The 57,671-nt window shown below is 62.1% G+C and carries 49 protein-coding genes (1 of these 49 running past the window's edge); 11 read left to right on the top strand and 38 right to left on the bottom strand.

Features of this window, described 5'->3' with window-relative positions:
* A protein-coding gene (locus Q6E04_RS01730) for a hypothetical protein (protein ID WP_303249110.1) crosses the window boundary here: on the top strand, window positions 1-244 show its 3' portion. It extends 269 nt beyond the left edge of the window; 244 of the gene's 513 nt are visible here — the last part of the coding sequence; its start codon lies off the left edge, out of view; the stop codon is at window positions 242-244.
* A 116-nt stretch (window positions 245-360) separates the two neighbouring features.
* Here Q6E04_RS01730 and Q6E04_RS01725 read toward each other — a convergent pair whose 3' ends face one another.
* The gene (locus tag Q6E04_RS01725; protein ID WP_303249109.1) at window positions 361-1,857 is read right to left on the bottom strand and encodes an FAD-dependent oxidoreductase; all 1,497 of its coding nucleotides are present in this window, start codon (window positions 1,855-1,857) and stop codon (window positions 361-363) included.
* Window positions 1,858-2,099: 242 nt separating this feature from the next.
* On the opposite strand from Q6E04_RS01725, the gene Q6E04_RS01720 reads away from it, so the two are divergent.
* Entirely contained in the window at window positions 2,100-3,710 is a 1,611-nt protein-coding gene (locus Q6E04_RS01720) for a helix-turn-helix transcriptional regulator (RefSeq protein WP_303249108.1), read from the top strand.
* Window positions 3,711-3,776: 66 nt separating this feature from the next.
* Here Q6E04_RS01720 and nadE read toward each other — a convergent pair whose 3' ends face one another.
* From nadE to Q6E04_RS01705, 3 genes are all read right to left on the bottom strand, one after another.
* Window positions 3,777-4,583, bottom strand: coding sequence for an NAD(+) synthase (nadE, locus tag Q6E04_RS01715; RefSeq protein ID WP_303249107.1), 807 nt, complete (start codon window positions 4,581-4,583; stop codon window positions 3,777-3,779).
* 67 nt (window positions 4,584-4,650) lie between these two features.
* Window positions 4,651-5,157: a prolyl-tRNA synthetase associated domain-containing protein gene (locus Q6E04_RS01710; RefSeq protein WP_303249106.1), complete on the bottom strand. Its 507-nt coding sequence runs from the start codon at window positions 5,155-5,157 to the stop codon at window positions 4,651-4,653.
* Window positions 5,158-5,363: 206 nt separating this feature from the next.
* Entirely contained in the window at window positions 5,364-6,581 is a 1,218-nt protein-coding gene (locus Q6E04_RS01705) for a pyridoxal phosphate-dependent aminotransferase (protein ID WP_303249105.1), read from the bottom strand.
* Between the two features lie 175 nt (window positions 6,582-6,756).
* Between Q6E04_RS01705 and Q6E04_RS01700 the strand changes: the two genes are divergently transcribed.
* Window positions 6,757-7,623 carry a hypothetical protein gene (locus Q6E04_RS01700; protein ID WP_303249104.1) on the top strand — a complete coding sequence of 289 codons (867 nt, stop codon included), beginning with the start codon at window positions 6,757-6,759 and terminating at the stop codon, window positions 7,621-7,623.
* A gap of 77 nt (window positions 7,624-7,700) precedes the next feature.
* Here Q6E04_RS01700 and Q6E04_RS01695 read toward each other — a convergent pair whose 3' ends face one another.
* Entirely contained in the window at window positions 7,701-8,294 is a 594-nt protein-coding gene (locus tag Q6E04_RS01695) for a cysteine hydrolase family protein (protein WP_303249103.1), read from the bottom strand.
* A 268-nt stretch (window positions 8,295-8,562) separates the two neighbouring features.
* On the opposite strand from Q6E04_RS01695, the gene Q6E04_RS01690 reads away from it, so the two are divergent.
* Window positions 8,563-9,204, top strand: coding sequence for a helix-turn-helix transcriptional regulator (locus Q6E04_RS01690; RefSeq protein ID WP_303249102.1), 642 nt, complete (start codon window positions 8,563-8,565; stop codon window positions 9,202-9,204).
* A gap of 161 nt (window positions 9,205-9,365) precedes the next feature.
* Here the strand turns inward: Q6E04_RS01690 and hypB are convergent, their stop codons facing one another.
* The 11 genes from hypB to Q6E04_RS01635 form a co-directional block, all read right to left on the bottom strand.
* Window positions 9,366-10,022: a hydrogenase nickel incorporation protein HypB gene (gene hypB / locus Q6E04_RS01685; RefSeq protein WP_303249101.1), complete on the bottom strand. Its 657-nt coding sequence runs from the start codon at window positions 10,020-10,022 to the stop codon at window positions 9,366-9,368.
* Between the two features lie 72 nt (window positions 10,023-10,094).
* Window positions 10,095-10,481 (bottom strand): hydrogenase maturation nickel metallochaperone HypA, encoded by a 387-nt coding sequence (locus tag Q6E04_RS01680; RefSeq protein ID WP_303249100.1) that lies wholly within the window; start codon window positions 10,479-10,481, stop codon window positions 10,095-10,097.
* Window positions 10,482-10,773: 292 nt separating this feature from the next.
* Window positions 10,774-13,644: an S-layer homology domain-containing protein gene (locus tag Q6E04_RS01675; protein WP_303249099.1), complete on the bottom strand. Its 2,871-nt coding sequence runs from the start codon at window positions 13,642-13,644 to the stop codon at window positions 10,774-10,776.
* 312 nt (window positions 13,645-13,956) lie between these two features.
* Window positions 13,957-14,808 carry a twin-arginine translocase subunit TatC gene (gene tatC, locus Q6E04_RS01670; protein ID WP_303249098.1) on the bottom strand — a complete coding sequence of 284 codons (852 nt, stop codon included), beginning with the start codon at window positions 14,806-14,808 and terminating at the stop codon, window positions 13,957-13,959.
* Window positions 14,808-15,452: a twin-arginine translocase TatA/TatE family subunit gene (locus Q6E04_RS01665; RefSeq protein ID WP_303249097.1), complete on the bottom strand. Its 645-nt coding sequence runs from the start codon at window positions 15,450-15,452 to the stop codon at window positions 14,808-14,810. Before Q6E04_RS01665 ends, tatC begins: the two co-directional genes overlap by 1 nt.
* 226 nt (window positions 15,453-15,678) lie before the next feature.
* Window positions 15,679-16,353, bottom strand: coding sequence for a winged-helix domain-containing protein (locus tag Q6E04_RS01660; RefSeq protein WP_303249096.1), 675 nt, complete (start codon window positions 16,351-16,353; stop codon window positions 15,679-15,681).
* An 8-nt stretch (window positions 16,354-16,361) separates the two neighbouring features.
* Window positions 16,362-17,693, bottom strand: coding sequence for a glutamine synthetase family protein (locus Q6E04_RS01655; protein WP_303249095.1), 1,332 nt, complete (start codon window positions 17,691-17,693; stop codon window positions 16,362-16,364).
* Window positions 17,694-17,806: 113 nt separating this feature from the next.
* Window positions 17,807-18,535, bottom strand: coding sequence for a type 1 glutamine amidotransferase (locus tag Q6E04_RS01650; protein ID WP_303249094.1), 729 nt, complete (start codon window positions 18,533-18,535; stop codon window positions 17,807-17,809).
* Between the two features lie 2 nt (window positions 18,536-18,537).
* Entirely contained in the window at window positions 18,538-19,896 is a 1,359-nt protein-coding gene (locus Q6E04_RS01645; protein ID WP_303249093.1) for a Mur ligase family protein, read from the bottom strand.
* A 100-nt stretch (window positions 19,897-19,996) separates the two neighbouring features.
* Window positions 19,997-20,191: a CASC3 protein CASC3 gene (locus tag Q6E04_RS01640; protein WP_303249092.1), complete on the bottom strand. Its 195-nt coding sequence runs from the start codon at window positions 20,189-20,191 to the stop codon at window positions 19,997-19,999.
* A gap of 1 nt (window position 20,192) precedes the next feature.
* Window positions 20,193-21,554 carry an amidohydrolase family protein gene (locus tag Q6E04_RS01635; protein WP_303249091.1) on the bottom strand — a complete coding sequence of 454 codons (1,362 nt, stop codon included), beginning with the start codon at window positions 21,552-21,554 and terminating at the stop codon, window positions 20,193-20,195.
* Between the two features lie 123 nt (window positions 21,555-21,677).
* Between Q6E04_RS01635 and Q6E04_RS01630 the strand changes: the two genes are divergently transcribed.
* Window positions 21,678-22,535 (top strand): class I SAM-dependent methyltransferase, encoded by an 858-nt coding sequence (locus Q6E04_RS01630; RefSeq protein WP_303249090.1) that lies wholly within the window; start codon window positions 21,678-21,680, stop codon window positions 22,533-22,535.
* Window positions 22,536-22,640: 105 nt separating this feature from the next.
* On the opposite strand, the gene Q6E04_RS01625 is transcribed toward Q6E04_RS01630, so the two are convergent.
* The 13 genes from Q6E04_RS01625 to ppk1 form a co-directional block, all read right to left on the bottom strand.
* Window positions 22,641-24,029, bottom strand: coding sequence for an MFS transporter (locus tag Q6E04_RS01625; protein WP_303249089.1), 1,389 nt, complete (start codon window positions 24,027-24,029; stop codon window positions 22,641-22,643).
* Window positions 24,030-24,035: 6 nt separating this feature from the next.
* Window positions 24,036-25,487 (bottom strand): M20/M25/M40 family metallo-hydrolase, encoded by a 1,452-nt coding sequence (locus Q6E04_RS01620; protein ID WP_303249088.1) that lies wholly within the window; start codon window positions 25,485-25,487, stop codon window positions 24,036-24,038.
* 421 nt (window positions 25,488-25,908) lie between these two features.
* Window positions 25,909-27,588 (bottom strand): FAD-dependent oxidoreductase, encoded by a 1,680-nt coding sequence (locus tag Q6E04_RS01615; protein ID WP_303249087.1) that lies wholly within the window; start codon window positions 27,586-27,588, stop codon window positions 25,909-25,911.
* 231 nt (window positions 27,589-27,819) lie between these two features.
* On the bottom strand, window positions 27,820-29,355 hold the full coding sequence (locus Q6E04_RS01610; RefSeq protein WP_303249086.1) for a helix-turn-helix transcriptional regulator: 1,536 nt from the start codon (window positions 29,353-29,355) through the stop codon (window positions 27,820-27,822).
* A 188-nt stretch (window positions 29,356-29,543) separates the two neighbouring features.
* Window positions 29,544-30,173 (bottom strand): TlpA disulfide reductase family protein, encoded by a 630-nt coding sequence (locus tag Q6E04_RS01605; RefSeq protein ID WP_303249085.1) that lies wholly within the window; start codon window positions 30,171-30,173, stop codon window positions 29,544-29,546.
* Window positions 30,174-30,244: 71 nt separating this feature from the next.
* Window positions 30,245-31,168, bottom strand: a complete 924-nt coding sequence (locus tag Q6E04_RS01600; protein WP_303249084.1) for a 4Fe-4S binding protein — start codon at window positions 31,166-31,168, stop codon at window positions 30,245-30,247.
* A gap of 4 nt (window positions 31,169-31,172) precedes the next feature.
* The gene (locus Q6E04_RS01595; protein WP_303249083.1) at window positions 31,173-31,370 is read right to left on the bottom strand and encodes a CD1871A family CXXC motif-containing protein; all 198 of its coding nucleotides are present in this window, start codon (window positions 31,368-31,370) and stop codon (window positions 31,173-31,175) included.
* Between the two features lie 126 nt (window positions 31,371-31,496).
* On the bottom strand, window positions 31,497-33,083 hold the full coding sequence (gene purH / locus Q6E04_RS01590) for a bifunctional phosphoribosylaminoimidazolecarboxamide formyltransferase/IMP cyclohydrolase (RefSeq protein WP_303249082.1): 1,587 nt from the start codon (window positions 33,081-33,083) through the stop codon (window positions 31,497-31,499).
* A gap of 288 nt (window positions 33,084-33,371) precedes the next feature.
* Window positions 33,372-34,352: an XdhC family protein gene (locus tag Q6E04_RS01585; RefSeq protein WP_303249081.1), complete on the bottom strand. Its 981-nt coding sequence runs from the start codon at window positions 34,350-34,352 to the stop codon at window positions 33,372-33,374.
* 181 nt (window positions 34,353-34,533) lie between these two features.
* Window positions 34,534-35,151, bottom strand: a complete 618-nt coding sequence (purN, locus tag Q6E04_RS01580; protein WP_303249080.1) for a phosphoribosylglycinamide formyltransferase — start codon at window positions 35,149-35,151, stop codon at window positions 34,534-34,536.
* A 99-nt stretch (window positions 35,152-35,250) separates the two neighbouring features.
* The gene (gene purM, locus Q6E04_RS01575) at window positions 35,251-36,300 is read right to left on the bottom strand and encodes a phosphoribosylformylglycinamidine cyclo-ligase (protein WP_303249079.1); all 1,050 of its coding nucleotides are present in this window, start codon (window positions 36,298-36,300) and stop codon (window positions 35,251-35,253) included.
* A 138-nt stretch (window positions 36,301-36,438) separates the two neighbouring features.
* Window positions 36,439-37,419 carry a class B sortase gene (locus Q6E04_RS01570; protein ID WP_303249078.1) on the bottom strand — a complete coding sequence of 327 codons (981 nt, stop codon included), beginning with the start codon at window positions 37,417-37,419 and terminating at the stop codon, window positions 36,439-36,441.
* Between the two features lie 525 nt (window positions 37,420-37,944).
* Window positions 37,945-40,872, bottom strand: a complete 2,928-nt coding sequence (gene ppk1, locus Q6E04_RS01565; protein WP_303249077.1) for a polyphosphate kinase 1 — start codon at window positions 40,870-40,872, stop codon at window positions 37,945-37,947.
* Window positions 40,873-41,158: 286 nt separating this feature from the next.
* Between ppk1 and Q6E04_RS01560 the strand changes: the two genes are divergently transcribed.
* Window positions 41,159-42,805 (top strand): polyphosphate--AMP phosphotransferase, encoded by a 1,647-nt coding sequence (locus tag Q6E04_RS01560; RefSeq protein WP_303249076.1) that lies wholly within the window; start codon window positions 41,159-41,161, stop codon window positions 42,803-42,805.
* Window positions 42,806-42,899: 94 nt separating this feature from the next.
* On the opposite strand, the gene Q6E04_RS01555 is transcribed toward Q6E04_RS01560, so the two are convergent.
* The 3 genes from Q6E04_RS01555 to Q6E04_RS01545 form a co-directional block, all read right to left on the bottom strand.
* The gene (locus tag Q6E04_RS01555; protein WP_303249075.1) at window positions 42,900-43,400 is read right to left on the bottom strand and encodes an L-2-amino-thiazoline-4-carboxylic acid hydrolase; all 501 of its coding nucleotides are present in this window, start codon (window positions 43,398-43,400) and stop codon (window positions 42,900-42,902) included.
* Between the two features lie 79 nt (window positions 43,401-43,479).
* The gene (gene groL, locus Q6E04_RS01550) at window positions 43,480-45,096 is read right to left on the bottom strand and encodes a chaperonin GroEL (RefSeq protein ID WP_303249074.1); all 1,617 of its coding nucleotides are present in this window, start codon (window positions 45,094-45,096) and stop codon (window positions 43,480-43,482) included.
* A gap of 220 nt (window positions 45,097-45,316) precedes the next feature.
* Complete coding sequence (locus Q6E04_RS01545; protein ID WP_303249073.1) at window positions 45,317-45,799, bottom strand: low molecular weight protein-tyrosine-phosphatase; 483 nt, start codon at window positions 45,797-45,799, stop codon at window positions 45,317-45,319.
* A gap of 134 nt (window positions 45,800-45,933) precedes the next feature.
* Here Q6E04_RS01545 and Q6E04_RS01540 point away from each other — a divergent pair, with 134 nt between their 5' ends.
* A complete protein-coding gene (locus Q6E04_RS01540; protein WP_303249072.1) occupies window positions 45,934-47,187 on the top strand; it encodes a cation:proton antiporter in 1,254 nt (417 codons plus the stop codon).
* A 70-nt stretch (window positions 47,188-47,257) separates the two neighbouring features.
* Here Q6E04_RS01540 and Q6E04_RS01535 read toward each other — a convergent pair whose 3' ends face one another.
* The 5 genes from Q6E04_RS01535 to Q6E04_RS01515 all read right to left on the bottom strand — a co-directional run bounded on the left by Q6E04_RS01535 (window position 47,258) and on the right by Q6E04_RS01515 (window position 51,859).
* Window positions 47,258-47,785: a gamma carbonic anhydrase family protein gene (locus tag Q6E04_RS01535; RefSeq protein ID WP_303249071.1), complete on the bottom strand. Its 528-nt coding sequence runs from the start codon at window positions 47,783-47,785 to the stop codon at window positions 47,258-47,260.
* 668 nt (window positions 47,786-48,453) lie between these two features.
* A complete protein-coding gene (locus Q6E04_RS01530; protein WP_303249070.1) occupies window positions 48,454-49,335 on the bottom strand; it encodes an RNA methyltransferase in 882 nt (293 codons plus the stop codon).
* A 39-nt stretch (window positions 49,336-49,374) separates the two neighbouring features.
* A complete protein-coding gene (locus Q6E04_RS01525; RefSeq protein ID WP_303249069.1) occupies window positions 49,375-49,941 on the bottom strand; it encodes a GNAT family N-acetyltransferase in 567 nt (188 codons plus the stop codon).
* Between the two features lie 169 nt (window positions 49,942-50,110).
* Window positions 50,111-51,475 carry a PFL family protein gene (locus Q6E04_RS01520; protein WP_303249068.1) on the bottom strand — a complete coding sequence of 455 codons (1,365 nt, stop codon included), beginning with the start codon at window positions 51,473-51,475 and terminating at the stop codon, window positions 50,111-50,113.
* Window positions 51,476-51,586: 111 nt separating this feature from the next.
* Window positions 51,587-51,859, bottom strand: coding sequence for an ACT domain-containing protein (locus Q6E04_RS01515; protein ID WP_303249067.1), 273 nt, complete (start codon window positions 51,857-51,859; stop codon window positions 51,587-51,589).
* Window positions 51,860-52,133: 274 nt separating this feature from the next.
* Here Q6E04_RS01515 and Q6E04_RS01510 point away from each other — a divergent pair, with 274 nt between their 5' ends.
* Window positions 52,134-53,549 (top strand): sodium-dependent transporter, encoded by a 1,416-nt coding sequence (locus tag Q6E04_RS01510; RefSeq protein ID WP_303249066.1) that lies wholly within the window; start codon window positions 52,134-52,136, stop codon window positions 53,547-53,549.
* Window positions 53,550-53,742: 193 nt separating this feature from the next.
* Here Q6E04_RS01510 and Q6E04_RS01505 read toward each other — a convergent pair whose 3' ends face one another.
* A complete protein-coding gene (locus Q6E04_RS01505; RefSeq protein ID WP_303249065.1) occupies window positions 53,743-54,783 on the bottom strand; it encodes an MBL fold metallo-hydrolase in 1,041 nt (346 codons plus the stop codon).
* A 304-nt stretch (window positions 54,784-55,087) separates the two neighbouring features.
* Between Q6E04_RS01505 and Q6E04_RS01500 the strand changes: the two genes are divergently transcribed.
* The 3 genes from Q6E04_RS01500 to Q6E04_RS01490 all read left to right on the top strand — a co-directional run bounded on the left by Q6E04_RS01500 (window position 55,088) and on the right by Q6E04_RS01490 (window position 57,638).
* Window positions 55,088-55,528 carry a GNAT family N-acetyltransferase gene (locus tag Q6E04_RS01500; RefSeq protein WP_303249064.1) on the top strand — a complete coding sequence of 147 codons (441 nt, stop codon included), beginning with the start codon at window positions 55,088-55,090 and terminating at the stop codon, window positions 55,526-55,528.
* Window positions 55,525-56,376, top strand: a complete 852-nt coding sequence (locus Q6E04_RS01495; RefSeq protein WP_303249063.1) for a gamma-glutamyl-gamma-aminobutyrate hydrolase family protein — start codon at window positions 55,525-55,527, stop codon at window positions 56,374-56,376. Before Q6E04_RS01500 ends, Q6E04_RS01495 begins: the two co-directional genes overlap by 4 nt.
* 224 nt (window positions 56,377-56,600) lie before the next feature.
* Entirely contained in the window at window positions 56,601-57,638 is a 1,038-nt protein-coding gene (locus tag Q6E04_RS01490; protein ID WP_368656395.1) for a carboxylate--amine ligase, read from the top strand.
* Window positions 57,639-57,671: the final 33 nt, after the last annotated feature.

The raw sequence follows: 57,671 nt of genomic DNA, 5'->3' as shown, positions 1-57,671 counted from the left end.
CGAAGGAGCCGACACCGGAAATGGGTTCTTGTTCTTCGGGCTGACGCAAAACGGCCGAGACGCTTCGGCGGCCTACGATGCCGCCCACGCCGGCGACGATGCGCCGAAGCCGCGCAAGCCCGCCTTTTCGGTGCCGCACGTCGAATTCGACAAGACCGTCGTGATCACGAGCGCCGCGACGGCCGGCGTGGTGGGCCTGATCGCAGGCATTCTGGGCGCATTCATCGGAAACGCCCTGTTCTAAAACCAGACCGCATGCGCGTTCGAGCGCATAGGCTCGCCCGAACGCGATGAAGGGGCGCCGGAAGAATCCGGCGCCCCTTCTCGTAAGGGAGGGTCGCTTCGGCAGGGTCTGAACGCCTAGGCGCTTTCGGACTGCAGGGCCGCAACCACGGCCTTGCCCGTCACCAGGCCGGAACCGGCGTTCGGGGAAAGGTCGCTGCCGCTGTCGGGAGTAGTGGAACCGCAGCAGTACACGTTGGCGATCGGATTGCCCTGGTTGTCGACCAACTGGCTGTCCGTGGCGATCTTCAGGCCGCCGTGGGTCTTGTAGCGGAAGGGGAAATGCTTCAAAGCATAGTAGGGGGCTTCCAGCTTCTCGAGGAACAACTTCTTGCCGAAGGCCGCATCCTCGCCGGCGTCGACGAAGCCGTCATATTCGGCGAAGGTCGCCTTGAGGTTCTCGGCAGGGACGTCCATGGCCGCCGCCAGGTCATCGAGCGTGTCGCACGGACCGACGAGACGGTCTTCGTGGGCATTCATGTTCATCTCGACGTTCCACGCCTGAGAACCCTCGATGAGCTGATGGTCGAAGATGGTCCACCAGAAGCCCAGGCCGAGCTCGGCAGCAGCATCCGGGGAATCGTGGGACTGGTCCTCCTTGATGAAGCGACGGCCCATGGGAGTGACCTGGACGTTACGGCCGAAGTAACCCCAAACCGTGACCTGAGCCAAGTCGCTCATGCGATTGGATTCCATGTCCATGTGGGCATACACGCCGCCGATGGAGCGGCCGAGCTCGTGGCCCTCGCCCATCGAGTACACCGTAAGCGGGCACAGCTCGGCCTGCTGGGGCATGTATTCGGAAACCATGACCTGATTGCAAGAGAAGCCGCCCGTCGCCAGAACGATCTTCTTGGCCTTCACGTCGATGATCTTATCGGTCTTGGGGTCGACGAAGCGAACGCCGATCGGATTGCCGTCGGCATCGACGATGAAATTCGTCGCCTTGCGGTTCAGCTCCACCGTGGCGCCTTTGTCCTTGAGGCCGTTGATGAGCGGGGTCAGGACGGAAGTCATGTCGCCGATGCCGTTCAGGGGAAGCAGCATGGACGTGGGAGCGCCCGTGTCCTTATAAGCGTCGAGCGGCTGGAACTGCGCGCCGTAGTCGGCTTCGACGCGATTGGCCCACTCGGTCTGATACAGGTACAGGGCCTTCTTGTATTCCATGTCGTCGGTCTCGCCCTTTTTCTCGAGAATGGGAGCGTACTTCTCCCATTTCTCCTCGGGGTTGTCCTCGATGCCGGCGCGCTTCTGCACCTCGGAGCCGGAGACATTCATGACGCCGCAGGCCATGAAGCTCTCGCCGCCGTACGTGTCGCGCTTGTCGGCGAGCATGACGTTGTAGCCCGCCTCGACCGGGTCCATGGCGGCGGAAAGGCCCGCGATGCCCGTGCCGATGATCAGCACGTCGGTTTCTTCGGCGAACTCGACCGGAGCGGAGCCGACGACGGTGCCGCCTTCCGCGCCCTTGGATTCTCCCGAAGCGCAGCCCGCCAAGGCGGTTCCCGCAACGAGAACGGCGCCGGAAGCGATCGCGCCCTTCAAGAAATTACGTCGATCAAGAATCGTTTCCATAATGTTCCCTCCTCATTCGATGCCGGCTTCCCCGCCGGCAGCCGAATCATGCATCCGCATGCTTTCAAACGCACCGTACAAAATGGACTATTTTTACGTTTCCCCTCGTCAAAGCCATATAAATACCGAAGGCCCCGACAACGGGAACGAAGCGCGAGGGGATAGGAAAACAGGCCCGCATGCACTGCCGGCCGTGCGAAGGAGCCGGTCTCGTATACAATAGGCACCGTAGGAGGAGGGGTATGAAAACAGAACACGAACGCGGCGCGACCCCGCCGTGGCTGCTGACGCTCGCCGTCATTGTCGGCTATGCGGCATTCCGGTCGGCGAATTCATCGATATACCTTTCTCGATTCGCGCAATCGCCCGAGTCGTTCATCTTCATGACCGACCCCGCGTTCAATATCACATCGGCCCTCGCGACGGTACTGTGCGCCGTCGCCGTGGTCGCCCTGTGCGCCGCAGGTCGCCTCAAAGAATTCTCGATGCCCGTCGTTCCCGCCGTCGCCATTCTGCTATGCGGCATGGGCACGACGGCCCTCGAAGGCTCGGCCCCCTTGCCGCCCAACATCGTCTTGGCGCTCTCGGTAATCGCGTTCGCGGTGGGATCGATCATGCTCAAGATGGCCTGGATCGAACTGCTCGCTCACGAAGCGCCGCGCCAAGCCATCATCCAAATCGCCTGCTCGGCCATCGCCAGCGCCGCCATACAATACGGTCTTTCCATCCTCGGAGCATCGTGGACCATCGCGCTGACCGCGGTCCTTCTGGTCGCAAGCGCCTCGCTTCTTCTCGGGGTGCGCGGCGATATGAAACGAAGCGAACAACGAGTCCTCGAACACTGGCGCGCGCACGGCAGCAACGGCCCCTGGAAAAACGCCGTGGGAGAAATCAGCGACGCGCTGCTCGCCCTGTGCGTGCTCGAAGCGGTCATCGGCCTGATCAACAGCTTCATGCTGGCCGCATCTATGACCTTCGCCGGCGCCGCGGGCATTCCCAGCGCCGCCATGGCCATCGCCGCCGCCCTATTCTGCTTCGCCGCGCTGACCATGCGACACCTGCCCGCCGCATCGGCGATGTTTCGCGTTGCGTTTCCCGTCGTAGCCGCCATGGTGGTGTTCGTACCCTTCGCCAGCGAGGGATATACGCGGCTCTTCAGCACGGTGCTTTTGGTAGGCTACGATTTCGTCGCATTGCTGCTCCTCTATCAAGTGGCCTACGCTTCGCATAAATTCAAAGTATCGAGCTATGTCCTCATGGCGCTGTTCTCGGGATGCACGAAGCTCTGCCTGCTCGCGGCACTCGTCATAGGAGGCCTGTTCGGCGGACAGGAACGCGCGGCGGAATCGTCCACCGTGAGTTTTCTCGTGCTTGCGTGCGCGGTGATCTACATTCTGGCCATCGCCGCCGTCCTGCTTTCGCGCGACCGCAGAAAGCGCACGGCATTGCGGGAAGCGCATCGCGACGACGGGACCGAAAGCGTCGATGCGGCGGAAAACGCGCCTGCCGAAGCGGACGCTCGAGACGAAAACGCCGAATGCGCACCCTCGCCCGCCGCGACGAGGGGCGAAACCGACGCATTGCCGCAGGAGCAACAAGCTCTCCCCTCTTCCGCCGCAGCCGTCCCGAACGAGGAAGAGCCCCTCGAAACGACCTGCCGCATGCTGGCCGAAAAACACGGGCTCACCGGCAGGGAGACCGAAATCCTGGGATACCTCGCCCAAGGCCGCACCAACACGCGCATCGCCGAAGACCTCTTCATATCGCCTTCCACCGTGCGCGGCCATATCAGGCACATCTACACCAAGCTCGACGTGCACGACCGCCAAGAGCTCATCGACCTCTTCCATTAGCGGCATACGGCGCATGAATGAAGAAAGGACGCATCGGCGTCCTTTCTTCGCGGCGGTTGGAACCGGTCAGTACCGGATAGGAACGAAAGGCGGCTCGAGCGCGCGCTTGAACGCATACGCATCGACGCGGCTCGTCACCCGTTCCACTTCGGCGGCGTCATATCCTGCAGCGACAAGCCCTTCGCGGTCCATGCCGCGCTCGGCGTAATCGACCAGCAGGCGGTCGAGCTCGGCATACGAACCCAGCGTATCCTCATCGCGCTGGTCGGGAGCGAGCTCCGCACTCGGCGGCTTGACCAGCACGTGCTCGGGAATGGGAGCGATGCGGCCTTCGGCCTGCGCCTTTTCGTTCAGCCAGCGCGACATGGCGAACACATCGGTCTTATACAAACCTCCTATCGGAGCGAACGCGCCCGCCGTATCGCCATAGAGCGTAGAATAGCCCATCATGGCTTCGCTCTTGTTGCCCGTGTTCACCATCATCCAGCCATGCGCGTTCGAAAGAGCCATGAGCACCACCATGCGGCAACGGGCCTGGGTGTTTTCGGCGGCCAAGCCGCGCGACATGATGCAATGCGGCCCCAGCGCATCCACGAATGCCTCGAACGGCTTGTCGATCGAAATCCGTTCGGCCCTTATTCCCAGATTAAGCGCCAGCTCTTGGGCATCGACCAAGGAGTGCTCACTCGAATACGGCCCGGGAAGCATGTATCCGTGCACATGGTCGGCGCCGAACGCATCGACGCACATGCAAGCCGCCAGACTCGAATCGATGCCGCCCGAAAGGCCCAGCACCGCATCGGTCATGCCGATGCGGCGCGCGAACGCCGCAAGGCCGTCCGCGCACGCGCGGTATTTCGCTTCTATATCCACAACCGTCCTTTCTTCCGGCAACCCTGACGCTTCGCTGGAAGCTCGATGGCTCTTGCAAAAGCCTCCGCTATTCGGGACGCGGCAGCTCGACGAAACGCAAGGCGTTGCCGTGATCCTCGATGATCTTCACCATGTCGGCAAGCTTCACATGCAACGTCGCGGTATTGTCGTTGGGATGCACGCCCAATCCCGCATAGCCCCTCAGCTCCTCGTCGAACACCACCTGCACCGCGACCCGTTCGTCGTTGAGCACGCCGAACGGCGAAACCGCCCCGCCGCGCAATCCCAGATATTCATGCAAGTCGTCTTCGGAAGCGAAGCGCAAAGGACGCGCCTCGAGCCGCGCACGCAGCTCTTTAAGATTCGCGGGCTTGTCTTCGGGCATGACCACCAGATAGTAGTTGCGCTTCTTGTCGTCGCGCAGGAAGAGGTTTTTCACCACGTCCTGCGCGAACGGAAGGCCCAGCGCCTCCATGCCCTCCATGGTGAACACAGCCTCATGCTCCACGATGTCGAATTCGTAGCCGCCTTCGCGTAGGAAGCGGACCACGTCGTCTTTGCCCATGCGTTCCATTGTCGCTCCTTTTCGCCGTCGAAAGACACACGCGCTTCATGAAACCGTACCACGTCCACTAAGCGACGGACGTCGGCAATCGGCAGGCAGCAGGCCGGCCGCGCGAACGAGAGCCGCATGCGTTGAAAGGCGCCGAAAACGAAACTCGCCGCGAACCCGAACGGGAGCGCGGCGAGAAGAGCGCAGACGATACGTGCGAAAAATCCCTACAGCCCCGAAGCCGCGATGGCTTCGACGGCACGCTCGAGACCTTCGGGCGGCAAGACCAGAGCCATGCGCACATAGCCTTCGCCGGAAGGACCGAAGCTCGCGCCCGGCGTCACGATAACGCCCGCACGCTCCATCAGCTCTTCGCAGAACGCCATCGAATCGGTGCGGCCGTGAGGGAGCTTGGCCCACACGAACATGGTGCCGTGCGCGTTGGGCCTATCCCAGCCGATGCGCTCGAGGCCGTCGCACAGCGCGTCGCGGCGGGCCTGGTACTTCATGCGCTGCTCCTCCACATGGTCGAGCGGACCGGTCAGCGCGGCGATCGCGGCTTTCTGAATCGGCAGGAACATGCCGAAGTCGATCTGGCTGCGCAGCTTGGAGAACGCCGCCACCACATCGGCGCGACCCACGATGAAGCCGATACGCGCGCCCGTGACGTTGAACGATTTGGAAAGCGAGAAGAATTCGACGCCCGCTTCCAACGCGCCCGGGTAGTTGAAGAAGCTCATGCCGGCAGGGCCGTCATAGACGATGTCGCTATAGGCGTTGTCGTGCACGATCAGAAGGTCGTGTTCGCGCGCGAAGGCGATGACCTGCTCGTACACCTCGGGCGTGCCCACGCTTCCCACCGGATTGGAGGGCAGCGACACGATCATGTACTTGGCGCGGTCGGCCACCTCGGGGTCGATGTTCGCCACGTCGGGCAGGAAGTTATTCTGCGCATTGAGCGGATAGTACTCCAGCTTGGCACCCGCTAGGAGCGCGCCCGCACGAAACACCGGATAGCACGGGTCGGGCACGAGGACGCTATCGCCCGGATCGAGCATGGCCATGCCGAAATGACCCACGCCCTCCTGCGTGCCGCTGACCGAAGCCACCATGTCGGGCGTGATGCCCTCGATGCCGAAGCGGCGAGCGTAGTAATCGCATACGGCCTGTTTGAGCTCGGGCAGATCGCCCAACGCATATTTCCAGTTCTGAGGATCGCGCGCGGCGTCGGTGAGCGCCGTGACGACGTTGTCGAACGGCTCGAAATCGGGCGTGCCGATCGAAAGGTTGTAGATGGTACGGCCCTCTGCCTCCAGCTTGAGACGACGGGCGTTCAACGTCGAGAAGACCTCGTCGCCGAATGAATCGAGACGCGAAGAGAACTGCATAAGACACCCCTGACTGATAAGAATCGCGCCGGCGAACGGCGCGCTAGCGTTTCCCACCGGCCGCCCTCCCTCCGCGACCGGCTACAAGTTCGCTTATTGTACACCCGAGCCGCATGATGAGACACGCCCCTCGACGGCTTCTGCGGCCGGCCCCGATGAAAGCACGCGATTTTGCCGCCGATGCGAATCGTTGGTATGCTTGACGCAACGCGAACCCTCCTGAAAGGAACCCATGAAAGCCATCGACGTCATATCCAGGACCATCGGCGCGCAACCCGACCAGGATTCTATCCGATGGATCGACTCGACCCATATGAAGCAGTACCGAGTCCTGAGCATTGCGGGCTTGACGGGCTGCTTCGTCTGCCTGTTCGGCCCCATGGCGGCGCTTCCCATATGGCTGCAACTGCTCGGCCTGGGCGTCGGCATCGTCTGCATCGTGCTGCGCACCACGGCGCGCAAGCGTTTCGAATACGGCATCGCATCGACGCTCGATATGAAATGCGACCCCATGCTCTACTGCCGATGGGTCCTGGCCTTTCTGGCCGCAGGCCGACCGGGAGGCGACCATGTGCGCGGCGTATGGAATTACGCCTACGGCCTGATGTGGCAAGGACGTTGGCACGAAGCGATCAAGCTGGCGCGCACGCTCGAGGCCGACATGACCGACCCGGGCGTCGCCTTCGCTTACGACAGCTTCATGGCGGACTGCGCCTTCGCGCTGCGCGACCAGGACAAGCTGTCGTCCTATATCCAAGCCCTGAAGCGCATCCCCGATCGCAGGGTGGTCAAAGAGGCCGCCAAACACGCCGCCGAACTGGAACCCCTGCACGACCTGCTGGCGCTCGAGCGCGATGGAAGGCTCGACGAAGCCCGCGCCATCGTCGACCGCATCCTCGCCGATCCCGGCTTGCTGCCTATCGAACGGCTGTTGGCTACGCTGCACAAAGCCGAATGCACGACCGATGCGGCCGAAAGGCGCCGCTTGCTCGATACCGTAATCGAAACCGGCGGCACCACCTGGTGCGTCGCCCGCGCACGCGAGCTGAAGGCCCGGCTTGCCGCCGACCAGGCATACGCACCCGAAGTCGAAGCATAGCGCCCCCCGAAACACGAAAACCCGCCTTCCCTGCATGAAGCTCGGAGGGCGGGTCTTTCTCTGTATGGGCGTCTCGCCTAGGACAGGCAGGCGATGACGGCGTCGGTGTCGATGACGCGGCTGTCGTAGCAGCGCGTGAAGTAGTCGAGACCCTGCTCCTGCGTGCCGACAAGGAACGTGCCGCACGCATCCGCCGCGACCACGGTCTTATATCCGCGGAAATACGCGCCCGCCAGCGTCTGGAGCACGCAGATGTTGGTGTCGCAGCCGAAGGCGATCAGCGTGTCCACGCCCAGCTCGCGCAACGTCAGATCGAGGTCGGTCTGGAAGAAGCCGTCGTAGCGGCGCTTCGGAACGACGTAGTCGCCCTCCTGCACTTCGAATGCATCGAGCGGGCGGGCGGAATCGGTGCCCGCGATGCCATGCTCGCCCCACAGCTCGATTTCCTTATCGATGCCGGCGATATGCGCGTCGTTCGAGAACACGACAGGCACGCCCGCGACGCGGGCCGCCTTCACGATGCGCACCGCGTTATCGGCCATCTCCTCGAGGCCCGGCACCACGCCGCCGCTGCCGCCCAGCACGTCGATCACAAGCACCGCCGTGCGGGACAGGTCGATTTCGTTCGACTGTTGCCAAGGAGTGGATTGTGATTCGGGAAGATAGGCCATGGTTCGTCCTTTCGTAAACGGGATCGGTCGAACCATTGTAACGTGCGAGCACATCCGACGCGACGAGAGGGAGCCGCACGGACGGCGGAACCGGATACCGTACGCTATCATGCATGGCGAAAGGCCCGCGAAACATCGGCCGGCAAATCGACGACGGTGGAACGTTTTGATAAATGACAACGAAACGCCTGATAAAACGCTTGTCAAACGCTTTTAGCTGCACAATTCGACCCCGCTTCGTACGATACGGCACGTCGAAAGGAACCTCATGGACATCAGCAATCAGATTAAAAAGCGCCGCACCGACATGGGGCTTTCCCAGGAAGAGCTTGCCGAGCGCATCTACGTGTCGCGCCAAACCATCTCCAACTGGGAAACGGACAAAACGTATCCCGACATCCAGAGCCTGCTGCTGCTCAGCGTCCTTTTCGACACGACGATCGACGCGCTCGTGAAAGGAGACCTGGAAATGATGGAGAAGACGGTGGCGTCGGCCGATGCGAAAAAGATGCGCATCCTCGGAATCGGCATGTTCGTCCTGCTGGCGCTCATGATCCCCTTCGCTCTGGCAGGCACCGCATTGTGGGGACCTCTCGGAGTCCTGCTGGGACTGGCTCCGTGGGCCGCATCGATGGCGGTAGCCGTAGTGCTCGAGCGCATGAAAATCGAAAACGACGTGCAGACATATCGAGAGATACTGGCATTCGCAAGGGGCGAAGCCGTCGATCGCTCGGCCCGTACGGATCGCACGATATCCCGCCAGAGGAAAATGAAGGCGGCTTACGGCGAAAAGCCACTTTGGAAAGCGCTCGTGCGCGGATTGGGGATTGGCATCGTAGCCGTCGCCCTCGGCGCGATCGCTGGCTATGCCAGCGCGATGATGCTGTTCGACATCGCCTTGCCGTTCTAGCAGGCGACGCTCCGCCATAGATTCGCGATTGGAGAGCGAAGCCCTTTTCGCAACTTCCGATTTTCACATACCACGAAAGAAGGAGCCGACATGCCGGCTCCTTCTTGGTTCGTTCTACGTTATGCGTTATGCGTTATGCGTTATGCGTTATGCGTTATGCGTTATGCGCGGAACGCCTCAATCTTCGCGCGCAGCCAGTCGGCCCATTCGTCGACGCCCGCGCCCTTGGTAGCGGAAATCGGGAAAATCGGCGCGGCGGGATTGAGCTGCGTGACCGCGTCGCGGAACGCCTGCTCGTCGAAGTTGAACACCTCCATGGTGTCCACCTTGTTCAGGATGATGGCCTCGGACGCCTGGAAGACGCCCGGGTACTTGAGCGGCTTGTCGTCGCCTTCGGGCACCGACAGAATCATGACCTTGGCGCCCTCGCCCAGGTCGAAGTCGGTCGGGCACACCAGATTGCCCACGTTCTCGACGATAATCAGGTCGAGGTTGTCCAGATCGAGCGCATCCACGGCACGGCGGACCATGTCGCTTTCCAGGTGGCACGCGCCGCCCGTGTTGATCTGCACCGCGGCGATGCCCTGCGCGCTGATGCGAGCAGCATCGACGTTACTGGCGATATCGCCCTCGATGACGGCGATATTGTACTCATCGCGCAGCGCCTCGATCGTGGCCAGGATGGTAGACGTCTTGCCCGAACCGGGGCTTGCCAGAAGGTCGAGAACGAACACGCCCTTCTCTTTGAACAGCGCGCGGTTATCGGCCGCAAGGCGGTCGTTCTTATCGAGAATAGGCTGCTTCATATCTATTTTCATGACATTCCTTTCGTCAATACGAACAGGGCTCATCTCGAAGGCCGGCACCCCGGCACAGAAGGGACGGAAGAGCTAGGATGCCTCGCTCTGCGGCTCGTCGGCATCATCGTCATCGGGTAGATCGACTTCGATGCTGTCGATGCGAAGCTCCTTGCCCGATATCAGCTCGCCGAATCCGCCGCATTCAGGACACGACACGTGGAAGCGGTCGTGCTCGTAGACCGCTCCGCATTCCGTGCAGCGACTGCGCGGCTCCACCATGGTGATTTCCAGTTGCGCGCCGTCATAGAGCGGGTCTCGGTCGGTCAGCGCCTCGAACGCGAACTGCAACGCATCCTCGATGGCCTCAGTCATGCGCCCCACCGAAAGGGACACCTTGAGCACCTTCAGCGCGCCGTTCGCCTGGGCGGCCTGCGTCACGCTGTCCACGACGCCCGTCATGATCCCCAGTTCGTGCATACCATTCCTTTCGAATCAAGTCGGGCGGAAACGCCCGCACGCGGCCGATGCGCAGCGGAACCCGCGCGGCATGGTGCGATGCTGCAATCGTTGCCGCGCACGATGGACCCTCGCAACGACGCGACACATGCCCCATCCTATCGCAGGAATGCCGGCACGGCGGTGCCGTTTCCCCGTTCGGGCCGAATCTCCCCGAAAGAGGGACACCGCGTGCTTGACGGCAGTCGCCTGGAAACCCAGAAGCGAAAAGGGCCGCCCCGAAGGGCGGCCCCGCTCAGCGCAGGTTCTATGTCTACGCGTAGAGCCCGTTGATGAAGCGCATCACGACCGCGGACGCCTCGGCGCGGGTGGCGCCGTCGGTCGGGTCGAGCCGGCCGTCGCGGCCGGAGAACAGGCCCTCGGCCACCGCCCAGGACATGGCCTGGGAGGCCCAGGGGCTCGCCTCGGAGCCGTCGGGGAACTCGGACAGGTCGGCGCGGGCCGAGGTGTCCAGGCCCAGGTGCTCGGCGTAGCGCATCAGGAACACGGCCATCTGCTCGCGGGTGACCGGGTCGTCTCCGCCGAAGGAGGAGCCGCCGTAGCCGTCGACCACGCCCGTGGCCTCGCCCCAGGCCGCGGCCTCCTCGAACCACATGCCCGCGGCGTCGTCGAAGCCCGCGCCCTCGGCGTCGGGGCAGGACTCGGCGCGGTGCAGCATGGTCACGAACATGGCGCGCGTGGTGGCGGCGTCGCCCTCGAAGCGCAGCGCGCCGTCGGCCTGCGGGACGCCCGTCAGGATGCCGCGGGCGCTGACGAAGTCGGCCACGCCCTGCTCGCCGTACCAGGCGCCGGCGACGTCGGGGAACTCGAAGGCGGCGTCGACGACCTTGATCGTCACGTCGCCCGCGGCCTCGAACACCGCGTTGCCGTCGGCGTCGACGCCGCACTTGGGCAGCACGGTCTCGTTGCCGTCGGCGTCGACCGCGAACACGACGACGCCGTAGTCGGGCTCGTCCGCGTCGACCGGGACGGTCACCTTGACGGGGGCCTCGGCGGTCACCGACGCGGGCACCTTCACCTCGACGGCGGGCGCCTCGCCGGCGTCGGCCGCGGGCTTGGAGGGATCGAGGGGCAGGACGACCTCGCCCGCCTGCGCGGCCTTGTCGGAGACGGAGACCTCGGTGGAGGTCACGTTGCCGTCGGCATCCTTGGACACGACGGACTGGCTGCCGTCGGCGGCCTCGGTGGTCACGGTCTGGCTTCCGTCGGGCTTGGTGACGGTGGTGACGGTGGAGCCGTCGGGACGCTGCTCGACGTCGGTGTCAGGCTGGGGAGCGGGAGGAGCGGGCGGGACAATTGCGGAAACGGTCCACTTACCGTTAGACTCATTGGCCTTGTAACCGTCCGCCACGAAAGCAGTGGGGTCCTTCGTAAAGGTGCCGCCCGTGATTTCGATCGAACCCTTCTTGTCCTCGGCAACTTCATTGTCCGTGAGAATCGCGATGTCGCCGACGAACTCGCCCGCAGCGATCTTCACCTTTGCGGCGCCCGCGTAATTCTTATTGTCAACGACGGCAACCGCATAGCCAGAAGACGACGTGCCGTTATTGTTCTCTTCGTGAGAAATCTCGCCCGTCGCCTCGACCTTCGTATTGCCACCGATCTTGACATCGACCTCGCCGCCTTTGAGCTCGATGCCGCCAAGGCCCCTGATAAGGGCGCCTTCGACAGTCAGCGTGCCGGCCTGAGGATGGTAGATGGCCACGGAGCCGGTCGCCGTGACTTCGGAGCCCTCATGGAGAGTAAAGGTCGTGCCGCCATACTGAGCAGACCCATTGCCGCCAAGAGCGCTGGCCTTGCTGGTCGCATGAATCTTGCCGTAAACCTCGACGGATTCAACGGTCTTATCGCCGAATGCGCCCACGCCGTAAGTGTCGGGAGCCTCGATGACAACATCCTTGCCTATGACCAGAGACGCTTCGCGACCCGCATCGCCGCTATTGTCGCCAACGCGGATAACGGAGCTCGTATCAGCAAGATTGCCGCCTTCGGGCTTCACGCTCGTCACGACGCCCTCGCCGGCAAATTCGAGCTTGCCGCCCTTAACCAGGAACGCGCGGACGTCGTTGCCCTTGATATCGTAGCTGGCAAGATCGATCTTGAGATTCTTGGAAACCTCGACGGTCTTATCCAGATCGACGTTATCGAGCAGGGTCACCGTAGCGCCATCCGCAGCAGCAGCGACAGCTTCAGCCAGAGTGGAATACACCGTACCATTGATCGCAGCCTTCGCCACAACAAGAGCGTTATCAACCCAGGCAAAGCCCTGCGGTGCCGACACAGTGACCGTATCCGCCTTTGCAACCTCAACCTTTTCTGCGCCCGATTCCGCAACCATCGTCGCCTTAGAAAGGTCGCCACCGTTAATCGTGAGTTTAAGGTCATGCTCATTCTTGTTGGAGGAAAGTTCAATGGCGCCTTCGATACGACCCGCATCTGCGGCAACAGTGACCCTAGCGCCAGCGTAATTGCCGAAACCGCACACGTCGAAAGCAGCCTGAGGGGCCGCCTTGCCGGCAATAACGTTGGTGCCCTTGCCGATTACGGTTTCACCATTATTGTTAGACAACGTATACTGCGTCGAGGCGCCGCCTTCCAGGCTGACCCCCTCAAGCGTCAGATTACTGTAATTCTGAATAAGAATCCTGGCCTTGTCGGATTTAATAACGCCATTCTTAATCGTAATGTTGCTATCTTTCAGAAGCTGGAAGCCATTGGTCTCCGTACCAGTCGATCCAACCGTATTGCCGTCGATGGTATACGTGAATCCACCCAGGTCGAGCGTAAAGTTCGTACCGCTCTTCACCACCACGCCATTGCCCGCAGCATTGCCTTCGAGCTTGATTTCAGTACCCGACGCCGTCCCTTTCTCGATAGCGCTCACGGCAGCCTGCAGCGTATCATAAGAAACGTCGCCAATCTTAATGGCGGAAGCGGTCGCTGCCTCGCTCTGGCCCGCCAGCATTTCGTCGACTACGTTACCGCGCTGATAGGCGGTTTCCTGAGCGGCAGCAGCCTGATCGACCTCTTCTGCGATGGCGACCACGGGAACGCCCAGCGATGCGGCAAGAGTGGCCGCCGTAACGACGGAGAGCGCCTTGCCTCGTTTGCTCTGCATATCCATATATATTCTCCTAATCCCTGTTCAAAGATATGAATTACCTTATGGCAACTCCGAACAGACCAATCAAATACATTTTTCCAAAGTACCAATATTCACCCCTGACCGCAACGAAAACACAGCCTTATGCTCCCCTGCCGCTCACAAATCGGCAAACGGCCCCGTCGGCGAACGGCGCACCCGCAAACCCCGACATTCGACTCCTACCGACCTCGCCCATAAGCGCATTGGGGACATAAAAAGCGGACCCCCGTTCGGGAGTCCGCTCGGCATTCGTATGGTTAGCCCTATCGCTCGCGCTCAGGCACTCAAACCTTAGTCGTCGGCAAGACGCTTCTTGATGGCCTCTTTCTTCTGACCCCATTCCTCCTGCCATTCGGCCTCTTCGCGCGCTTCGCGATCGGCCTCTTCCTTCTGCTTCTTCACACGGTTGCCAAGCACCATGCGCGCCACCAGAAGGCTGACCTCGTACAGCATGAGCAACGCGGCGAACATCATGAGCATGGTGACAGGCGATGCGTCCAGCGTGACCATGGCGGAAATGACCATGAGCACAATATAGACGGTACGCCAGGAGTTGCGAAGCTTGGCGTACGGGATGATCTCGAACACGACCAGATAGAACACCACCAAAGGCAGCTCGAAAGCGAAACCGAACGCCAGCTCGAAGTTGATGATGACGTCGATCCATGCCTTGGCGTCGGGGAAGATGTTCGCGAAGCCGTTGGCCTGGTCGGTCAGCCACTGCACGGCCGGGTTCAGAATCAACGCGTAGCAGAACACCGTGCCGCCGATGAACAGCGCGACGCCCGCGGCGAACGTGGGAATGAACCACTTGCGCTCGTTAGGCTTAAGCGCAGGCAGGAAGAACGCCAGGATCTGCCACAAAATGATGGGCATGCAGGCGACGACCGACGTCCACAGCGCCACCTTGAAGCGGATGGTGAACGAGCCGAACACGTCGAAGACGTTCAGCGCGATAGCGCCCGTGGTGGGATCCTTCGGCAGGTAGTCATATACCGGCAGGCACATGAACTGGATGATCGTAGGGGTTGCCATGTAGAAAACGCACATGGCGATGAATAGGCTGACCACAATGCGGACAAGTCGCATGCGCAGCTCGCCCAGATGGTCGAAAAGGGGCATACGCGCCGGACCGATAGGCATTAGTTGTCCTCCTTCTTGGCAGAATCAGACGCCTCGGCGGCATCGTCGGACGCGGGGGCCGCCGCATCCTGGTTCTCGGTTTTCTTCACGATGGGCTTGGTGCCGAAGATTTCGTCGGCGAGGTCCTTGTCAGCAGCCTTTTTGGCCTCCTGCTGAGCCGCCACCTTTGCGGTAGCCTCCTTGCGAGCGCTCATGACCTCTTCGTGCACCTGGGTGGGAGTCTTCGCCGCGGCAACGACGGCGGCACCTGCCGCGCCAGCGGCGGCTGCTGCCTCATCGGACGCCTTCTTCTCGGCGGCGGCTGCAGCACGGACCTCTTTGGCCGCCTCGTTGGCAGCCTCGCGCTTCTTCTTGTCTTCGCGCTCTTTGTCGTACTTGGCCTTGCGGGAAGCGAAGGATTCCTTCTTCTCCACCTTCTGCTTGTTGTCCTTATCGATCGCATCGAGCGGATTTTTCACCGGCTTGTCGCTCATGGGATCGTAGATTTCGGTCTTGACGACCTTGTTCATCTCGTCCTGCGCGCTGCGGAACTTCTGCACAGCCATGCCGATGGTCTTGGCAAGCTGCGGCAGCTTGTCGGGGCCGAAGATCAAAAACCCGAACAGCAAGATGAGGAATAGTTCGAATCCACCTATACCGAACACAATCAACCTCTCAAACTCTCGTAGAATAACCCGCCTATCTTATCACACACGCGAGCGACGACCTGCACCAATGCGGCGCGGGTGCGGCGTCATTTTTTATCCGCGCCGACGCCACGGCGGCCCCATGATTTCGCCGCCTCCGCAAAAGCGTTCCATGATAGGCGTCGTGTCGAAGACCGCGTGCGACACATCGGCCTTCGTCGAGCGGCGCACGCTGCCCACGGCGCTAGTTAGACCACAGATACCCCGCGCCGCGCACGGTTTCGATATGCTGCGCCGCCTCGGGGCCCAGTTTGGCGCGCAGCCTTCGCACATGGACGTCCACCGTGCGGCTGCCGCCATAATAATCGAAGCCCCACACCTGCGAAAGCAACACCTCGCGCGAATAGGTGCGGCCCGGATGCGTGATCAGGAACGCCAACAGCGTGTATTCCATGAACGTCAGGTCGACCGGCTCGCCCGCCACCTTCACCTGATACGTCGCCAGGTTCACCGTGAGCGAGCCCACGTGCACGAAATCGGAATCGGACGTCATCTCACCCGGCCACAGAAGCCTTCTGCAGCGCAGCTTCACCTCTTCGTCTGTCGCGTACGCGCACGCGAAATCGGCGTTCACCTGCACGGGAAGGCGGACCGACGCCATGTTGTTCTCATCGAGCAACAGCAGAAGCGACGCATGCCCGCCGCGCGCCAAGGCCTCTTCCACCCCGGCGATATCGCAGCCGCCGTCCGTGGCGTCGATCACCAGCAGGTCGAACGATGCGCCGCGCATGGCGTCGAGCGCCTGATCGGGCGGCACCTTCAACGAACGCGCGTCCACGTCCATCGAAGCGAACAGCTGCGCGGCGCGTTCGGGAGTGATCACGCGACCGCATGAAACGATAACCGTTTTCGAATGCATGATGCCTCCTAAAGCATGGCCAGATAGCGGTCGATTTCCCACGACGTCACATGGGCGCGGTACTCTTCCCATTCGGCGCGTTTGGCGCGCACCAGGTAACCATGCACGGCGTCGCCGAGCACCTCGCGCATCAGATCGGATTCCTCGAAGGCATCGATCGCGCGGGACAGATCGCGCGGAAGCGGCTCGTAGCCCGCCGCGGCGACCTGTTCGTCGGACATGGCGAAAATGTCGCACGTCGCGGGCGCTTCGAGCGCCAGGCCTTCCTCGATGCCCTTCAGGCCCGCGGCGAGCGTCACCGCCAGCGTAAGATACGGGTTGGCGGCCGAATCGACGCTGCGGATCTCTACGCGCGTCGACGACCCTTTGCCTGGCTTATAGCGCGGCACGCGCACCATGGCCGAGCGGTTCGCCTGGCCCCACGTGGCGTACAGCGGCGCGCCCATGCCGTCGACGAAACGCTTGTACGAGTTCACATACTGATTGGTGACCAGGGCATATTCAGGCGCGTATTTCAAAAGGCCCGCGATATAGCATTTGCCGACAGGCGAAAGGCCCCAGCCTTGCGGGTCGTCGGCGTCGAAGAAAGCATTGCCGTCGCCATCGAACAACGACTGGTGCACGTGCATGGCGCTGCCCGGATGGTCCTCGAGAGGCTTGGGCATGAACGACGCGTGCATGCCGTGCGCCGAAGCCGCTTCCTTCACCACGTGGCGCGCCGTCACCACGGCGTCGGCCGCAGCCAAGGCGTCGCAGTAGCGCAAGTCGATTTCCTGCTGCGCGGGCGACGATTCATGATGGGAGTACTCCACCGACACGCCCATCTGCTCAAGGGTAAGCACCGTGTCGCGGCGCAGGTCGGCCGCATCGTCAAGCGGAGCAAGGTCGAAATAGCCGCCGCGATCGATCGGGTCGGGCGACGTGGCGCTCTTGAAGCAGAAGTATTCGACGGCGGTTCCCACGTTCACCGAATAGCCCATCGAAGCCGCCTTCTTCAGCATCTCCATCAGAATATGGCGCGAATCGGCGGGCGCAGGCGTGCCTTCGGGGGTGCGCAGGTCGCAGAACATGCGCGCCACGCCGTTGTTGCGTGGGCGCCAGGGCAGCGCCTGAAACGTCGAGGCGTCGGGATGCGCCAGCATATCGCTCTCGTTCAAGGAAGCAAGGCCCGCGATCGAGGACCCATCGAAGCCGATGCCCTCCTCGAATGCGGTGTCGATGTCCGAAGGCGTGATCGCGATGTTTTTCAGATTCCCGAATACGTCGACGAACCAGAGGCGCAAAAACCTGATATCGCGCTCCTCTATCTGCTTGACGACATACTGTTTGGTATCGATCATGGAGGCATCCTTTCGTATCGAAACACGCACGCATGCGCGGGAACGACAACGGCCGGCCCTCATGCGGACCGGCCGGAAACGCGTCGAAGAGCGTCGCGAAGGCCGGGCGCGTCCTACGAGACGCCGAGCCTTTGCGCCATGACGCGGTTGGCTTCGACTTCCACCGCGTCGTCGAGGGGCGCAAGCTCGCAGGATTCGCCCCTGCGATCGAGCGCCCGTGCCAGAAGATAATCGGCCACCTGGGGATTCTTCGGCAGAAGAGGGCCGTGCAGATAAGTTCCGATAAGGTTTCCCTGGTGCACGCCTTCAAAGCCGTCCTCGCCGTTGTTGCCGTGCGTGCCGCCCAGGACGCGCCCGAGCGGCTTGACGCCCGGGCCCAGCGTGGTGCGGCCGCCATGGTTTTCGAAACCGACGATAGGCATGGCGGCGATATCGCTTTCGATCACCGCATTGCCGATCAGGCGGCCCTGGCCACGCACGGTTTCCATATCGACGATGCCCAGGCCCTCGACGGATTCATCGCCCATGGTGTAACGGTGGCCGAGGAATTGGTAGCCTCCGCATACGGCAAGCAGAACGCCGGCGTCGGCCACGTACGAATGCAGCTCGGATTTGCGCGCGGCGATGGCGTCTTTGGCGATCATCTGCTCACGGTCGGCGCCGCCGCCGATGAACACGATGTCGGCATGGGAGAAATCCATCTCGTCGCCCATGCCCACCTCGGTCACCTGCACGGGAATGCCGCGCCACTCGCAGCGTCGGCGCAGCGCGATCACGTTGCCGCCGTCGCCGTACAGGTTCAAAAGCTCGGGGAACAGATGCACGATATTAAGAGGCTTCATGGCTACTCCCCTTCCTTGCGCGCGGAGCCATCGGCGGACGCCTTCTCGAGCGTTTCGAGCTCGCGGCGCAGCGGCGGCAGCGCGGTGTAGTTGGCGATCACGTACACTTTGCCGTCGGATTCTTCGGTGGCGGCAAGCACGTCCGCGGCGGTTTCGACAATCGTCGAATCGATGCCGGCATACTTCAAGCGCACCTGCATATCGTTGGCGCGCGAGCCGCCGACGAACGCCTTAAGGCCCTCGATCTGCGACCAACGCTCGAAATCGATGTCCCAGAACCACGACACGTCGCAGCCGTCCGCTTCTTCGTCGTTGACGAAAAGCGCCAACACGCGGCCGCCCTCGTTGAGGACGATGCGGATGTTCTGGTTGAAACCCGTCGGGTTTTTGGCAAGATTCGTCATCACGCTGCGCGTTCCCGGATGAAACGTCTGCAGGCGGCCGTTGGTGGGACGATACGCCTCGATGGCGCGCTGGAAACCTTCGAACGACACGATTTCGGACGCCTTGCTGAGCGCGTAGGCGGCCAGCGTGTTGTAGATCATATAGACGCCCGTTTGACCGGTCTGCACCGTGCGGCCGTCGATGTCGAAAGCGAGCGAACCGTCCAGCATGCGGACGTTTTCGGCCGCGAACGCCAGATCGGGGCGGGCCCAGCCGCACGACGGGCAGCGATACGCGCCCAGCTGGCCGTAATGCACATAATCGTATTCGAGCGCGGATCCGCACTTCTGGCAGAAACGGCTGTCGCTGATGCGGTCGGCGTCGAGGCCCATGTCGCATGCGATGCCGAAAGCCATGGAGCGATTGGGCATGCGGTCGGCGATGGCGGCGCACAGCGGGTCGTCGCCGTTGTAGAGGAACACCGTGTCGGGCGAGCCCTCGAGCGCCGCGGCGATCGCGCCCTGCACGTGCTCGATTTCGCCCACGCGGTCGAGCTGGTCGCGGAACAGGTTAAGCAGCAGGAAGAAGCGCGGCTTCACGCGCGGCACCACGTAGCGGGTATACATCTCATCGCATTCGAAGCACGAGACCGGCGTTTCCGACGATGCGCCCTCGGGCTTCACCAGAAACGCGGTGACAACGCCCGACTCCAGGTTATTGCCGTCACGGTTGCAGTACAGAGGACGGCCCGACGTGGCCAGGCAGTCGGCCGCGAGGTTCGTGGTGGTGGTCTTGCCGTTCGTGCCCGTGATCACCGCGATGTTTTGCGCCGACGCGGAAAGGTCGGCCAGCACGGCGGGAGCCGCCTTCATGGCTATGACGCCCGGCAGATTGCCTGCCGAACGGCGCATGAACGTCTCGCCCGCCCAGCGGGCGCTCTTGCCGAGGAATGCGGCAAACGAAGAACGGAATCCCATGGTTCCTCCTGCGGATATCTTTGCAAACTTCGCCATCATACGCGAAAAAACCCCGCGCCGTCGGGCTAGCGGGGTTTTCCGGAAATGCTCTAAACGAGCGTTAAGCGGCGCCGCCCATGGCCATGATCGCCACGGTGGGGATGCCGAGCGCCAGCACCAAGATCACGCACACCACCACGGTGAAGATCTTCCTGGTGCGCGCCGCATTCTCGCGGCGCCTCTTCTCGGCCTCTTCGCGCCTGCGCGCCGCCTCGACCTGCGCCGCGCGCTGCTTCGCCGTCATTTTCTGCGCCATGCTAATCTCTCAGCTTTCCACGAATATGAATGCCGCGGTGTGCCACCTCGGCGGGATCGACATTGATGTTCCAGTTGCTGCCGCGCTCGTAGCGCACGACGCCCTCGACCATGGTGAACACCACATCGGCCGCAGCGGCGCCGGTAACGACCGCCGTGACGGGATCGACCAGGGGCGTCTGGCGCGAACCGGAAAGATCGACCGCGATCACGTCGGCACGCTTGCCCGGCTCGAGGCTGCCTACCTCGTCGTCGATGCGCAGAGCGCGGGCGCCGCCGATTGTAGCGAGCTCGAGCATGGCCTGCGCCGTCAGGAAGTCGGAACGGTCGACCGCACGGTGAATCAACGTAGCCAAGCGCATCTCCGTGAACATATCGGAGGTGTCCGTCGCGGCAGGCGAATCGGTGCCGAGACCAACGCGGATGCCGGCCTGCAGGAAGCTCTGCAGAGGAGCCAGGCCCATGCCCAGCTGCGCATTGCAGCGCGTGCACACGGCGATGGCCACGTCGTATTCCTTCAGCTTGGCGATGTCGGCCTCGTCCACATGGACGCAATGCACGGCAAGCACGTTGTCTGCATGGAAAGCGCCCCAGTTCAACGCATAGTTGACCGGGGTGACGCCCGTGGGAAGCCACATAGGACGGTCGGTCAGGCTGTCGTTGCCCGCATCGATTCCGCGCACCGAAAGCGGCGTAGAGCCGTTTTTGATGTACTGGTACTCCTCGTAGCTGCCGGCCATATGCATGGCGACTGGAATACCCAGCTTGTCGGCGACCTCGTTCACACGCGCGAACACCGTGGGATGGCAGGCATGCAGCGCCTTCGGAGCGATGCCGATGCGCGTGATGGCGGGGTCGGAATCGGCCGCCCATTCCTGCACGTCCTTCACAGCCGCCTCGATCGCGGAGTCGACCTTCGCCTTTTCGGGAACGCCGACGCTGCGGTAAATCACAGAACGCAGGCCCAAATCGCGCGTCGCTTCGCGCGAAGCGCCCGTGTTCGTGAAGTCCGCCACCGTGGTGACGCCGCCCGAAAGCATTTCCATGCCGCCGAGCAACGCCGAATCGTAGCGGTCGTCGCGCGTCATCATGTCGGCCTTGGCATGCTCGTGAGCGAGCCATTCCGCGTACGGAACGTCATGGACGACGCCGCGCAGCACCGTGTATTCGAGATGCGTGTGGCAATCGATGAAACCCGGCATGATGGCGGCACGGCCGAAATCGCGCACCTCCTCTTCGGGATAGCGCGCTTTCATACGTTGGGCACCGCCTATTTCAACGATGCGCCCGTCGCGCACCAAGACCGCGCCATCATCGATCGGCGGTTGCGTGACGGGGATGATATGTTCTGCACACAAAAGCATGCGGACATAATAGCGCATCGGCTTTGGGCTATACTGGCAAGTCGCACAAAAAAGGGCGACGGCGCACGTTTGCCGCCGAAAACACAGATTCGAAAACCGTCCACCGTTTGCAAAGGCACCACCATGACTCAAAGCGCTCCTTCGACCGACACCGAACCCAAGACCTCCGGCGAGTATTTGCGCGCTTCGGCACGGGCGTCGGCCGAGAAATCGAGCGATGCGCAAGACATCCACGCCGGTCACACCGTGATCGACACGGCCACCGGCAGCGAAGCCGACGCCGTGGTGTCCGAGCAGCGCGTGCAGAAGATCTTCGGCGCCATCGCCAAGAAATACGACCGCTTCAACGCCGTTTCGAGCTTCGGCCTGTACAAGCGCTGGCTGCGCGCCACCGTGACGGCCGCCGGCCTGACGCCGCAATCCGACCTGCTCGACCTTGCAGGCGGCACGGGAGACGTCAGCTACACGGCCGCCAAGATCGATCCGCCGGCGCATATCCAGCTGACCGACTTCGTCCCCGAGATGCTCGACGTGGCGCGCGACCGCGCGCGCCAGGGCGCGACCTGCGGCGTTCCCACCGACTTCGACGTGGTCGACGCGCAGAACATCCCCTATGCCGACAACTCCTACGACGCGGTCACCATGGCCTACGGCATCCGCAACATCCCCGACCGCGAACAAGCGCTCGCCGAAACCTACCGCGTGCTGAAGCCGGGCGGCACCTTCGCCTGCCTCGAGTTCTCCACGCCGCCGAACGCCTTGTGGCGCGGCCTGTACCACATCTACCTCAAGCTCATGATTCCCTTCTGGGGCAAGGTGTTCACGGGCCAGACGAAAGGCTTCGTGTACCTGGCCGATTCTATCCGCGCCTTCCCCGACCAGGAAACGTATGCGGCCATGCTGCGAAAGGCCGGCTTCAAAGACGTCTCCTGGAAAAACTACGCGGGCGGCATCGTCGCCGTCCACACGGGCCGCAAATAACGCCGACCGCCGAACGATATCGAATACGAAAAGAGGGAGTCTGCCGCTTGATACGGCAGACTCCCTCTTCGTCTATGCGCGCTTTTGCGCAAGGACGCACGACCCTTACGCAGCCGTCACCTCGAAGCCTTCGGCATCGAGCTCGGGCGCGCCTTCGGCACGGCGTCGCTCCACCAGCTTGCGCGCGGCGGGAATGGACGCCAGAAGCGCCACGCCCATCAGCACCGACGCGACGCCCATCATGATCCACACGGGAACGAACGACAGGTACGCGTCGAACAGCAGGCCCGACGCCACCGAGCCGATGGCCGCGCCGAACAGCTCGAAAGCCGTCACGATACCGGTCACCGTGCCGAAATCCTTCTTGCCGTACTGCTTGGCGACAACGACGGGCGGCGCCACCGTTCCCATGCATGTGGCGAACGCGAAGAACACGCATGCCGCGATGGGACCCCAATCGGTGGCGGCGAAGCACAGCGCCACAGCGGCGGCCGTAGACGCGATGGTGCCGAGCGTCGTGCCGACCTTCAGGCCGAAACGGTCGTAGATCGCGCCGAGCGACACCTTGGCCACGATAACCAGACCCAAGTAGAACGACCACACGGCACCCGCCCACATGACGGAATGGCCGCCCGTGACAACCTCGACGCCGTCCACCGTGACCGACGTCATGTTGGCCACCGCATTGGTGATGAATGCGCCGTTGGCGATACCCATCATGACGAAGCCGAACACGAGCGCCCAAAAGCCGGCGTTCTTGCGCAGCACGGCCCAGCCCACCGAAACGGTGACGGGAGCATCGGGCGAACGGTCGGCCTTGGCCTCTTCGGCAAGACCCGCGCCATAGGGCGCAAGGCCCTTATCGCTCGGACGCGTCGCGAAGGCCGCCAGTGTGACGGGCAGGGCCGCCGCCAGACAGATGACCGCGAGCACCACGAACGCCGTACGCCAGCCGTACGAAGCGATGACCGCGCTCGTAATGGGAGACAAAATCACGCCGCCCACGCCCGAGCCCGAAAGGGCGATCGAAACCGCAAGTCCGCGCTTGAGCGTGAACCAGTTCGAGATGATCACCGACACGAGCAGGCGCGTGCCCGCGACCACCACCATGCCGGCGATGATGCACAGCACGTAGAGTTGCCATACTTCCTGGATCATGGACAGGCCCACAAGGGCAACGGCGCTCGTCACGATGGTGAAGGCGCCTATGGCGCGTGCCGGATACCGGTCGGTCAGACGCCCGATGACGAGCGACGCGAACACCGCGACCACCGTGCACAGCGACACACCGGTGTTGAACTGTCCCACCGCGATTCCCAAGTCGCGCACGATATGGGTCTGGAACAGCGGGATGCAGTTCACGAACGCCGTATAGCAGGTCGCCATGATCAGCAGGCCGCCGATGACCACCCACCAACCGAAGAAGAAGCCCCCTTTGCGCGTGGTCGCCGCCTCGGCCTTCGCCGCAGGCGTTTCGTTGCGATTATCAACCATGGGGCCTCACTTTCCCAGCATGTCCAGATGGCGGATGAATTCGATGTAGAAACCGACGCCGCGCTTGTATGCGTCAACGTCGAGATTCTCGTCCTGGCCGTGGATGCGCATACGCTGGTCGCCGCGGAACAGGATGCCCGCGAAGCGGTACGTACGCGGGCAGACGCGCGCGAAGTGGCGGGCGTCGCTGCAGCTCGTCTGCACGTAGGGGGCGATGCCCGCTTCGGGATAGACGCTATGCACGATGCGACGCAAGTAGTCGAAGGCGGGGTCGCCGTCGAAGGGAGAGACGGGCGAAGGCTCGCACACCTCGTCCAGCTCGTAGGTAGTCTGGTCGTCGAAGCGCTCCTTGATGCGGTCGAGCGCGATAGCGACCGATTCGCTCGGGTCGATGCGCACGTTCACCGTGCCCTTCGCCTTCTTGGGAATGACGTTATGGGCACGCGAGCCTTCGAGCTGCGTGAGCGCGTAGGTGGTGCGCACCATGGCGGCCGTCTCGGAGCTGCCCTTCATGATTTTCACCACGAGCGGACGGAACAGCCACAGGTTGCCGAACACCAGGCGCAAGCCGAAGCCGCCACGGGCGGCGAGCTCTTTGAGCATCGCAGCCACGGGTTCGCTCAACGCGGCGCGCGGCGGGTTTTTCTGCAGGTCGTCGAGGCCGGAGACAAGCTTGGCCGTCGCGTCGCCCAGCGAAGGCGTGGAGGCGTGGCCGCCCGATGCCGACGTTTCGATATAGGCGTCGAAAATGCCCTTCTCGGCCACGCCGATCGCGGCGAATTCGCCTTGCACACCCAGCGGCGGGTTGTCGATGACCGCGCCGCCTTCGTCAAGCACCATGTAGGGAACGCGGCCGATTTCCTTGAGATGCTCCACCATATGCGGAGCGGTGTCTCCGCCGTCTTCCTCGGTGTTCGACGAGAAGAAGTACACGTCGCGCGGCGGCACGTAGCCTTCGCCGACCAGCGTGTCGGCGGCCTCCATGAGCGCCGCCCAGATGCACTTGGTGTCGACCGCGCCGCGGGCGTAGATCTTGCCATCCTCGATATCGGCCGCGAACGGGTCATGCGTCCAACCCGCAGGGTCGGCCTCGACCACGTCGTGATGCGCCATGAGCACGATCGGCGCGAGCTCGCGGTTTTCGCCCTTCCACAGAAGCGAGATGCCGTAGGTGTCGATCATTTCAAGCTCGCAGGCCTCGAAGACGCGCGGGTACAGGCCGCGCAGCTTCGGCACGAATTCGTCGAACGCCGTGTGGTCGGCATCGGGGTCGGCCGCAGCCCAGACCGTCTTGCTGCGCAGGATTTCGCGGAAGCGCTCCACCGCCTCGTCGGACCCCATGACGTCGCTCTGCGGCAACGGATCGCTTACCGGCGTCGGCTTCAGCCGCATGGCATTCACCGTCAACACAATGGCCAGCACAACGATCAGGGCCACTATCACGGCAAGCACGAGCATGCCCATCCCCTCCTTCCGACACCGGCGAACGGCCGTCCTTCGGCACGGTTCGAGCTCGGCGTCTCGTTTTTCGGTGTACGGACGGCGATTATAGCGCGACGGACCGAAGGGACGGCGAACGGTCGATTCGTCCCGCTAACGGCGCCTTCCGAACGCACGTCCTTCCATATGCGGAAGAAATCGGCGCGATCCGCGCCGCCTTCGCCTTGCTCGCGACAAGCAAAAAGGCCCGCTCGATGCGGGCCTTTTCCAGGAGGGGCGCTTCGCGGGCCGTATGCGTCCCGCGAAGCGTCATATCAGGATGAAACCATCCTTGAAGAATTCGACCGGCCGATCGCCCTGTGGGGAAGAGGGAGGAGACGCATGCGCGCCTTAAGGGCGAAAGGCCGGCGAATCGCTCGGATTATCGCTGTTGCGAAAACTACGCCTTCACGTCCTCATAGACGCCGGCGAGCTGCTCGCCGAGGCATTTGCCTTCGACCAGGCAGCGGCCGTGGCTGTTGCCCTGGACGTTGATCGGGTAATCGTATGCGTACATATCGCCCGAGCAGTTTCCAATGGCATACGGGCCCTCGATCGGATTGTTCTCGGCATCGAGAACCTCGAAGTTGTCGGAGATATGGATGCCGCCGACCACCGCGAGCAAGCCGGGAGCGACCCTGGTGGCATAGAAGGGGCCCTGCTTGATCGGGAAGAGGAAGTGGGATTCCTTGTAGAAGTCGACATCCTCGCCGGCTTCGCACAGCTCGTTATAGCGCTCGATCGTGGCCTTGGCCGTCGCCGCATCTACGTCGAGCTGGCTCAAGAGCTCCTCAAGCGTGTCGGCCTTCTTGTAATTCTCGGGATCGTCCGTCACGCCCTTTTCGACCGAAGCCGCATGGGAAGCGGACGCATCGGCGTAAGAGGAGCCGACCGGACGGAAGCTGTCCCAGAACATGCCGCCGCCATGCTCGAGGCTCGCCGTGTTGTCGGCCTCGAAGTTCGCGTCGAAAATCGACCAGCAGTGGTCGTAGCCGCCGTTGACCATGGTGCCGACGCACTTGCCCTGAACCCAGGTGGCTTCGTTCATGAAGCGCTTGCCGTCAGGATTGACGAACAGGAAGGGGCCGTGGAACATGGCCGCCGCCTGAGGATGCATCATCGTGGGCCACGGACCGTCCTGGAAAGCGCCGCCGACCCATGCGGCCATATTGTGGCCGTCGCCGACGTTGCCCTGGTCGGAGCACAGACGTTTCGCGACCTTGTTGGCGATGGGGGCGAACGCATCGATGTATTCGTCGTTGTAGCTCACGTCGCCCGTCGCAAGCACGACGCCCTTGGAGGCGTTGTACTGCACGTAGCCGTTGTCGGTCTCGCAGATCGCGCCCGTCACCTTGCCGGAGTCGTCCTGGACGAGCTGCACGGCAGGGCTGTTGTATACGAGCTCGAAATTGCCCGTCTCTTCAGCCTTGGCGATGAACAGGTATTCGATGTAGTTGGCGATGGAAAGATTGTCATTGGTGGTCTGGCCGCCGGAGATCATGTGATAGCAGTCGGCCTCGGGATGCACGGCGGAACGGGAACCGACCGTCACCATGCACTTCGCGCCATCGGACTCGGCCACGTCGAGCAGCCAGTTCATGCAGCGCTCGGACTCGCGGAACCACTTGCCCACGAGCGATTCGCGGCAACGGCCGCCGCATGTGGAGACCCAGCGCTCCATTTCGAGCGACTTGTCGAGTTTGATGCCCATCTCGTCGAGCACGCGGGAGCCCACGGCGCCCGTGCCGCCGACGCCGTGGCCGTTAGGAACGTTGTCCTTCTCGACCAGCGTGACCTTCGTGCCGTTTTCCGCGGCATTGAGCGCGCAGCAAGTTCCGGAATATCCGGCGCCGATCACCAAGACTTCCGTATCGATCGTCTCGGCGATGTCGGTAATGGGTTCAGGCTTGACTTCCCACGTATGCTTGCCCGCTTCTTCCGTCGCCCCCGCCTTGGCCTCATCGGATCCGCCGGAAGACGGCGCGCAACCGAACATGCCCATCGCGGCGACGCCTGCGGCGCCGAATGCGGCCCCCTTCAGAAGGCTGCGGCGAGAAACGCCCTTGGATTGTTCGCTCATGATTCCCTCCTCGTTGTTCATGGCACTGCGCTCTTTCGTCGAACGCATAGCCGAACCTTACGGCAGGAGGGCCCATCACACACCACATGAAGTATGTCGTTTTACAAAATGCCAGTTCAAAAGGACAACCAACCCATCATGAAGTAGGCAGCGGATACCGCGCGGCCCATTCGGAGCACAACCCGCCCGCAGCTTGAAAGCCGTAAAGCCGCGCCGGACGGCGACCCTTCGTCAGCCTAGAAGATCGATCAATTCCTGCTTCGAATGCACCGAAAGCTTGCGATAGATGTTCTTGGTGTGTCCGCGTACGGTGTTTTCGGAAATGAACAGCTTGCGCGCGATTGCGGGAACGGTATTGCCATGAAGAAGCAAGTCGGTCACCTCTTGCTCGCGTTGGCTCAGCGGATCAACAAGCGCCAACGCGTCGAGCCGTTCGTCCAACGACAGCCGAGGCGCACGTTCGTCGGCCATCTCAGGCAACGCGCCGAACGCGCCCGCCGCGGCCTTGTCGCTCGAATCCGACGCTTCGGGAACACGCGCCGCTGCGGCTTCCGAAAGCCCGTCCGCATCGCCGCCCTCCGTCGACCGGCGACGAAGCCGTGCGGCATCGGGGTCGAGATAGGCGGTGGCGGCCTTTCGCCTGCTTCTCCCGAACGATACGAAGAACATCACGATGGAAAGTCCGTATACGCACATGAACAACACGTCCACTACGAAGGTGAAATCGTAGAAGGCGCTTCGATTGAGCACCGCGCCCGCCGCATCGCCCAGCAAAAGCGAAGCGAGCGTCGGCCCGACGCACAACGCATACACTATGGTCGAATTCGTTTCGTTTCGACTCGCATAAACCGCGCAGGTGATCAACAGCAGCAGATTCACCACTTCGAAACCGAACATCAGAAATCCCGGCAGCACGAACATCCACTGCTGCCCGAGAAGCGTCGGAAGCAAGAAAACGCCCGTAACGACAGGGAAAAGAACCTGATAGAACGCAAGCACGTCGAATCCGTGCTCTGAGAACAGCTCGAAGAGCGTGACCGCGAGAACGGCCATTCCCATGCCGCCCATCAAAAGGAGGAACGACCCGTCGTCAGACGGCGCAGGGCTTCCGACGAGCCGCCACACGAAGCCGAGAGCGCATACGCAGAACACGGGTTTTCCCATATCCCGAAACAGGGACCTGCGACGGTCGCGGGAAAACGGCACCGTATCGTAGGGTTCGATCTCGTCAAGGCTGCGGCACAGGCACAGCGTCGCAAGAGCAGGCAGCACGATAACCGAGCAGACGACCGACCAAATGGCGGGAAGCGCAGCCACGATAAGGCACAACACCACCGAAAACGCCGCCGATATGGGAATGTAGATAGCGGTGCGCGACGCGCCCTCCGAAGCATAGAAGCTCTGCCACATGACGAACATCAAACCCGACGAGCAGCCGACCAGGACGGCTGCTATAAGCACTGCGGCAAGGGAATACTGGCCGAAGAAAAAAGCCAGGTAGAACAATAGCGAACCCGCAGCGAGCAGAACGCCCGCCGCCGCGGCATGAGCGTGCGCATACCGCTCGCGACGGCGCAAGGCATACGCAGTCAACGCCAGCGTGATGATGACCGCCGCTTGCTTGCAGAACGAATACGCCTCGTAGCCGCCCGCCAACTCCTCGGAAGAATTCGTCAGGGCGGCGAACGTGGTAGCCCAGAAAAACGCGAATCCCAGATGATGCCATCGCAGGCCGGACATCAACGACCGCGCACGCTTAACCGACACGGATCCCCTCCCTTATGCCTTTTCGCGCGATTCCTTCATCCCCCACGCGCCGTCTATCGTCACCACGCCTTCGCCGTCGCCCGAGCGAGTCCGTGCGGACAAAACCGCCCGAAACGAAGCGATCGGACGAGCGCACGAAAACGATCCGCCCGACCGACGCCTTGGGCCGCCTTCCATACAAGCGGACCTTATGCCGCAGCGGCCTTCTTCACGGCCTCTTCGAACTTGGAATACATATCGGGCCCGGAGCCGGCGAAGATTTCGGCCACAGTGCCCTGAGAATCGATCACCACGGTATAAGGAATGCCGCTCGTGGGATAGGCGCGCTGCGCGGCGAAATCAAGATCGAGCGTCCATGTGAAATCGTAATCGTGTTGCGCGACGAAATCGGACACCGGCGCCTCTTCCTCTCCGCAGTTCACCAGCACCACGTTGATGTCGGGGTAATTCTCCTTGACCTTCTGCAAATCAGGCATCTCCTTGATGCAGTACGGGCACCACGTGGCCCAGAAACTCAGAATAGTGACGCCGCCCTGAAAGTCGGAAACGTTTTTCTGCGAACCGTCGAGAAGCGTGAGCGGCGCATCGGGGGCCGGATGACCTTCGGCGGCTCCACGCATTTTCGTGGAATCGATAGCCGTCTGGCCGCCCTGCCGTGCCTCGGGCACGGCGGCTTCTTCGGACTGGCAGCCCATCAACGGAACGCCCGCCAGCGTGCATGCGACCGCCGCGCCCGCCAGCAGGCGCGCCGTGCGGCGGCCGCGGCCCTTGGCGCCGCCGCCCGTGACGGGCATATCGACAATGTGGGATTTCGTCATAGGAACCTCCGTCATCCTTTTGGTATAGCGACCGCCTCATGGCAGCCGTCAGGCGCCGAAGCGGCGCTGTCCTAGAGCCGCTCGCCTTGATCGGACGAAGCGTTTTCCGCAGGTGCAGACGCATCATCGGGCGCATCGAGACGCTTCGACCCGGGCAGCGACACGCTGAAGCGGATGGCCCCATGGGCGCAGGCCTTCTTGCATTCGCCGCATTCGATGCATTCGCGATCGCCCACGTGCCTCACGTCCATGCGACACGCTTCCACGCAGGCGTTGCAACCGGTGCATGCGTTCTGGTCGACCACGTAGCGAAGCGCACAGAACCGGTTGAAAAATCCGTACAGCGCCCCCAACGGACACAGAAAGCGGCAGAACGGGCGATACACCGCCATGGCGCCGAACACGATTGCCGCCAGCACGAAGGTCTTCCATCCGAACAGCATGCCGACCACGGACTGCAACTCGGGCGACGTGGAAACGAGCGCCGCGCCCGCCAGGGTTCCCGCCGGGCAGACGTAGCTGCAAAACAGCGGCGATTCTATGCCGTCGATCGCCAACGTGGCCATCGGGCCCACGATGACGAGCGCCAGCATGACGTATTTCAGCAGGCCCAGACGGCGGCTCCATGCGCCCTTGCGCACCTGGGGAATATGCAGCAGACGGCCGAGCTTGTCGACCATATCCTGGATGAACCCGAAAGGGCACGCCCATCCGCAGATCGTGCGGCCGAACAACGCGCCGAACGCGAGCAGGCATCCCGCCACGTAGAAAGGAAGCTTGAGCGACGATGCGCCGAGCGCCTGCTGAAGCGCGCCGATCGGGCAGGCGCCCACGGCCCCCGGGCACGAATAGCAATGCAGACCGGGAACGCAGACGGCCTTGGAGGGCGCGCGGTCCACCGAAAGCGTCGCGATGCCTTGGAAATCGAGATTGTAAAGAAGCGCTGTGAGCAACTGGATGAAGTGGCGCTTCGTGCGCGTGAGGAAATCCTTCATGGCCCTACCCTATGCCGATGCATTCGTAGCAGATAAGCGAAGCCTTGCGCCACACGTCGAGCGCATCGCCCTGCATAACGCCGAGCGCGATGAGCGCGGCCGCCAACACGAGCACGATCGCCCACGCAGGCACGCGCGACCTGCGCTTCGAAGGCGAAGCGGCGGAATCGTTTCGAGGGCGCTGTTCGTTGATCGTAGCCATGCGCCGCATTGTAGCATGCGCCGCGGCCCCTGCGCGGCCGAACGGCACTGCCGCATACGCAAGAAGGCGACCCGAAGGCCGCCTTCTCGAACATGGCGCGGAATCGACCCTTGCGGGCCTTGAACTCTAGTGGCGGAAGTGGCGATGGCCGGTGAAGACCATGGCGATGCCGTGCTCGTCGCACGCCTGGATGACTTCCTCGTCGCGCACGGAGCCGCCGGGCTGGATGATGGCGGTCACGCCGTAGCCGGCCAGCTGGTCCACGCCGTCGCGGAACGGGAAGAAGGCGTCGGAGGCGGCCATCAGGCCGTCGGCCGACATGCCCATGCGCTCGCAGGCCTCATGGGCGCGCTCGCACGCCAGCTTCGCAGAGTCGACGCGGTTCGGCTGGCCGGGGCCCATGCCGATGCCCGCACGATTCTTGGAAACCAAGATGGCGTTGGACTTGACGCCCTTGCAGACCTTCCAGGCGAACATGAGCTCGTCCATCTCGGCCTCGGTGGGCTTGCGCTTGGTGGGAACGGTGAAGTCCTCGGGCTTCTCGTTCACGCGGTCGAAGACCTGGGCGAGCATGCCGCCGTCGACCGAACGGAACTCGATCGCGGCCGGTGCGTCGACGCCGCCGGTGCGCAGGACGCGCAGGTTCTTCTTCTGCTGCAGCAGCTCGAGGGCGGCAGGCTCGTAGGAAGGCGCAATCAGCACCTCGACGAACTGCTTGTTCTCGTTGATGTGCTCGACCATGGCAAGAGACACCTCGACGTTGGCCGCGATGATGCCGCCGAACGCGCTCTTCGGGTCGCATGCGAAGGCCTTGTCGTAAGCCTCCTCCACCGTGGCGGCGGTAGCGGAACCGCAGGGGTTCTGGTGCTTCAGGATGACGACCGCCGGGTCGGCGAACTCGCGAGCGATGGCCCAGCAAGCGTCGGTGTCGAGGATGTTGTTGTACGAGAGCTCTTTGCCGTTGAGCTGCTCGGCGTTGACCAGGGAGTGCTCGGTGGCGAACTCGGGCATGCGGTAGTACATGGCGGCCTGGTGCGGGTTCTCGCCGTAGCGCAGGTCCTGCTGCTTCACCAGGTAAAGGTCGCGCTGCGCGGGATGCAGCTCGGCCTGCTCGCCCAGCTGGCCGCCCAACCAACGGGCGATCGCGCCGTCGTAGGCGTTGGTGGTCTGGAACACCTTGAGGGCAAGGGCCACGCGGGTCTCGCGGGTGGTGGCGCCGTCGTTGGCGCGCATCTCCTCGAGGATGGCGTCATAGCGCTCGGGCTCGGTGACCACGGCGACGCTCTCGAAGTTCTTAGCGGCGGAACGCAGCATGGAGGGGCCGCCGATGTCGATGTTCTCGATGCAGGTGCCGAAATCGGCACCGGACTCGACGGTCTTCTCGAAGGCGTAGAGGTTGACGACCACCATGTCGATCATGCCGATGCCGTGCTCTTCGGCCTGGCGCATATGCTCGGCATTGTCGCGCTTGGCAAGAAGGCCGCCGTGCACCTTGGGGTGCAGGGTCTTCACGCGACCGTCCATCATCTCGGGGAACCCGGTCAAGTCGTCGATCGGACGCACGGGCACGCCGGCGGCCTCGATGACTTTGGCGGTGCCGCCCGTGGAGACGATTTCGACGCCGAACTCTTCATGAAGCGCGCGGGCGAATTCCACGATGCCGGTTTTATCGGTGACCGACATGAGCGCTCGTTTGACCTGAGGATTGCTCATCCTGCTCTTTCCTTCCTGCTAGGCCAGCCATTATCGAATGGCCTTATAGTAACGCCACCCGCGCCCTATGCCTGCGGCAAGCGGCATCGTTCGGCGAATCGCCACGAATCGACCCATTATGTCGTGTGCCGGAAACCTTCGACCGCCTACCGGCTGTAGGACCCGCCAGACGCGCATGGAAAAAGCCGCAACCCCTCGGAGCTGCGGCTTGCGAATGCCCCCGACGACCGAGGTCGAGGAGCGAAAATTCCCCATGTGAAAAACTCCGCACGCAGGAAACGATGCATCCTACCAAAGGCCGTTGTCGTGCTTGTCGCGCGCCTCCTGGCTGTAGCGCTGCCTGTAGCGCACGTCCACCAGCTCGGCCACGATCGAGATGGCCAGCTCGGCAGGCGTCTTCGCACCGAACTTCAGGCCGATCGGGCGCTTGACGGCCTCCCACTGCTCCTCGGTCATGCCGGCGTCCAGGCACAGGTCGTGCACGCGGCTGTTTTTGCCCTTGCAGCCCATCATGCCCACGTAATGCACGCCCTGTTCGCTTGCCCACACGCAGCCCTCGGGGTCATGCATGTGACCGCGCGTGACCACGCACACGTAATCGGCCGGGTCGGCCTTCATGCCGGCAAGCTCGTCGAACGAACCGATCAGAGTGCGCTTCGCGTCGGGGAAGCGCTCTTCGTTGAGGAAGGATGCGTCGTCGTCGACCACTTCCACGACGAAGCCCACATGGCGGGCCAGAACGGCAGTCTCGACCGCCACGTCGGAAGCGCCGAGCAGCCACACCTTCACCGGGTCGAACAGCGCGACCGACGTCCACGTAAGGCCGTCGAACTGGTCGTTATGCATGGAGGGACCGCGGGTGACGTCCTTCATCTGGAAGAAGTCGCGGGCGGAATATTCGCGAGCCGCCACCGCCTCTTTGGCGTCGTTGCAGAAGAACACCAGGTCGCGGCCGTCAGCACTGCCCACGTCGCCGTACTTCTTCGTGACTTCGTTATCGACGTTGGCAACCGCCGCATCGGCGTCTTCGACCACCTTGAAGCCGATCCAGGCAAGGTCGTGCTCGTCGATGGCGCGGGCCGCACGCTCGAACACGCAGGCGTCCTCGGCCGTCAGCGCGGCTGAAATACGCGCCAGCGCCTCGGGGGACGTGCGCTTGTCGGCCTCGGCGGCCTCGGCGGAAAAGCACGGGAAGTCGTCGACGGAGAGCTCGACGGAGCGCCCCGCGCGCAGGTCGGCCGCGATGGCAAGGAGCGTTTCTTTACGCATGTCTGGTTCCTTTCATGTGAATCACCCGCTGTGAAAGCATGCCCGCTCGACGGCGCGGCAAGCCCCCTTCGCACAACGGACCCCCGAAAAACGAGGGTCCGTTTATCCTTGATTCAGAATATATCAGCATTCGCAGCGTGCGACAAACACGAACTCCCGGGCGAAGCCGGTTCGCGGCGCGCTAGTCTCGGGGCGCGATGCGCACCTTGCGATCGTCGCCGACCGCCACGCGACCTTCGGCGATCACCTGCAGCACCTCGGGATACACCTGGTGCTCGACCGCATGGATCTTCTCTTCGAGCGAATCGAGCGTGTCGTCCTCGGCGATTTCCACCGCGCGCTGGGCCACGATGGGGCCCTTGTCGTATTCGGCGTTGGCGAAATGCACCGTGACGCCCGTTACCTTCACGCCCGCCTCGTAGGCGTCGCGAATGGCATGCGCCCCTTTGAACGACGGAAGCAGCGCCGGATGCAGGTTCAGCACGCGGTCGGGGAACGCCATCAGAATGGGGTCGGTCACCATGCGCATATAGCCGGCCATGACCACGTATTCGCATCCCGCGTGCACGAGTTCGGTGGCGATGGCTTCGTTGGCCGTCTCGTAATCGGCATAGACGTCCTTGGAAAGCGCGACGGTCTGGATGCCCGCCTCCTGCGCACGGACGAGGCCGTAGGCGTCGGGGCGGCTGGAAATGACCACGCGGATCTCGGCGTCGAGGCGACCGGCCTCGATTTCGTCGATGATGGCCTGCAGATTCGATCCCGAGCCGGAGATGAGAACACCGATTTTCAGCGCCATGGCGCTCCTTTCTATCGTTTCGTGCGAAAACGAAGAAGCGAAGCCCGCCTTCGCGATGCTTCGCTTCCCCTACGCCGGGAAAACCCGACGGCGACACCGTTACGCAGGATAACGGACGCAGCCCGTGCCTTCGATGATCGAGCCGATCACGCAGGGATCCTCGCCTGCAGCCTTAAGGTTCTCGATCACGGCCTCGACCTGGGAGGCGTCCACGATCAGCGCCATGCCGATGCCCATGTTGAAGGTCTTGAGGGCCTCTTCGTCGGACAGGCCCGCGGCCTCGACGGCCATCCGGGTGATGCCAGGGACGTCCCACTTCGCGGGATCGACCAGCGCGTCGAGATTCTTCGGCAGCGCGCGGTTGAGGTTCTCGGTCATGCCGCCGCCCGTGATGTGGGCCAGCGCATGCACGGCGCCCGGAAGTTCGCGCAGGCAGGACAGGACCGGCTTCACGTAGATGCGCGTAGGCTCGATCAGGGCCTCGCCGATGGTCTTGCCGCCCAGACGCTCGTCGGTCTTGGCCAGGTCTTCGGCGGTCTTGCCTTCCACCATGACCTTGCGGACCAGCGAATAGCCGTTGGAATGGAAGCCGCTCGAACGCAGGCCCACCACGACGTCGCCGCAGGCCACGTTGTCGGGACCGATCATCTTCGGACGGTCGACGACGCCCACGCAGAAGCCGGACAGGTCGTAATCGTCGGGGTCCATGACGCCCGGATGCTCGGCCATCTCGCCGCCGACCAGGGCACAGCCCGCCTGACGGCAACCGTCGGCGATGCCGCCCACGACGTCTGCGACATGCTCTTTGCGCAGCTTGCCGATGGCGATGTAGTCGAGGAAGAACAGGGGCTCGGCGCCGCAGGCAAGAATGTCGTTGACGCACATGGCCACCAGGTCGATGCCAACCGTGTCATGCCTGCCGATCAGCTGGGCAACCTTGAGCTTGGTGCCCACGCCGTCCGTGCCGGAAATAAGGATGGGGTCTTCCATATCCTTCATTGCGGCGGCGGAGAACAGTCCGCCGAAGCCGCCGATGTCGCCGATCACCTCGGGGCGATACGTCGAATGCACCGCGTCCTTGATGGCGTCGACCGCAGCCGCGCCCTCTTCGATATCGACGCCGGCGTCGGCGTAGGTTACCTGAGTCATGAGTCTCCCTTCATACCGGTGCACGCGGAACCCGCCGCGTTTGCTCGCTTCGTTCCATAATGACATGTCGAGGCGCGTACCGCCACATGCAGCATGCGCCTTGATACGAAAAACAACCTGTTCGGGCGAATGCGGACGCTACGATGCCGCATTCGCGGGCTCGGCCGTCTCCACCACGGCGCCGAACAGCACCGCACGCGTGGCGGCGTAATCGTCGCCGCACGTGATAAGCGTGAACAACTTCGTAGCCGCGCTCAAGTCGACATCCGTCGGCGTCGCGACCGTCGAGCTTTCGATATTCGCGGCCACGTAGACGTCCTGGCTGCTGCGGTCTGCGAAGTTGAACTGCAGGATCGACGTCTGCGAGGCGTCGACGATATCGGCGGCATAGGTCATGCAGCGGTAATTGCGGTCGGGCGTGAATACGTAGAACGTACGCGCCGCATCGAACGCGGGCTGCTCGGTCATGGCCAGAACATGGGCGAACATGGTGTCGTCATTCATGTTATGGCCGTAGATCACATTGTTCTGATCGGTCATCGCGGGCGCATTGTCCGACGAAAGGAAGATCGCGCCCTTGTGGACCAGGCCGCCCGTTTCGCCCGCGAAATCCTTCCTCAGGTATTCTTCGTCGGTTTCGCCCTGAACGATCGGATAGTCGATGCTCGTTCCAGGCATGTAGATCCACCCCACCGTATCGGGATTCTTGCTCAAAAGCGCATCCCAATCCACCGTCATCGACGACAGGGCGTCGGCCTCCTTCTGTATAGAGGCCTGAGCAGCAACTTCATCGTAAACCTTGGTCCCGTGCCAATAGCCGTAACCGATCACGCCGAGCACGCCCACGCTTGCCGCGAACACCGCGATGGAAAGAACAAGCACCGCCGTCCAGATGCGGCCCTTCTTCCTGCGACGTTTGCGCTCTTCGGCATCGTGCGCCGCGGCGCCGTATCGGGCGCGCGCGTAAGCCTGCGCTTCGTCAGTCAAGGCCGGCTGCGCACTCGCTCGACGCGGGTCGGCGGCGCGGGCGGGCGCGGCGGGAACGAACCCCGTCGGCCCCGGCGCAGACTGAGTCTGGTCGATTCGAGGAATGAGCCCCGAAAGATCGCTGCGCTGCATCGGAGCCCCGTCCCGAGACCGCGAAGACGCGCCCTGTCTGCGGGCGTCGCGTTCAAAATCGTGTGAGGTGTCGTTTCGTTTTTCCATACATCCCATCATAGAGAAAAGAACGCGCCCCGGGAGAAAAAGGAGGCATTTCGTCCCAAGAACGCAAAAGGCCCGCCGAGCTTCGCGACTCGACAGGCCTTTCCGTTGCGTGCGTACGACGCGGCGTTACTTCCTCATCTCTTCGATGAAGCCCTTCACGATGAAGCCGACGACGATGGCGACCACGATGGCAGCGACGATCCAAATAGCCGCCATGGGCACCTGCATTCCAAAAAGCTCCATGTCTTCCTCCTTGAGGCGATGGCTTTCCTTTTCGTTCTGGATGGTACCGCACGCTGGGGCTTCACGCAATCTTCACGAGCGGCGGTTGCCGAACCGACACCTTCGCCCGAAGAGACGAATCGGAAAAAGCGGCCCCGGACCGGAAAGGTCGCGGGGCCGCAGTCGATGCAACACGACGAACACGACGCGCGGGCTTTAGCGTCCGAACAAGCGCGCGAAGAAGCCTTTTTTCTTAGGCATCTCGATCGAGCGGCCGGGAGCCTTGTGTCCGGGCAGGTCGTCGGCGGGGGCGCCCAGCGGTTCCCTGCGGGCCGCTGCATATTCGCTTTTCGCTTCGACGGCGGGCGCCATGACCGGGTCGGCAGGGAGAGGTTCGGCAGCATCCATCGCGGGCAGAGGGACCGTCGCATACGCCTGGTCGGCGGAATTTTCCAAACCAGCGGCCTCGGATGCAGCGGGATCAGCGACCTCGACGGCAGGCTCGCCGGCCTCCTTCGCCTCATCTGCGATGGACTCCTCGACGGCTTCGACGACCCCATCGACCGGAACCTGCTCAACGGGCGCCTGATGCTCTTCGATGAACGCAGCTTCCCGAGCGGGCTCTTTCTTCTTCGCGTGAGCGCCCACCGACTCGCCCGCCGAAGCGGACGCACGCACGGCAGGCTCGGCGTCGCCGGACGAGGCATGAGCGGGTACGCGCTCGGCGGGATCGGCTTCAGCCGCGATCTCAGACCCGGCATCCTCGGATTCGACCGACGCCTTGCCCTCGTAGCGCACGGGCTCGGCCTCCATTTCGAGGTCGATCGCCCTCGCCTTGCGTTCGGGTTCCTTGCCGTAGACCAAGTCGTCTTCCGCCTCTTCGATTAGAGCCTCGATCTGCGTGGAAAGACGACCGTGCATGACCATGTTAGGCGTCGCGGGACGCGGCGCATTCTCGGCGGCCACATAGGCCTCCTTGATCAAATGGTCCTGGGCGTCGAAAGGACGCGCCGACGGCTTGCCCGATGCGTCTTTCGGCACGAAGTGCCCCAGCTCGGTATACGTGCCGTCAGGCTTCAGCTCGCGAAGCTTCGCCGTGTCGGAAAGCATGGTGTCGAAATAGCCGAGCACTTTGGCACGCAGGCTCGGATCGTTGACAGGCCAGGCTATTTCGACGCGTTTGTCCAGATTGCGCGTCATCAGGTCGGCGCTGGACAGATAGACCTTCTTGTCGTCGCCCGCGCCGAACACGTAAATGCGCGAATGCTCGAGCAGACGGCCCACCACGCTGACCACGCGGATGTTATCGGTCTGCCCGGGAATGCCCGGCACCAAGCACGAGATGCCGCGGACCAGCATGGTGACCTTCACGCCCGCGCGACTCGCCTCGGCCAGCTTCTCGATCACGTCTTTATCGGTGACGGAGTTGGTCTTCATCATGATTTCCGCAGGCAGGCCCGCCTTGGCCTTCTCGATTTCGCGGTCGACCATAGCGCACAGGCCCTGCTTGATCATGAGCGGCGCCACAAGCAGCGTCTGGTATGCATCGGTCGCGCTTTCCAGCTGCATGCTGCGGAAGAACATGGCCGCATCCTGGCCGATTTCCGGATCGGCGGTGATCATGGACAGGTCGGTATAGAGCTTCGCCGTCTTCTCGTTGTAATTACCCGTGCCAAGCTGCGTGATGAACTGCAGGCCGTTTTCAGAACGGCGCGTGATCGCGCAGATCTTGCTATGCACCTTATAGTCGCGGAAGCCGTAGATGATGTTGCATCCGGCCTGCTCGAAACGCTGCGACCATTCGATGTTGTTGCTCTCGTCGAAACGCGCGCGCAACTCGAACAACGCCGTGACTTCCTTGCCGTTTTCGGCCGCGGTGATCAGGGCCTCGGCCAAACGCGACTGGCTGGCCAGGCGATACAGGGTGATCTTGATGGACAAGACGTCGGGGTCGACCGCCGCCTCTTGCAGCAGGTGGACGAAAGCATCCATGGTCTCGTACGGATACGACAACATGACGTCTTTCTTGAGCACCTGGTCTATGATGCTGCGCCCGCGCACCAGTTCGGCAGGCCACTGGGGGCTTGCGGGCTCGTCGACGAACGGAGCCGCAAGCTCGCGGCCCACCATGCTCGGCAACGCGAACGCGTAGCCCATATCGAGCGGCAAGCCCACGGTATAGACCTGGTTGCGCTTGAGCCCCAGACGCTTCGCCAGGAAGCGCTCGGTCACCAACGACAACGGGCGCTCGCTTTCCAGGCGCACAGGAGCCAGGCGGCTGCGCTTCTTCAAGATGCGCTTCATGTGGCTGCGGAAGTCCTCGTCGTATTCGTCGGATTCCTCGTAAGTGTCGAGGTCGGCGTTGCGCGTGACCTGGATGACGTTGGCGTGTTTGACCGGATACATGCTGAAGATCTTATCGGCCACCATCTCGAGCGCGTGCTCGAGCAGAATGAAGGAATAGCCTCCGTTCTCGCTATCGAGCTTGATGGTGCGCGGGCAGTTCAACGGCATGGGGATGATGCCCATGACCACGTCTTCGGCCGCCTTCGCACGATACGCCTTGCGACGGTCCTTCGGCATCTTGGCCGGCTCTTCCGGCAGGTCGTCCAAGCGCACGGCGATATAGAGCGCACCGTTTTCCAGATGCGGGAACGGGTGCGTCGCGTTGACGATCTGCGGAGACACGAGCGGCAGCACGTTTACCTTGAGATACTGCATGAGCTGGTCGTACTGTTTGGGCGTGAGCTCGTCGGGATAGAGCTGATGGATGCCCTGAGCCTCGAGCTGGTGGCGCACCGTTCGAAAGTCTTCGGAAACCTGCGGCGTCAATTCGCGCACGCGCGTGTACACGGCCTCGAGCTGCTCGACTGGCGTCATGCCCGTCTTGCTGTCATACACCGTTTCCTTGGCCAGCTCCAGATCGAGCAGGCTGCCCACGCGCACCATGAAGAACTCCTGCAAGTTGGAACGCCAGATGGCGATGAACTTCATGCGTTCGAGCAACGGAACGTTGGGATCGATCGACTGGTCGAGCACGCGCTCGTTGAACGAAAGCCAAGAAAGCTCGCGGTTCTGCATGTAGGATTTGGTCTTAGGACGCCCCTTGGCCTTATCGGTCCTGGCGATTTCGTTTTCTGCCATGATGCCCTCCTCGACGCATGGCTTGCGGAGAGAATCGCTCCCCTTCTCATCTCGATTATAGCGTGAGGTTTGACCTAGGCCATACGTTGCAAGAATCGTTTGACATCTATTTGACTTACGACCGGCACCGTCTCTTGGGCGATAGGACGTAGGGAAGAAAAGGCCACATAAATGCGACGTTTGAGGCATTCGTCGAAATCGTCCGCTCTTTTTACGCGGACGACGCGCACGGCAGACGAAACCCGCGTACACTGCCGATAGGCACTATCGAGCGAAAGGAGCCCTCATGCTCGAACAGGTAGACCTTTCAGAGAAAACCCCGAAGGAAGCCTACAAGCCTCTCTACGACGAGCTCATGGCGAAACTCGTGGTATTGCAGCAGCGGGCGCATGCCGCAGGAATCGGCGTCGTGGCGCTGTTCGACGGCTGGAACGGCGCCGGAAAAGGCAGCCGCATCGGCGACCTTCTGTACAACCTGGACGCGCGCATGACGCATGTGCACGTGCTGTCCACCTTCGACGAAAATCAGGCCGCGCGCTTCCGCGACATGAAGACCGGCGTCACCGGTTTCGCTCCGCTCATGCAGGAATTCTGGCAAGCCCTCGGCCCGCGCGGCGATATGACCATCTACGAACGCGGCTGGTACACCGCCGCTGCGCAGCGCCTTCTGTACACCGACAAAGAAAATCATATGCGCGCCTATGAATCGGCGGTCGAAGAATTCGAACGCCAGCTGGCCGCGGACGGCTATATCGTGGTGAAGTTCTTCGTGCACATTTCCCAGAAGGCGCAGAGAAAGCGCCTGACCCGCCTGCACGAAAACCCCGACACCGCCTGGCGCGTAAGCAAGCAGGAGCTCGAACACATCGACGACTACGACGCCACCTACGCCAAATACGACGAGCTGCTACGTCGCACCGATTTCGACTTCGCCCCCTGGACTCTGGTCAACGGAGAAGACAAACGCACCGCGAATCTCACCGTGTGTCGCACGCTGGTCGCCGAGCTCGAACGCGCGCTGGCCAGGCAGGCCGATCCGGCCGCCGCAGCGGCCGCAGCCAAAGCCGCCGAGAACAGCGCCGGCCTGCTGACCGAAAGCGATCCGCGCAAGCGCAGCGCCGAGGAGACCGAAGCCGTGCTGGCGGCCGCGCATCAGGCGGCCCTCGAGCAAAGCGCGCTGGCGCCCGCTCATTCGCGCTTCACCATGGTGTCCCGCCCACCGCGCTTGGAAGACATCGACTACTCGCTCGCCCTGGAGCGCGAGGAATACCTCGAAGCCCTGAAAAAGGAGCAGAAGCGCCTGGGTGAGCTGGAGCTGAAGATGTATCGGGCGCGCATCCCGCTGATGCTGCTCTACGAAGGCGACGATGCGGCCGGCAAAGGCGGCAACATCAAGCGCGTGGCTCAGGCGATCGACGCGCGCGCCTACACGGTGTTTCCCAGCCCCGCCCCCACCAAACCCGAACTCATGCATCCGCACCTGTGGCGCTATTGGACGCGTCTGCCGCGCGCGGGCCACGTGGGCATCTACGACCGCAGCTGGTACGGTCGCGTGCTGGTGGAACGCGTGGAAGGGTTCGCAAGTCCCGAGCAATGGGGCCGCGCCTATGACGAAATCAACGAATTCGAGCACGAGCTGCAGGCGTGGGGCGCCATTCTGCTGAAGTTCTGGGTGGCGGTCGATCCCGATGAGCAGCTGAAACGCTTCAACGACCGCGAGACCAACCCCGACAAGCAGTGGAAGATAACACCCGAAGACTGGCGCAACCGCGACAAACGCCCGCAATACGCCGCCGCGGTGGACGACATGTTCCGCCTGACCTCGACCACCTACGCTCCCTGGCGCATCCTGGAGTCGAGCAATAAGTATTACGCACGCGTCAAAGCGCTGCGCATCATCAACCAGGCGCTCGAAGAACGCCTGGGGCTGTAGCGCCTAGGCGGCACGACTCCTCGCCGGTACGACGAAGGGCTCCGGAATCATTCCGGAGCCCTTCCCTTTTTGCGGCACGCAAGGCCGCTTGCCATCAGCGATGATAGATCAGATGGCACACGTCGTCGCCGCGGGCGATCGTCTTCGGCAGGTCGAGCGAACAGCCGTACGCTTCGCCGATGCCGCGGTCGCCGCACATGGCCCAGTCGCACAGGTTCGAAATCTCTTCGTCGGTACAGCCCTGCTTCTGCCACGCCTTCACGAGCGGGCAGTAATGGAACTCCAGCTCGAAACGGTCGTCCTGCACGTCTTTGACATCCATTTCGAATACCATCTGCGCAGGCTTGCCGAACAGACCCTTCTTCAGGCTTTTCAGGCTCTTGGTGCCGCCGCCCTTGGCTACCAGCTCGGCACCCTGGAACAGACCGCAGCGCTTCACCGCCGCAGGCGCGAACGCGGCCGGGTCGGCACCCGCCTTCTTCGCCTCGTCGGTCAGAAGATACAGCCACAAAGCGCGATGCTCGAGCAGTTCGCGAATGGCCTTGATCAGCGTGTTTTTGATACGCGGCTCATTGGTCACGACGCTTTTCGCCATGATGCTTCCCCTCCTTGCAAAAGACGCCGCCCCTTGCGAGGCGGCGTCTACGACACGGTTTTTAAAAACCGAAACGACCTTATTTCTTGATGCCCAGGTCTTCCCAGGTGATTTCCTGGACCTCGTCGTTCATGGTGACCTCGGTGACCAAGATCAGGCATGCCAGCGAAACGGCGGATTCCAGCGAGGTGCGCACGACCTCGGTGGGGTCGGCCACGCCCATGGCCACCATGTCGCCGTACTCGCCCGTCGCGGCATTGAGGCCCCAGCCCTTTTCGAGCTGCTTGCACTTCTCCACCACGAGGGTTCCCTCGTAGCCGGCGTTTTCGGCGATCGTGCGCACGGGGGCCTCGAGGGCTTTGCGGACGATGTCGATGCCGACCTTCTCGTCGCCTTCGGCCTCAAGGGCGTCGAGCGCGGGAATGGCCTGCAGCAGCGCGGTGCCGCCGCCTGCCACCACGCCCTCGCGCAGCGCGGACTGCACGGAACGGATCGCGTCCTCGATGCGGCGACGCGTGGAGATGAGCTCGGTCTCGGTCGCGGCGCCGACGCGCAGCACACCGATGCCGCCGGACATCTTCGCCAGACGCTCGCGCAGCTCGCGACGCTCGCCGCGGCTCGTGGTGTTCTGGTACTCGGCCTTGATCTGCTTGCAGCGCTCCTCGATGGCGTCCTTATCGCCCAGACCGCCGATGATCAGCGTGGAATCCTTGGTGATCTTGACCTTCTTGGCGCGGCCGAGCATGGCCTTGTTCGCATCGGCCAGCGTAAGGCCGAACTCGGGGGTGATGACCTGGCCGCCCGTGAGGATGGCGATGTCCATGTTCTGCTTCTTGCGCGAATCGCTGTCCATGTAGCCGGGGCACTGGACGGCCACGACGTTCAGGGCGCCGCGCATCCTGTTGAGCAGCAGCGTGTTGAGGGCTTCGGTTCCCACGTCGCCCGCCACGATCAGCAGCGGATGGCCGGACTGCTTGACGGCTTCGAGCACGGGAAGGATGTCCTGTATGTTCTGAATCTTCTGGTCGGTGACCATGACGTAGGGCTCTTCGAGCTCGCCGAGCATGTTGGGCATGTCGTCGGCCATGTAGGGCGAAAGGAAGCCGCGCTCGAACATGAGGCCCTTCTTCACCTCGACCTCGATGCCGAAGGTCTGGGACTTCTCGGCGATGATGACGCCGTCTTTGCCCACCTCGTCGATAGCCTCGGCGATCTTCTCGCCGATCAGCTCGTCGCCGGCGGAAATGGTGGCCACGTTGGCGGTCTGCTCGTGGGTCTCGATCGCGATGGCGTTTTCCTTCACGGCCTCGATCGCGGCGGCAGAAGCGCGCTGGATGCCGCGGCGGATGGCGATCGGATCGGCGCCTGCGGCGATGCTGCGCAGACCGATGGTCACGAGCTCGTCGGTGAGCAGCGTGGCGGTGGTGGTGCCGTCGCCCACCTCGTTGTCGGTCTGGCCGGCAACCTCGCGCACCATCTTGGCGCCCATCTGCTCGACGGGATTGGCGAATTCGATGTCCTTGGCGACGGTCACGCCGTCGTTGGTGACCTGCGGGGCCTTCCAGTAACGGTCGTCCTGCGTGGCGACGTAGCGGCCCTTGGGGCCGAGCGTCACTTTCACGGCGTCGGCGAGTTTATGAACACCTGCGGCAAGGCCGCTTCGGGCATCGGCGTTGAAAGCGATTTCCTTAGGCATGAGCCAGTCCTCTCTCTGCACGCGGCCCCTGAATCGCGGGCCTGCGTTTTCTGAGTCGCGCGAAGGCATTTGACGCGCCGTTCGCACTTCGTCGAACAGCAACCAAGATTAGCACTCTTTTATTGAGAGTGCTAGGGCGCAAGCGCTCTGTTGAACGCCGGTTTGGAAACGAATAGGAAACGTCCACGGCCGGCCTCGGAAGCACCCGCCCGCGCCGCTTCTAGCGCAGCCAGGCCAACAGCGCCTCGCAGCCGCGCAGCACGTCTTCGTAGGTGGTTTCGAAATCGCCCGTATACCAGGGATCGGCCACGTCGGCGGCCGTATCGGCGTCGCTTCCCTCGGGGAATTCGAGCAGCTTGCGCACCTTCGCCTGCGGGTCGCCCTTCAGCATGCGGCGCATGTTGCGGATATTCGCCGCATCCATGCCCACGAACAGGTCGTATGCGTCGTAATCGACGGCGCGCAGCTGCACGGCGGCGCGGGGCGCGAAGGCCACGCCGTGGTCGGCCAGCACGCGCTTGGTGCCGGGATAGGTGTCGTTGCCGATTTCCTCGGTGCTCGTCGCCGAGGACGCGATGACGAAGTCGGCTTCGCGGCCTGCGCGCTTCACCAGGTCTTTCATGACGAATTCGGCCATCGTGGAGCGGCAGATGTTGCCGTGGCAGACGAACATGATGCGATGGATGGGACGGCGGTCCTGCATGGCGCGTTCCTCCTGTCGGTATGGATTCGAATAACGGAGCGCGACCATTATGGCAGACGTGCGCCGCAAGGCGTGACGCGGCGGCATCGAAGGCATGGAGGAAGCACCGACGTATGCGCCCTGTGCTACCCTTGATGCGTTCTACCGGCATCATCGAACGGAAAGCCATGACCCACGATTTCGTATCGCTCGCCGTCATCGCGCTCGTCGCGGCGGCAGCGCCCATCATTGCGAACCTCATCCCGCGCAAACCCATCCCTGAAACGGTGCTCCTCCTGGCAGGCGGCGCCGTGCTGGGGCCGGCGATGCTCAACATGATATGGACCGACGAAAGCGTGATGCTTCTTTCCGACCTGGGCTGCGCCATGCTCTTTCTTTTGGCGGGCTACGAGATAGACCCCAAGACCATCACGGGTCGCGAGGGAAAGCGCGGGCTTGCCACCTGGCTCGTCACGCTGATGCTGGCCTTTGCCGCCGTGCATTGCTTCACGAGCGTTTCCGCGCGCGGCCTGGACGGCCTGGCCGTCACTATTGCGCTGACCACCACGGCCATCGGCGCGCTCATGCCTATTCTTAAAGAACGCGGGCTGCTGAACACGCGCCTGGGCGAATCGGTGCTCGCCTACGGCACGTGGGGCGAGCTCGGCCCGATCGTCGCCATGGCGCTGCTGCTGTCGACGCGTTCGACCTGGGTGACCATCGCCATCCTGTTCCTGTTCGTGACCATCGCCGTGCTTACGGCGGTGTTCGGACACCAGTCGTCGCGCAAGGAGGGCCCCATTCGCGACATCTTCTTCGCGGGGCGCGACACCACCTCGCAGACCTTCGTGCGCACCACGCTGATGCTGCTGATCGCGCTGGTCGCCGTGTCGGCGCTGTTCCGCCTGGACATCGTGTTGGGCGCGTTCGCCGCCGGCTTCATCCTGCGCTACCTTATCCCCGAAGGCGATCACGACCTGGAAAAGAAGCTCAACGCGATCGGCTACGGATTCTTCATTCCTCTGTTCTTCGTGATATCGGGCGCCAAGATCGACCTGCTCGCCGTGCTGGAAGACCCGTTGCTGCTATTCGGGTTCATCGCCATGCTGGTGCTGATTCGCACCGTGCCTATCTTCTTGTCGATCCACTACGACAAAGACCCCGAGGTGGCATCCATGGGAGGACGGGCGCACGCCACGGTGGCAGTCTACTGCACCACCGCGCTGCCGCTGATCGTGGCCGTGACTTCGGTCGCCGTCAATGCGGGCGCCATGGACGCCTCGACCGCATCGGTATTCGTTTCGGCGGGCGCGCTCACCATGCTGATCATGCCGCTGCTTGCGGCGGGCATCTACCGCGTCGCCGACAAGCACCCCATCGAGTTCATAAGAGAGCACGTTTCGCGCTAGCAAAGAGACGCACACGCAAAGAGGGAGACCCGAAGGTCGCCCTCTTCGTGCATACGTTCTTGAGTACGCGTTATTTCACGGGAACCGGGTAGTGCGGAGCCGCGGCATAGGCGAACGCGTCGTCGGTATACACCTCGTCGTTATTCTCCTGGGGGCGCTGACCGGGTTCGAAGGTCTTCTTCACGACGCCAGGAACGCCCGCCACCAACGAATACGGCGGAACGACCATACCCTCCTTCACCAGCGCGCCTGCGGCGATGATCGAGCCCTCGCCGATGACGGCGCCGTTCATCACGATGGCGCCCATGCCGACGATCACGCGGTCTTCGATCGTGGCGCCGTGCACGATGGCGCTGTGGCCGATGGAGACGCGCTCGCCGATCGTGACGGGGCAATCGTAATCGGCATGGAGCATCACGTGGTCCTGCACGTTGCTCAGGGCGCCGATGGTGATAGGAGCCACTTCGGCGCGCATAACGGCGTTGAACCAGACGGAGCTGTTCTCGCCAAGCGTCACATCGCCGCTGATCGTCGCGTTTTCTGCAATGTAGGCCGCCTTATCGATATCGGGGCGCATCCCCTTGAACTCGATAATCATTTCGGTTCCTCCATTCGTGTTAGTTACTATTAGTAACCCTATTTCTTTTTGATGTTTGAATTCCATTCAGCATGAATAGCGCCGCAGCCGCACGACGCCGCATGCGAGCACGCCGCTTCGTCGTTCGGCGGCCCCCTTCCAGTCTACCCCGTATGCCTTATTAGGCTCGAATAAATACTTAGTTACGAATGCTTATCTAATTTCCTATTGAAAACTGACTACTTTTTTCACTGTTGATAACTTTTTCAACAAGACGCACTTTTCAACATTCTTGTTAATAGTTTCTTCCACATACCTTGATAACTTAAGGGTTTTCAACAATACCCGGTGCCACCTCGGGTTTTTCTTCCATATGTTCAAGTATCGAAAAGTAACTTAAACCCTTGTTTTACACTTATTACTCAAAGATTGTTGAAAACTTGATGGATTCCACAGCATCTTGTGTTCAAAACCGACTACCCACCGGAAAAAGTTTCTACGTACAGCACGCCTTGTCATAATTCAACAAAAACAAGTCATACGTCCATTTGTGCCTTTCGCCCAACGGAAACGACCGCCAACGATATACGCTTCCCACGGGCCTTTATTACGCAGACGACCCGCCGGCGCGATTGCCGACGGGTCGCCGAAAAGCCTCTTTATTCCATTCTCGACACACAGCCCGCCCTTTAACGGCACAGCTCCCAGAACGTGACGGCCGAGGCGGCTGCCACGTTAAGGCTGTCGACACCGTGCATCATCGGAATGCGCACCGTGAAATCGCATCCTTCGATGGTGCGATGCGACAATCCGTCGCCTTCGGTGCCGAACACGAGCGCCAGCTTGTCGCATGCGGCAAGCGCCTCATCGCCCAGCGGCACGGAATCGTCCGAAAGCGCCATGGCCGCCGTCTTATAGCCCAAATCGCCCAGCCTCTTAAGGCCCGCCGCAGGCCAATCGCGCACGGTTTCGCCGATACGCGTCCAAGGAACCTGGAACACGGTGCCCATGGAAACGCGCACCGCGCGACGATACAGCGGGTCGCAGCACGTCGGCGCGACGAGCACGGCGTCGATACCCAACGCCGCAGCCGAGCGGAAGATGGCTCCGACGTTCGTGTGGTCGACGATGCCCTCAAGCACGGCGATGCGACGGCGGCCGCTATCGTCTCCCAATGCGGCACGCGCGGCGTCGATGCCCGCAAGCAGCTCCTCGACGCTCGGCAGCGCGGGACGGCGCATCGCGCACAGGATGCCGCGCATCAACGCGAAGCCGGTCAGCTTCTTCAGCTCCGCCTCGGGCGCCACGAACACCGGCACGTCTTCGCCATGCTGCGACCCCGCCTGCTCGACGGCTTCTATCGTCGAAGCGGCCGCCTCTTTCCATTCGGGCGTCATCAGCACCGATACAGGCCGCATGCCGCCAGCGAGCGCACGGCCGATCACCTTGATGCTCTCGGCGATGAAGATGCCCTTCTCGGGTTCGAGCCTGTTACGCAGCTGGGCCTCGGTCAAGCGCGCGTAGACATCGAGACGGGGGTCATCGAGACTGGTCACTTCTATATAAGACACATCGGTCTCCTTACTTCCGGCGAATGGACTCCCGAAACCCTACAACGTGGTCAAATCGTAGTAATGGGGAATTATGTCCTCGTACACGCCATCCCTGTTCAAAAAACCGCCGGGAATGATGCCGAGCTTCGTGAACCCGATCTTTTCATACAAATGCAGCGCCGAAGCGTTGCTCACCACCACCGCATTGAACTGCAGCACTCGAAAGCCGCGGTCGCGAGCGCGGACAAGAGAGTCGCGCACGAGACGCTCGCCGATATGCATGCCCCTCGACCGCGATGCCACAGCGTAGCTCGAATTGGCGATATGCCCGCATCGGCCCACATTGTTGGGATGAAGGATATAGAGTCCCAGAATGCCCTGCTGCGCTTCAGCGACGGCGCATACGGTCTGCGACCCGAAGAACGCCTCCGCCTCGGCATCGTCCGCCAATTCGTCTATCTGCGGAAACGCCATGCCGCCGCGCACGACTTCGTTCCAGATCTCCCGCATGGCGGATATGTCCGATCCGCGGTACTCGCGTATCGCCACCGCATACCCCGACGCGCAAGCATCGTTGGAATCGGGACTTACGAGCAGTCCTTCATCCCGCTTCGAATCCGCCATCGTTTCCTTCCGATCAAGCATCATGACACCTCTCCTAAATCGATGCCGAACATCCGAGGATGTCGCATCGTCAATCGTCGTCGACGATTATATTCCAATGAAAAACGCCGCCGAACCACGAGGCTCGACGGCGTTTTCGATCGCGCGCGGCGCCGATGCGTCGCGTCGCTTAGTTCTTGAACGAATGGATCGGCGCGGGAATACGCCCGCCGCGGCTGATGAACGCCTCGCAGCTCTTCGTGTTCACCGGCATGATGGGAGCGTAGCCCAACAGGCCGCCGAACTCGGCCGTCTCGCCGACGCCCTTACCGATTACGGGAATCACGCGTACAGCCGTGGTCTTCTGGTTCACCATGCCGATCGCGGCCTCGTCAGCGATGATGCCCGAGATGGTAGAAGCCGTCGTGTCGCCGGGAATGGCGATCATGTCCAAGCCGACGCTGCAGACGCAAGTCATTGCCTCGAGCTTCTCGATAGTCAAGCAGCCATTTGCCGCGGCGTCGATCATATTCTTATCCTCGGACACGGGGATGAACGCGCCCGACAAGCCGCCGACATAGCTCGATGCCATGACGCCGCCCTTCTTCACCTGGTCGTTGAGCATGGCGAGCGCGGCCGTCGTTCCCGGAGCGCCCACCTGTTCGAGGCCGATTTCCTCGAGGATTTCGCCTACCGAGTCGCCCACCGCAGGCGTCGGCGCCAACGAAAGGTCGATAATGCCGAACGGCACGCCCAGCCTGCGGCTGGCCTCCTGAGCCACCAGCTGGCCGACGCGTGTGATTTTGAACGCGGTCTTCTTGATGGTTTCGCACAGCACTTCGAAATCTTTGCCGCGGGCGGCCTCGAGCGCGCTTTTGACTACGCCGGGACCGGAAACGCCGACATTGACCACGACGTCGCCCTCGGTGACGCCGTGGAAAGCACCCGCCATGAACGGATTGTCGTCGGGCGCGTTGCAAAACACCACGAGCTTCGCACAGCCCAAACTGTCGTTGTCGGCCGTGGCCTCGGCGGTCGCGCGCACCACTTCGCCCATCAGCTTGACGGCATCCATGTTGATGCCCGTCTTCGTGGAACCGACGTTCACGCTGGCGCAGACGCGTTCGGTTTCGGCGAGAGCCTGAGGAATCGAGCGGATGAGCAGTTCTTCGGCAGGCGTCATGGATTTGCCCACGAGGGCCGAATAGCCTCCCAAGAAATTAACGCCCACCTCGGCCGCGGCCTTGTCAAGCGCATGGATGACCTTGACGAAATCATCCGTCGTCTTGCACGCACGGGCACCCACCAACGAAATCGGCGTCACGGAGATACGCTTGTTCACGATGGGGATGCCGTACTCGCGCTCGATCGCCTGGCCTGTCGGAACGAGGTCTTTCGCGTACGAAACGATCTTCTTATATATGTTGTCGCACAGCTCGTCCACGTCGTCGCACGCGCAGTCGAGCAGGCTGATGCCCATGGTGATGGTGCGCACGTCGAGCTTTTCCTGCTCGATCATCTGATTGGTCTCGTGGACCTCCATGATATTCAGCATGAACCATGCCTTTCGTTCGATGGGAAAATTCCAAGCAGCCGCAGTCGCCCGAGTCGCCGAGGCATTACGAGGCAGACGAGCGGTTCCGTCGGCCTGCACGCGCCGGAACTACTACACTCGATGCATCTTCGTGAAGATTTCTTCCTTCTGGCAACGGATGCGCACGCCGATTTCCTCGCCGAGCGCCTCCAGGTCGCCGACCATCGTGCCGAAATCTTCGGCGACGTCGGTGACGTCCACGATCATCATCATGTTGAAGAATCCGTCGATGATGGTCTGGGAGATATCCAAAACGTTGACGTTGTTGTTGGACAAATACGTGCAAACACGGGCGATGATGCCCACGGTATCCTGACCGACCACGGTGATGATGGCTTTGTTCATGCCGAAAGCCTCCTTGTTTGAGACAGGGTTGGAATGCGGACCTGCGTTCATCCGCGCTTACCGACACTTTACCACGATGTAGCGTCGTCGCACACGAGGCCCGGCCAGCGGAACATTATTCGCCAGGGAACGCCCCGCACGAACCGACGAGGCATCGCGCCGTCCGCCGCTTCGCCGCTCCCCATGCCGACCTGCGATGCTTTTCCACTATAATGTGCCGACTACGTGAAAGAAACGCGCCCATCCGCGGCGCGTGCGAAGAAAGCGAGCTACCATGAGCGAACCGCAACCGTCGCGCGAGAAATTCGCATCGCGCATCGGATTCATCCTCATCTCGGCCGGCTGCGCCATCGGCCTCGGAAACGTCTGGCGCTTCCCGTACGTGACCGGCGAATACGGCGGCGCCGCATTCGTTCTTCTGTACCTGCTGTTCCTGGCCATCCTGGGTCTGCCTATCCTGGTCATGGAATTCTCAGTCGGCCGCGCGTCGCAGAAAAGCTGCGCACGGAGCTTCAACATTCTCGAACCCAAGGGCACGAAGTGGCACCTGTATAAATGGTTCGCCATCGCCGGCAACTACATCCTCATGATGTTCTACACCACGGTTGCCGGATGGATGGTAGCCTACGCATTCAAGATGGGCGCCGGCCAGCTTAACGGCGTGGCCCCCGAAAACACCGGCAGCGTGTTCGCGGCTCTTCAGGCCGACCCGCTGCAGATGTTCGGATGGCTTTTGCTCGTCTGCTTGATCGGCTTCGGCATCTGCGGCATGGGCCTGCAGAACGGCGTCGAGCGCATCACCAAGGTCATGATGGCCTGCCTGTTCGTGGCCATCCTCATCCTTGCCGTCAACAGCCTGCTGCTGCCCAACTCCGGCGAAGGCCTGGCCTTCTACCTGCTACCTGACTTCTCGCGCCTATTCGCGGGCGATACCGTGGCCGAGCAGATGGGCACCTTCGGCGACGCCGTGTACGCGGCCATGGGCCAGGCGTTCTTCACGCTGTCCATCGGCGCGTCGGGCATGGCCATCTTCGGCAGCTATATCGGCCGTGACCGCCGCCTGACGGGCGAGGCCGTCTCGGTCGCGGGCCTGTCAACCCTGATTTCGCTGCTCGCGGGCCTGATCATCTTCCCCGCCTGCTTCTCGTTCGGCGTCAGCCCCGACTCCGGCCCCAACCTGGTGTTCGTCACGCTGCCCAGCGTATTCAACCAGATGTGGCTCGGTCAGCTGTGGGGAACCTTGTTCTTCATCTTCATGAGCTTCGCGGCACTGTCCACCGTCATCGGCGTGTTCGAGAACATCATCGCCTTCGCCATGGACCAGTGGGGCATTTCGCGCAAGAAGGCCGTCGCCATCAACGCCGTGGCGATCATCATCCTGTCGCTGCCCTGCATCCTGGGCATGAACGTATGGAGCGGATTCCAGATCCCCGGCATCGGCGATATCCAGGGCCTCGAGGACTTCATCGTCTCGAACAACATCCTGCCGCTGGGCGGCCTGCTGTATGTGCTGTTCTGCACGAGCCGCTACGGCTGGGGCTGGAAGAACTTCAAGGCCGAGGCCGATGCGGGCTCCGGCGTGAAGTTCCCCGCATGGAGCTTCTTCTGGATCAAGTACTGCATCCCCGTGCTGATGATCATCATCTTCATCATGGGCTACGTGCCGAAGTTCCAAATCTGGTTCGGATAACGGCCCTTTCCGCAGCTGCGCATATCGCGCGCACGACGCGGCACGCCGTCGCATAGCATGTCAAAAGCCCTGGAAGGCACGCGCTTTCCAGGGCTTTTTACTGCCTTCGACCGGATGCCGAACCAGGTGCGAACGCATCGGCGCATGAAAAAAGCGAGGGCGCCGGAGCTCCCTCGCCGTTTCGAAGCGGCCGTTACGCCGCGTAATAGCGATAGACCCCCTGGTCGTCGCATTCGCGCACGATCGCGCCCGCACGCACCTGGTGGTCCAGGATGATCATGCCGCTTTCCAGAATGCACCATTTCTGAGCCGCAGAGATATCGTCCCATTCCTTCGGAACGTTCCATTTCAGGCCGCGAATGGCCTCGGCTCCCGTAGCGCCGGGATGCTCGCGGACGTAATCGACCGCTCGCTGCAGGCGACGCCCGTGATGGTCGAGCAGCCACTGCACGCGCTCGCGCCAGCCGTCGCGCAAATCGCCATGCGATACCAGCAGGCGGCTTATATCCATATCGAGCATCTTGGCAACATTGTCCAGATACACCTGCATAGGGTCTTGCGAATCGGGCCTGAAGCCGAGCCCCGGCGATATCACGAACAGCACATGGTCGCCGCCGAAGAACAATCCCGATTCTTCATGGAACAGCGACTGATGACCGGGCGTGTGGCCCGCCGTGGATACGACGCGCAGGGCATGACGACCGATGGAAATCTCGTCTCCGTCTTTCGTGAAATGCAGGTTTCGCCCTTCTGCCTTGAAGCTATCGATGCCTGTACCGTAGCGTCCGATGCGGCAATACGTGTGTGCGCGATCGGCAGGAACGCCTTCGGCCATTACACGAGCTTCCACGCGGTCCCAAAAACGAGGGACCTTCGAGATGTTCATCAAATCGAAGTCGACCTTGTTCACATAAAGAGGCGCTTGGAGCGGAACCAAACGGTCGACAAGACCTGCATGGTCCATATGCAAATGCGTTAGGAAGAACGAAGCTCGCATGGGGTCGACGCCTATCTCCTCGAGCGCGCACTCAAGCACCGCCGCACCCTCATCGGTCGGCGCGCCCGTATCGACCACGAGCACCTCGCCTTCGTCCTCCACCACGTAAACGTTCGTCTCGGACGTCGAGATATTGGTGAAGGGAACCTGCACCATATAGACATTCGGGTCCCGATGAATCTGCCGCCATCGCTCGCCCATACGCAGGCGCGCCTCGCCCTGTTCGCATTCAGCCATATCTACCTCGCATGCCTCGGGCCCGCCGCACGACGGCCCGCTTTCGTTCGATTGTTTTCTTCGAATACTACGAGCAATCGCGCGGCAACGCGACCGAACAAAGCGCATCGACGCAAAGAAAACTAGACGCCGACCTTGTTTAGCTGCATGCAATATGAATACCCGTTCCATCTGAAAGCTCGGCACAGTTTTTGCTAATAAACCGAAGTGAGCAATCTCGCAAACGGAGCGCACAAAGACATGCACAGCCGCATCCGTAAAGCACGCGATGCGTTACCGGCGATGAGAGAAAGCGAAGCAAACCATGGAAACACCTGTCATCCGTCTCGCCCTTCCCCGCGATGAGGAGCGCATCATCGCGCTCGGGCAGCAAGCGGGCATGGGGACGCTTTCCGGCTTCGGCGAAACGCTCGTCGCGTGCCTTAGCAACGGCACGATTGCAGGCTTTTGCCGCATACGCACGATCGAGGGCGTCGCCTACGTCAACCCCATCGTCATCGACGCAACATTGCGCGGTTGCGGCATCGGTACGACGCTCATGCACGCCGCCTGCACCATCCATAAAGAACTGCGCTTCGTCGCGCGCGGTTACGCCGTTCCCTTTTATCGTTCGCTTGCCTGTGAAGAAATTCCCTGGTCAAGCATCCATCGCACGATTGTATGCGACTGTGACGAATGCGCCGACTTCGCGTCGTGCCGCCCCGTTCCCATGCGCATGCAAGCACAGGAAAGCGAGAACGCATGAGAAACGGCCGCCCCGTGATCGGCATCACCACTGACATCGACGACGCTTCGAATCTTTGCAGCGTCAACCGTGAATACGGAGAAGCGATATGGCATGCGGGCGGCATGCCTTTGCTCATCGAGCCCGTTTCATCTTCAAGCTCCTACGTGTCCGCCGTGCTTGCCGGCGTTGACGGCGTGGTTCTTTCGGGAGGGGGCGATATCGATCCGTCTTTTTACGGCCAGACGCCCCGCGCTTCTCTTCTCGAGGCTCACCCCCGTCGCGATGCATTCGAAAAGGCGCTCGTCAAACAAGCGCATGCCGCCGATTTCCCCATCCTGGGAATATGCCGCGGCATGCAGATGATGAATGTCGCCCTTGGAGGCACGTTGATTCAAGACATCCCTGCGGCTTGCATATCCGAAGAACCAGGCACTCACCAACAGAGCAAGCCCTACGAAAAGCCGTCCCACGAAGTCGAAATCGTCGAGAACACCCTGCTCGCACGGCTTTGCCAGTCGCGGAAGGCGCCACACGAAAGCACACGCGCGCATTCGCAAGACGGGCAGCATCCTTATCCAAGCTTGGCCACGTCGCGCGCTCAAAGCGGCGGCACGACCGAACCATACGGGTTCGAAGGCGGCAGAGCCGTCTTCGTCAACTCGATGCACCATCAAGCCATCAATCGTGTGGCAAGCGAGCTAACAGCGTCGGCGTTCTGTTACAAGGTAATCGAGGGAATCGAGGATGCACACAAGACGTTTTTTCTCGGTGTGCAATGGCACCCTGAATATCTTGTCGAAGGAGGCGTGCTTTTCGAAGCCCTCTGCCGCGCCGCCTACGATTTCCGTCGGAAGAACCCCTTATGAGCATCCCCGAACAAATGAACCGCATGCCCGAAACGAATGCGCTGACCTTGGAATGGATAGCGGCCATACGCTCATCCGAAGACGGCGGCCGCAGCCTTGCCGAAGTACAAGCGATCATGGACCGCTCGACGGCAATCTGCCACGGGCAACCGGTGCCCTGTTCCGCCGTGCCACGCCTTTTCAGCACCACAGAGAAATTTCGCATGCAGTATGCCTGCGAAACCATGCACCGCATTTTGAAGAAGATAATCGAGCGCTACTGCGCCGACCCTGCGTTTCGTACGCTTTTTCCTTTCGACCCGCGCGCCGAAAACCTCATCATCGACTCATGGGATAAGAGAACCTCGCTGCCTTTCGCCCGCTACGACGTTTTTCTCGACGAGCGAACGGGGGATTTCACATTTTGCGAACTGAACGCAGACGGGTCGTCGGGCATGAACGAAGATCGCGAAATCGCCCGCGCGCTGCGCACGACCGCCGCATTCGAACAGCTCTCCCAAACCCACCGTCTCGAGCCGAACGAACTTATCGAGAGCTGGATAGACACGTTCATCGACCTGGCCGACCTCGCCACATCTTCGGCGCCATTGGTCGCCATCTGCGATTATCGGGAAAATGCAACGCTTGCGGAATTCGAGGTATATCGAAAGCACTTCAAGAATCGAGGTATTGCGTGCGAAATCTGCGACGTCAGAAGCCTTATGGTGAAAGACGACGCCCTTCGCCTTCCGAATGGCCGACGCATCGATGCCGTTTGGAGGCGCTGCGTTTCAAGCGACCTTCTTGCGCATTGGGACGAATCGCAAGCACTCATCAGGGCGATGTGCACCGGCCTGGCATGCGTTCTTGGCGATTTCTCGGGAGCGATCGCGCACGACAAGCGCATTTTCTCCGTCTTGCATTCGCCCCGGGCACAAGAAATCATCACGGAAGGCGAGCGAGCCTTCGTCGCACAGCACGTCCCCTACACCACGCCCCTCGACGGCAACCACATCGATGCAGCACGGCTCAAAGACGAAAAGGACCGCTGGGTGATCAAACCCGCTGACGGATACGGAGCGAAAGACGTGCACCTGGGCATCGACTGCAGCGCCGAGCACTGGAGCGCACTCGTCGATGCCCATATCGGCAATGCATGCGGAAGGCCGTTTGTCGCACAGAGATTCCACGCGCCGTATCGCAGCCTCGCCGCACCTTTAAGCGAAAACGCCGAGAAAGCAACGGCGGATTTCAAGCCCTATGCGAATGCTCATGTACGGTAAGGAAGCAAGCAACCGAAAACAAGAGATAGACCG

Source organism: uncultured Slackia sp. (assembly GCF_959608125.1).
Lineage (GTDB): Bacteria > Actinomycetota > Coriobacteriia > Coriobacteriales > Eggerthellaceae > Slackia.
This window is presented reverse-complemented; position numbering and strand designations above follow the sequence as displayed.

What these genes read in the sequence shown, in the direction of transcription:
- Q6E04_RS01725 (WP_303249109.1), bottom strand. Translation starts at nt 1,857, where the DNA reads ATGGAAACGATTCTTGATCGACGTAATTTCTTGAAGGGCGCGATCGCT.
- Q6E04_RS01720 (WP_303249108.1), top strand. Translation starts at nt 2,100, where the DNA reads ATGAAAACAGAACACGAACGCGGCGCGACCCCGCCGTGGCTGCTGACG.
- Q6E04_RS01710 (WP_303249106.1), bottom strand. Translation starts at nt 5,157, where the DNA reads ATGGAACGCATGGGCAAAGACGACGTGGTCCGCTTCCTACGCGAAGGC.
- Q6E04_RS01700 (WP_303249104.1), top strand. Translation starts at nt 6,757, where the DNA reads ATGAAAGCCATCGACGTCATATCCAGGACCATCGGCGCGCAACCCGAC.
- Q6E04_RS01695 (WP_303249103.1), bottom strand. Translation starts at nt 8,294, where the DNA reads ATGGCCTATCTTCCCGAATCACAATCCACTCCTTGGCAACAGTCGAAC.
- Q6E04_RS01690 (WP_303249102.1), top strand. Translation starts at nt 8,563, where the DNA reads ATGGACATCAGCAATCAGATTAAAAAGCGCCGCACCGACATGGGGCTT.
- hypB (WP_303249101.1), bottom strand. Translation starts at nt 10,022, where the DNA reads ATGAAAATAGATATGAAGCAGCCTATTCTCGATAAGAACGACCGCCTT.
- Q6E04_RS01680 (WP_303249100.1), bottom strand. Translation starts at nt 10,481, where the DNA reads ATGCACGAACTGGGGATCATGACGGGCGTCGTGGACAGCGTGACGCAG.
- Q6E04_RS01675 (WP_303249099.1), bottom strand. Translation starts at nt 13,644, where the DNA reads ATGGATATGCAGAGCAAACGAGGCAAGGCGCTCTCCGTCGTTACGGCG.
- tatC (WP_303249098.1), bottom strand. Translation starts at nt 14,808, where the DNA reads ATGCCTATCGGTCCGGCGCGTATGCCCCTTTTCGACCATCTGGGCGAG.
- Q6E04_RS01660 (WP_303249096.1), bottom strand. Translation starts at nt 16,353, where the DNA reads ATGCATTCGAAAACGGTTATCGTTTCATGCGGTCGCGTGATCACTCCC.
- Q6E04_RS01655 (WP_303249095.1), bottom strand. Translation starts at nt 17,693, where the DNA reads ATGATCGATACCAAACAGTATGTCGTCAAGCAGATAGAGGAGCGCGAT.
- Q6E04_RS01650 (WP_303249094.1), bottom strand. Translation starts at nt 18,535, where the DNA reads ATGAAGCCTCTTAATATCGTGCATCTGTTCCCCGAGCTTTTGAACCTG.
- Q6E04_RS01645 (WP_303249093.1), bottom strand. Translation starts at nt 19,896, where the DNA reads ATGGGATTCCGTTCTTCGTTTGCCGCATTCCTCGGCAAGAGCGCCCGC.
- Q6E04_RS01640 (WP_303249092.1), bottom strand. Translation starts at nt 20,191, where the DNA reads ATGGCGCAGAAAATGACGGCGAAGCAGCGCGCGGCGCAGGTCGAGGCG.
- Q6E04_RS01635 (WP_303249091.1), bottom strand. Translation starts at nt 21,554, where the DNA reads ATGCTTTTGTGTGCAGAACATATCATCCCCGTCACGCAACCGCCGATC.
- Q6E04_RS01630 (WP_303249090.1), top strand. Translation starts at nt 21,678, where the DNA reads ATGACTCAAAGCGCTCCTTCGACCGACACCGAACCCAAGACCTCCGGC.
- Q6E04_RS01625 (WP_303249089.1), bottom strand. Translation starts at nt 24,029, where the DNA reads ATGGTTGATAATCGCAACGAAACGCCTGCGGCGAAGGCCGAGGCGGCG.
- Q6E04_RS01620 (WP_303249088.1), bottom strand. Translation starts at nt 25,487, where the DNA reads ATGCTCGTGCTTGCCGTGATAGTGGCCCTGATCGTTGTGCTGGCCATT.
- Q6E04_RS01615 (WP_303249087.1), bottom strand. Translation starts at nt 27,588, where the DNA reads ATGAGCGAACAATCCAAGGGCGTTTCTCGCCGCAGCCTTCTGAAGGGG.
- Q6E04_RS01605 (WP_303249085.1), bottom strand. Translation starts at nt 30,173, where the DNA reads ATGACGAAATCCCACATTGTCGATATGCCCGTCACGGGCGGCGGCGCC.
- Q6E04_RS01600 (WP_303249084.1), bottom strand. Translation starts at nt 31,168, where the DNA reads ATGAAGGATTTCCTCACGCGCACGAAGCGCCACTTCATCCAGTTGCTC.
- Q6E04_RS01595 (WP_303249083.1), bottom strand. Translation starts at nt 31,370, where the DNA reads ATGGCTACGATCAACGAACAGCGCCCTCGAAACGATTCCGCCGCTTCG.
- purH (WP_303249082.1), bottom strand. Translation starts at nt 33,083, where the DNA reads ATGAGCAATCCTCAGGTCAAACGAGCGCTCATGTCGGTCACCGATAAA.
- Q6E04_RS01585 (WP_303249081.1), bottom strand. Translation starts at nt 34,352, where the DNA reads ATGCGTAAAGAAACGCTCCTTGCCATCGCGGCCGACCTGCGCGCGGGG.
- purN (WP_303249080.1), bottom strand. Translation starts at nt 35,151, where the DNA reads ATGGCGCTGAAAATCGGTGTTCTCATCTCCGGCTCGGGATCGAATCTG.
- purM (WP_303249079.1), bottom strand. Translation starts at nt 36,300, where the DNA reads ATGACTCAGGTAACCTACGCCGACGCCGGCGTCGATATCGAAGAGGGC.
- Q6E04_RS01570 (WP_303249078.1), bottom strand. Translation starts at nt 37,419, where the DNA reads ATGCAGCGCAGCGATCTTTCGGGGCTCATTCCTCGAATCGACCAGACT.
- ppk1 (WP_303249077.1), bottom strand. Translation starts at nt 40,872, where the DNA reads ATGGCAGAAAACGAAATCGCCAGGACCGATAAGGCCAAGGGGCGTCCT.
- Q6E04_RS01560 (WP_303249076.1), top strand. Translation starts at nt 41,159, where the DNA reads ATGCTCGAACAGGTAGACCTTTCAGAGAAAACCCCGAAGGAAGCCTAC.
- Q6E04_RS01555 (WP_303249075.1), bottom strand. Translation starts at nt 43,400, where the DNA reads ATGGCGAAAAGCGTCGTGACCAATGAGCCGCGTATCAAAAACACGCTG.
- groL (WP_303249074.1), bottom strand. Translation starts at nt 45,096, where the DNA reads ATGCCTAAGGAAATCGCTTTCAACGCCGATGCCCGAAGCGGCCTTGCC.
- Q6E04_RS01545 (WP_303249073.1), bottom strand. Translation starts at nt 45,799, where the DNA reads ATGCAGGACCGCCGTCCCATCCATCGCATCATGTTCGTCTGCCACGGC.
- Q6E04_RS01540 (WP_303249072.1), top strand. Translation starts at nt 45,934, where the DNA reads ATGCGTTCTACCGGCATCATCGAACGGAAAGCCATGACCCACGATTTC.
- Q6E04_RS01535 (WP_303249071.1), bottom strand. Translation starts at nt 47,785, where the DNA reads ATGATTATCGAGTTCAAGGGGATGCGCCCCGATATCGATAAGGCGGCC.
- Q6E04_RS01525 (WP_303249069.1), bottom strand. Translation starts at nt 49,941, where the DNA reads ATGGCGGATTCGAAGCGGGATGAAGGACTGCTCGTAAGTCCCGATTCC.
- Q6E04_RS01520 (WP_303249068.1), bottom strand. Translation starts at nt 51,475, where the DNA reads ATGCTGAATATCATGGAGGTCCACGAGACCAATCAGATGATCGAGCAG.
- Q6E04_RS01515 (WP_303249067.1), bottom strand. Translation starts at nt 51,859, where the DNA reads ATGAACAAAGCCATCATCACCGTGGTCGGTCAGGATACCGTGGGCATC.
- Q6E04_RS01510 (WP_303249066.1), top strand. Translation starts at nt 52,134, where the DNA reads ATGAGCGAACCGCAACCGTCGCGCGAGAAATTCGCATCGCGCATCGGA.
- Q6E04_RS01505 (WP_303249065.1), bottom strand. Translation starts at nt 54,783, where the DNA reads ATGGCTGAATGCGAACAGGGCGAGGCGCGCCTGCGTATGGGCGAGCGA.
- Q6E04_RS01500 (WP_303249064.1), top strand. Translation starts at nt 55,088, where the DNA reads ATGGAAACACCTGTCATCCGTCTCGCCCTTCCCCGCGATGAGGAGCGC.
- Q6E04_RS01495 (WP_303249063.1), top strand. Translation starts at nt 55,525, where the DNA reads ATGAGAAACGGCCGCCCCGTGATCGGCATCACCACTGACATCGACGAC.
- Q6E04_RS01490 (WP_368656395.1), top strand. Translation starts at nt 56,601, where the DNA reads ATGCACCGCATTTTGAAGAAGATAATCGAGCGCTACTGCGCCGACCCT.